Source organism: Paenibacillus sepulcri, from assembly GCF_042647105.1.
Taxonomy (GTDB): domain Bacteria; phylum Bacillota; class Bacilli; order Paenibacillales; family Paenibacillaceae; genus Paenibacillus_Z; species Paenibacillus_Z sepulcri.
On record NZ_JBHRUP010000001.1, the window covers coordinates 4,595,001 to 4,652,671 of the forward strand.

General features: G+C 47.8%; 43 protein-coding genes, 11 tRNA genes, 1 rRNA gene and 3 pseudogenes (2 of these 58 cut by a window edge). 46 read left to right on the forward strand and 12 right to left on the reverse strand.

The window, feature by feature from the left end:
- The 26 genes from ACFOLF_RS20385 to ACFOLF_RS20510 all read left to right on the forward strand — a co-directional run.
- Positions 1-976: ribosomal RNA gene (locus ACFOLF_RS20385) — 23S ribosomal RNA — on the forward strand (it extends 1,954 nt beyond the left edge of the window).
- A gap of 123 nt (positions 977-1,099) precedes the next feature.
- Positions 1,100-1,175 (forward strand) — tRNA-Asn (locus tag ACFOLF_RS20390).
- A gap of 5 nt (positions 1,176-1,180) precedes the next feature.
- A tRNA-Thr gene (locus ACFOLF_RS20395) sits at positions 1,181-1,256 on the forward strand.
- 60 nt (positions 1,257-1,316) lie between these two features.
- Positions 1,317-1,391, forward strand: a tRNA-Glu gene (locus ACFOLF_RS20400).
- Positions 1,392-1,401: 10 nt separating this feature from the next.
- Positions 1,402-1,477, forward strand: a tRNA-Val gene (locus ACFOLF_RS20405).
- A gap of 6 nt (positions 1,478-1,483) precedes the next feature.
- A tRNA-Gln gene (locus tag ACFOLF_RS20410) sits at positions 1,484-1,558 on the forward strand.
- A gap of 8 nt (positions 1,559-1,566) precedes the next feature.
- Positions 1,567-1,642 (forward strand) — tRNA-Lys (locus ACFOLF_RS20415).
- A 36-nt stretch (positions 1,643-1,678) separates the two neighbouring features.
- Positions 1,679-1,763: transfer RNA gene (locus ACFOLF_RS20420), tRNA-Leu, on the forward strand.
- 811 nt (positions 1,764-2,574) lie between these two features.
- Entirely contained in the window at positions 2,575-3,435 is an 861-nt protein-coding gene (locus ACFOLF_RS20425) for an ABC transporter ATP-binding protein (RefSeq protein ID WP_210047180.1), read from the forward strand.
- Between the two features lie 356 nt (positions 3,436-3,791).
- Positions 3,792-3,866 (forward strand) — tRNA-Gly (locus ACFOLF_RS20430).
- Positions 3,867-3,872: 6 nt separating this feature from the next.
- Positions 3,873-3,949 (forward strand) — tRNA-Arg (locus ACFOLF_RS20435).
- 27 nt (positions 3,950-3,976) lie between these two features.
- A tRNA-Pro gene (locus tag ACFOLF_RS20440) sits at positions 3,977-4,053 on the forward strand.
- A 7-nt stretch (positions 4,054-4,060) separates the two neighbouring features.
- Positions 4,061-4,134, forward strand: a tRNA-Gly gene (locus tag ACFOLF_RS20445).
- A 286-nt stretch (positions 4,135-4,420) separates the two neighbouring features.
- Positions 4,421-7,228, forward strand: coding sequence for a phosphoenolpyruvate carboxylase (gene ppc / locus ACFOLF_RS20450; protein ID WP_210047179.1), 2,808 nt, complete (start codon positions 4,421-4,423; stop codon positions 7,226-7,228).
- 226 nt (positions 7,229-7,454) lie between these two features.
- A complete protein-coding gene (gene sigW, locus ACFOLF_RS20455) occupies positions 7,455-8,021 on the forward strand; it encodes an RNA polymerase sigma factor SigW (protein WP_210047178.1) in 567 nt (188 codons plus the stop codon).
- A 115-nt stretch (positions 8,022-8,136) separates the two neighbouring features.
- Positions 8,137-8,760, forward strand: a complete 624-nt coding sequence (locus tag ACFOLF_RS20460) for a zf-HC2 domain-containing protein (RefSeq protein WP_210047177.1) — start codon at positions 8,137-8,139, stop codon at positions 8,758-8,760.
- A gap of 231 nt (positions 8,761-8,991) precedes the next feature.
- Positions 8,992-9,831 (forward strand): diadenylate cyclase CdaA, encoded by an 840-nt coding sequence (gene cdaA / locus ACFOLF_RS20465; RefSeq protein ID WP_210047176.1) that lies wholly within the window; start codon positions 8,992-8,994, stop codon positions 9,829-9,831.
- Positions 9,824-11,512 carry a CdaR family protein gene (locus ACFOLF_RS20470; protein WP_210047175.1) on the forward strand — a complete coding sequence of 563 codons (1,689 nt, stop codon included), beginning with the start codon at positions 9,824-9,826 and terminating at the stop codon, positions 11,510-11,512. The genes cdaA and ACFOLF_RS20470 overlap by 8 nt, the downstream gene beginning before the upstream one ends.
- A gap of 144 nt (positions 11,513-11,656) precedes the next feature.
- Positions 11,657-13,003, forward strand: coding sequence for a phosphoglucosamine mutase (gene glmM / locus ACFOLF_RS20475; RefSeq protein WP_210047174.1), 1,347 nt, complete (start codon positions 11,657-11,659; stop codon positions 13,001-13,003).
- A gap of 836 nt (positions 13,004-13,839) precedes the next feature.
- Positions 13,840-15,672 (forward strand): glutamine--fructose-6-phosphate transaminase (isomerizing), encoded by a 1,833-nt coding sequence (glmS, locus tag ACFOLF_RS20480; protein WP_210047173.1) that lies wholly within the window; start codon positions 13,840-13,842, stop codon positions 15,670-15,672.
- A gap of 177 nt (positions 15,673-15,849) precedes the next feature.
- Entirely contained in the window at positions 15,850-16,017 is a 168-nt protein-coding gene (locus tag ACFOLF_RS20485; RefSeq protein WP_379219487.1) for a hypothetical protein, read from the forward strand.
- 276 nt (positions 16,018-16,293) lie between these two features.
- Positions 16,294-17,754, forward strand: coding sequence for a caspase family protein (locus ACFOLF_RS20490; RefSeq protein WP_210047172.1), 1,461 nt, complete (start codon positions 16,294-16,296; stop codon positions 17,752-17,754).
- A 705-nt stretch (positions 17,755-18,459) separates the two neighbouring features.
- Complete coding sequence (locus ACFOLF_RS20495) at positions 18,460-18,789, forward strand: PadR family transcriptional regulator (protein WP_379114524.1); 330 nt, start codon at positions 18,460-18,462, stop codon at positions 18,787-18,789.
- Positions 18,790-18,803: 14 nt separating this feature from the next.
- Positions 18,804-19,667 carry a pentapeptide repeat-containing protein gene (locus ACFOLF_RS20500; RefSeq protein ID WP_379114539.1) on the forward strand — a complete coding sequence of 288 codons (864 nt, stop codon included), beginning with the start codon at positions 18,804-18,806 and terminating at the stop codon, positions 19,665-19,667.
- A gap of 12 nt (positions 19,668-19,679) precedes the next feature.
- Positions 19,680-20,441, forward strand: a complete 762-nt coding sequence (locus ACFOLF_RS20505; RefSeq protein WP_379114534.1) for an ABC transporter ATP-binding protein — start codon at positions 19,680-19,682, stop codon at positions 20,439-20,441.
- Complete coding sequence (locus tag ACFOLF_RS20510; protein WP_379219489.1) at positions 20,442-21,209, forward strand: ABC transporter permease; 768 nt, start codon at positions 20,442-20,444, stop codon at positions 21,207-21,209.
- Between the two features lie 126 nt (positions 21,210-21,335).
- Here ACFOLF_RS20510 and ACFOLF_RS20515 read toward each other — a convergent pair.
- Positions 21,336-22,456, reverse strand: a protein-coding gene (locus ACFOLF_RS20515) for an IS3 family transposase (protein WP_210047218.1) whose coding sequence is annotated in 2 segments (ribosomal slippage) — positions 21,336-22,207 and positions 22,207-22,456 — 1,122 coding nt in all. Because the reading frame shifts where the segments join, the coding sequence is not laid out codon by codon here.
- A gap of 706 nt (positions 22,457-23,162) precedes the next feature.
- On the opposite strand from ACFOLF_RS20515, the gene ACFOLF_RS20520 reads away from it, so the two are divergent.
- The 5 genes from ACFOLF_RS20520 (at position 23,163) to ACFOLF_RS20540 (ending at position 31,608) form a co-directional block, all read left to right on the forward strand.
- Entirely contained in the window at positions 23,163-28,208 is a 5,046-nt protein-coding gene (locus ACFOLF_RS20520; protein WP_210047156.1) for an S-layer homology domain-containing protein, read from the forward strand.
- Between the two features lie 308 nt (positions 28,209-28,516).
- A complete protein-coding gene (locus tag ACFOLF_RS20525) occupies positions 28,517-29,770 on the forward strand; it encodes a DNA polymerase IV (protein ID WP_210047157.1) in 1,254 nt (417 codons plus the stop codon).
- Positions 29,767-30,237 carry a hypothetical protein gene (locus ACFOLF_RS20530; protein WP_210047158.1) on the forward strand — a complete coding sequence of 157 codons (471 nt, stop codon included), beginning with the start codon at positions 29,767-29,769 and terminating at the stop codon, positions 30,235-30,237. The genes ACFOLF_RS20525 and ACFOLF_RS20530 overlap by 4 nt, the downstream gene beginning before the upstream one ends.
- A gap of 204 nt (positions 30,238-30,441) precedes the next feature.
- The gene (locus tag ACFOLF_RS20535) at positions 30,442-31,176 is read left to right on the forward strand and encodes an SDR family oxidoreductase (RefSeq protein ID WP_210047159.1); all 735 of its coding nucleotides are present in this window, start codon (positions 30,442-30,444) and stop codon (positions 31,174-31,176) included.
- Positions 31,177-31,197: 21 nt separating this feature from the next.
- Positions 31,198-31,608, forward strand: a complete 411-nt coding sequence (locus ACFOLF_RS20540; protein ID WP_210047160.1) for a MerR family transcriptional regulator — start codon at positions 31,198-31,200, stop codon at positions 31,606-31,608.
- Between the two features lie 403 nt (positions 31,609-32,011).
- On the opposite strand, the gene ACFOLF_RS20545 is transcribed toward ACFOLF_RS20540, so the two are convergent.
- Positions 32,012-32,677, reverse strand: a complete 666-nt coding sequence (locus tag ACFOLF_RS20545; RefSeq protein WP_210047161.1) for a GntR family transcriptional regulator — start codon at positions 32,675-32,677, stop codon at positions 32,012-32,014.
- Between the two features lie 178 nt (positions 32,678-32,855).
- Between ACFOLF_RS20545 and ACFOLF_RS20550 the strand changes: the two genes are divergently transcribed.
- Positions 32,856-33,389, forward strand: a complete 534-nt coding sequence (locus ACFOLF_RS20550; RefSeq protein WP_210047162.1) for a YbhB/YbcL family Raf kinase inhibitor-like protein — start codon at positions 32,856-32,858, stop codon at positions 33,387-33,389.
- Between the two features lie 583 nt (positions 33,390-33,972).
- On the opposite strand, the gene ACFOLF_RS20555 is transcribed toward ACFOLF_RS20550, so the two are convergent.
- From ACFOLF_RS20555 to ACFOLF_RS20570, 4 genes are all read right to left on the reverse strand, one after another.
- Positions 33,973-35,832 (reverse strand): ABC transporter permease, encoded by a 1,860-nt coding sequence (locus ACFOLF_RS20555; protein WP_210047163.1) that lies wholly within the window; start codon positions 35,830-35,832, stop codon positions 33,973-33,975.
- Positions 35,807-36,571, reverse strand: a complete 765-nt coding sequence (locus ACFOLF_RS20560) for an ABC transporter ATP-binding protein (RefSeq protein ID WP_210047164.1) — start codon at positions 36,569-36,571, stop codon at positions 35,807-35,809. Before ACFOLF_RS20560 ends, ACFOLF_RS20555 begins: the two co-directional genes overlap by 26 nt.
- 253 nt (positions 36,572-36,824) lie before the next feature.
- Positions 36,825-36,971 (reverse strand): transposase domain-containing protein, encoded by a 147-nt coding sequence (locus tag ACFOLF_RS20565; RefSeq protein ID WP_210047165.1) that lies wholly within the window; start codon positions 36,969-36,971, stop codon positions 36,825-36,827.
- A gap of 56 nt (positions 36,972-37,027) precedes the next feature.
- The gene (locus ACFOLF_RS20570) at positions 37,028-38,206 is read right to left on the reverse strand and encodes an alpha/beta fold hydrolase (protein WP_210047166.1); all 1,179 of its coding nucleotides are present in this window, start codon (positions 38,204-38,206) and stop codon (positions 37,028-37,030) included.
- 248 nt (positions 38,207-38,454) lie between these two features.
- Between ACFOLF_RS20570 and ACFOLF_RS20575 the strand changes: the two genes are divergently transcribed.
- Together ACFOLF_RS20575 and ACFOLF_RS20580 are read left to right on the forward strand one after the other, a co-directional pair.
- Complete coding sequence (locus ACFOLF_RS20575; protein WP_210047167.1) at positions 38,455-39,234, forward strand: TIM barrel protein; 780 nt, start codon at positions 38,455-38,457, stop codon at positions 39,232-39,234.
- A 204-nt stretch (positions 39,235-39,438) separates the two neighbouring features.
- Positions 39,439-39,564: pseudogene (locus tag ACFOLF_RS20580) on the forward strand (MerR family transcriptional regulator); the annotation flags it as partial.
- Between the two features lie 219 nt (positions 39,565-39,783).
- On the opposite strand, the gene mraY reads toward ACFOLF_RS20580, so the two are convergent.
- Positions 39,784-40,734 carry a phospho-N-acetylmuramoyl-pentapeptide-transferase gene (gene mraY / locus ACFOLF_RS20585; RefSeq protein WP_210047168.1) on the reverse strand — a complete coding sequence of 317 codons (951 nt, stop codon included), beginning with the start codon at positions 40,732-40,734 and terminating at the stop codon, positions 39,784-39,786.
- 399 nt (positions 40,735-41,133) lie between these two features.
- Here mraY and ACFOLF_RS20590 point away from each other — a divergent pair, with 399 nt between their 5' ends.
- The 3 genes from ACFOLF_RS20590 (at position 41,134) to ACFOLF_RS20600 (ending at position 43,453) form a co-directional block, all read left to right on the forward strand.
- Entirely contained in the window at positions 41,134-41,796 is a 663-nt protein-coding gene (locus tag ACFOLF_RS20590; protein WP_210047169.1) for a Type 1 glutamine amidotransferase-like domain-containing protein, read from the forward strand.
- 225 nt (positions 41,797-42,021) lie between these two features.
- A complete protein-coding gene (locus tag ACFOLF_RS20595) occupies positions 42,022-42,651 on the forward strand; it encodes a LysE family translocator (RefSeq protein WP_210047170.1) in 630 nt (209 codons plus the stop codon).
- A gap of 145 nt (positions 42,652-42,796) precedes the next feature.
- Complete coding sequence (locus ACFOLF_RS20600; protein ID WP_210047171.1) at positions 42,797-43,453, forward strand: alpha/beta hydrolase; 657 nt, start codon at positions 42,797-42,799, stop codon at positions 43,451-43,453.
- 266 nt (positions 43,454-43,719) lie between these two features.
- Here ACFOLF_RS20600 and ACFOLF_RS20605 read toward each other — a convergent pair.
- Positions 43,720-44,941, reverse strand: a pseudogene (locus ACFOLF_RS20605) (IS110 family transposase).
- Positions 44,942-45,433: 492 nt separating this feature from the next.
- On the opposite strand from ACFOLF_RS20605, the gene ACFOLF_RS20610 reads away from it, so the two are divergent.
- Positions 45,434-45,943: a DinB family protein gene (locus ACFOLF_RS20610; RefSeq protein ID WP_210047207.1), complete on the forward strand. Its 510-nt coding sequence runs from the start codon at positions 45,434-45,436 to the stop codon at positions 45,941-45,943.
- Between the two features lie 611 nt (positions 45,944-46,554).
- Here the strand turns inward: ACFOLF_RS20610 and ACFOLF_RS20615 are convergent.
- The gene (locus tag ACFOLF_RS20615) at positions 46,555-47,757 is read right to left on the reverse strand and encodes an IS110 family transposase (RefSeq protein WP_210047206.1); all 1,203 of its coding nucleotides are present in this window, start codon (positions 47,755-47,757) and stop codon (positions 46,555-46,557) included.
- Between the two features lie 458 nt (positions 47,758-48,215).
- Between ACFOLF_RS20615 and ACFOLF_RS20620 the strand changes: the two genes are divergently transcribed.
- Positions 48,216-48,515, forward strand: a complete 300-nt coding sequence (locus ACFOLF_RS20620; protein WP_210047205.1) for a hypothetical protein — start codon at positions 48,216-48,218, stop codon at positions 48,513-48,515.
- Positions 48,516-48,894: 379 nt separating this feature from the next.
- Here the strand turns inward: ACFOLF_RS20620 and ACFOLF_RS20625 are convergent, their stop codons facing one another.
- From ACFOLF_RS20625 to ACFOLF_RS20635, 3 genes and pseudogenes are all read right to left on the reverse strand, one after another.
- Entirely contained in the window at positions 48,895-50,166 is a 1,272-nt protein-coding gene (locus ACFOLF_RS20625; RefSeq protein ID WP_210047204.1) for an IS110 family transposase, read from the reverse strand.
- A 349-nt stretch (positions 50,167-50,515) separates the two neighbouring features.
- Positions 50,516-51,007, reverse strand: coding sequence for a hypothetical protein (locus ACFOLF_RS20630; RefSeq protein ID WP_210047203.1), 492 nt, complete (start codon positions 51,005-51,007; stop codon positions 50,516-50,518).
- A 341-nt stretch (positions 51,008-51,348) separates the two neighbouring features.
- Positions 51,349-51,699 (reverse strand): annotated as a pseudogene (locus tag ACFOLF_RS20635) (transposase); the annotation flags it as partial.
- 283 nt (positions 51,700-51,982) lie between these two features.
- Between ACFOLF_RS20635 and ACFOLF_RS20640 the strand changes: the two are divergent.
- The 7 genes from ACFOLF_RS20640 to ACFOLF_RS20670 all read left to right on the forward strand — a co-directional run.
- Positions 51,983-52,411 carry a MerR family transcriptional regulator gene (locus ACFOLF_RS20640; protein WP_210047201.1) on the forward strand — a complete coding sequence of 143 codons (429 nt, stop codon included), beginning with the start codon at positions 51,983-51,985 and terminating at the stop codon, positions 52,409-52,411.
- Complete coding sequence (locus ACFOLF_RS20645) at positions 52,408-53,019, forward strand: NADPH-dependent F420 reductase (RefSeq protein WP_210047200.1); 612 nt, start codon at positions 52,408-52,410, stop codon at positions 53,017-53,019. Before ACFOLF_RS20640 ends, ACFOLF_RS20645 begins: the two co-directional genes overlap by 4 nt.
- Before the next feature lie 159 nt (positions 53,020-53,178).
- Positions 53,179-54,450, forward strand: coding sequence for an IS110 family transposase (locus ACFOLF_RS20650; RefSeq protein ID WP_379219491.1), 1,272 nt, complete (start codon positions 53,179-53,181; stop codon positions 54,448-54,450).
- Between the two features lie 687 nt (positions 54,451-55,137).
- Positions 55,138-55,683: a GrpB family protein gene (locus ACFOLF_RS20655; protein ID WP_210046985.1), complete on the forward strand. Its 546-nt coding sequence runs from the start codon at positions 55,138-55,140 to the stop codon at positions 55,681-55,683.
- Between the two features lie 157 nt (positions 55,684-55,840).
- A complete protein-coding gene (locus ACFOLF_RS20660; protein WP_210046984.1) occupies positions 55,841-56,320 on the forward strand; it encodes a DinB family protein in 480 nt (159 codons plus the stop codon).
- A 216-nt stretch (positions 56,321-56,536) separates the two neighbouring features.
- Positions 56,537-57,439: an RNA polymerase sigma factor SigJ gene (sigJ, locus tag ACFOLF_RS20665; RefSeq protein WP_210046983.1), complete on the forward strand. Its 903-nt coding sequence runs from the start codon at positions 56,537-56,539 to the stop codon at positions 57,437-57,439.
- 89 nt (positions 57,440-57,528) lie between these two features.
- Positions 57,529-57,671, forward strand: the 5' end (the start) of a protein-coding gene (locus ACFOLF_RS20670) for an HD domain-containing protein (protein WP_210046982.1). Its footprint extends 496 nt past the window's final position; the window shows 143 of its 639 coding nt (coding positions 1-143); it begins with the start codon at positions 57,529-57,531; the stop codon falls past the right edge of the window.

Sequence of the window (57,671 nt, forward strand, 5' to 3'; positions counted from 1 at the left end):
TAACGGTCCTAAGGTAGCGAAATTCCTTGTCAGGTAAATTCTGACCCGCACGAATGGCGTAACGACTTGGGCGCTGTCTCAACGAGAGATCCGGTGAAATTTTAATACCTGTGAAGATGCAGGTTACCCGCGACAAGACGGAAAGACCCCATGGAGCTTTACTGCAGCTTGATATTGGACTTTGGTACGATCTGTACAGGATAGGTGGGAGCCTGGGAAGCCGGAGCGCCAGCTTCGGTGGAGGCACCGTTGGGATACCACCCTGATCGTATCGGAGTTCTAACCCACTACCGTGAAGCCGGTAGGGGGACCGTGTCAGGCGGGCAGTTTGACTGGGGCGGTCGCCTCCTAAAATGTAACGGAGGCGCCCAAAGGTTCCCTCAGAATGGTTGGAAATCATTCGAAGCGTGCAAAGGCATAAGGGAGCTTGACTGCGAGACCTACAAGTCGAGCAGGGACGAAAGTCGGGCTTAGTGATCCGGTGGTACCGAATGGAAGGGCCATCGCTCAACGGATAAAAGCTACCCTGGGGATAACAGGCTTATCTCCCCCAAGAGTCCACATCGACGGGGAGGTTTGGCACCTCGATGTCGGCTCATCGCATCCTGGGGCTGAAGTAGGTCCCAAGGGTTGGGCTGTTCGCCCATTAAAGCGGTACGCGAGCTGGGTTCAGAACGTCGTGAGACAGTTCGGTCCCTATCTGTCGTGGGCGCAGGAAATTTGAGAGGAGCTGTCCTTAGTACGAGAGGACCGGGATGGACGTACCGCTGGTGTACCAGTTGTTCCGCCAGGAGCACCGCTGGGTAGCTACGTACGGACGGGATAAGCGCTGAAAGCATCTAAGCGCGAAGCCCCCCTCAAGATGAGATTTCCCAATTCGTAAGACCCCTGGTAGACGACCAGGTTGATAGGTTCGAGGTGGAAGCATCGCAAGATGTGCAGCTGACGAATACTAATCGGTCGAGGGCTTATCCTACACCGGAACAAGAGCAGTCTTGTTCCACCCGTCAGCCGAAGGGCTGGAGGGAATCAAGCCCCTAAACGTTTCGCAAACGTTCGTATCCAGTTTTCAGGGTGTAACCACCCGAAGTATTACCGTTCCCTGATAGCTCAGTTGGTAGAGCACTCGACTGTTAATCGAGTTGTCACAGGTTCGAGTCCTGTTCGGGGAGCCATTCTTGCTCTCATAGCTCAGTAGGTAGAGTGCATCCATGGTAAGGATGAGGTCACCGGTTCGAATCCGGTTGAGAGCTCCATTTTAATGGGTAAGGTTTTATGAGCAGGCTCCGAAAGGAATTCGGAGTGCCAGCTATCGCGGCCCGTTGGTCAAGCGGTTAAGACACCTCCCTTTCACGGAGGTAACAGGGGTTCGATTCCCCTACGGGTCACCACTGCATATTTGGAGGCTTAGCTCAGCTGGGAGAGCATCTGCCTTACAAGCAGAGGGTCGGCGGTTCGATCCCGTCAGCCTCCACCATAATGCTGGGGATTAGCCAAGCGGTAAGGCAACGGACTTTGACTCCGTCATTCTCAGGTTCGATCCCTGAATCCCCAGCCATTTATTTTGAGCCATTAGCTCAGTTGGTAGAGCACCTGACTTTTAATCAGGGTGTCGAAGGTTCGAGTCCTTCATGGCTCACCATTTTCTGCCTACTGAAAATGGACTTGCAACAAACGTGCGCGTATGGCGGAATTGGCAGACGCACCAGACTTAGGATCTGGCGTTTCACGACGTGGGGGTTCAAGTCCCTCTACGCGCACCATATTGAATTCAACCCCTTGAGATTTCAAGGGTTTTTTTATTTTCTGAATCAGGCCTACGTTCTGTAAATTGACCACCTAAATAATTAGGTGAGTTAAGTTAGCCAAACACGAAAATCCGATTGTTCTTTTAAGAACAATCGGATTTTCATGTTTTTAGACGGGTTCGATAATAAACATAATGGGATCTATCGAAGAATGTCGGTTAATTTCACTTGCTGACGCTTCTCCATAAAGCTGCAACATCAGCAATGAAGCTTTCACCCCTGTATGCTATGCGCAGCTGATAAAACCCCGTATTCATGCAGGCTGTAACAATTTCACCGGTAGCTGCAAGCCATGGCTTTGAAAATTCGATAGTAGGAACGAGTTCAGCCAATCCGATCGATCGGAACTTGCCCATTTTTGAGACTTCTAGCCGAGTCGGCTTTTGCAGTTAGCGGCAACGGCTTTATTCAGGGAGACCCGTTGTGCAGATCCAAGATTCCTTACAGACGTTGTTCATCGACAACTTGCTGAGAGCAACTCGAATAACGATGCAGAACGCCGTTATACATCTCCTGGCGCGTACCAATACCCTCCCGAAAGATGGATAGTGAATTATCGATCTCTATGCCGCATGATTGAGGAAATAAGACTCCGTGCATGAGCTGAGTATGAAGTTCTAGAAAATGTAACATCGTCTATAATATTTCGAGGGAAAATTAAAACATCTCTTGACGAATGACTTGAGAATGGTTATCATTCTTATATGATATGAGAATAATTATCACTATCAAATAAATGCAAGGGTTTTGAAGGGAGCGGATTTTAGTGATTCGGTTGACGACATCGCAATTAAACATCGCCTATGAGAACAGACTTATTGTGGATAATCTCAACGTGGCCATCCCACAAGGGAAAATAACAGCCCTGGTGGGCGCTAATGGTTCGGGCAAATCCACGATATTGAAAACCATGGCGCGAATCATGTCTCCGGTTAACGGAGCAGTTATGCTTGATGGCAAATCCATTCACAAACAATCGACGCGTGAGGTAGCAAAACAACTCGCTATTTTACCTCAAAACCCGACCGCTCCCGATGGCTTGACTGTATCTGAACTCGTTTCATATGGCAGATTTCCCTACCAAAAAGGCTTCGGCTCTTTAACCCGCGAAGACCGGTCCATTATTCAATGGTCCATTGAATCAACAAGAATGACTGAATTTGTGGATCGTCCTATTGACCAACTGTCCGGAGGTCAACGCCAGAGAGCATGGATCGCAATGGCGCTTGCCCAGCAGACTGATATTTTGTTCCTTGATGAACCTACGACTTTCCTGGATATGGCTCATCAGCTTGAAGTGCTGGAACTGCTGCAGGAACTTAATGCAAGCTCAGGCCGCACAATCATAATGGTGGTGCATGATCTGAATCACGCTTCCCGCTATGCGCATCATATGATCGCGATCAAGGCGGGTAAAGTATCGGGCGAAGGGGCGCCTAGTGCTGTTATGACCCCCGATGTGCTGCGTGATGTCTTTGGCATCGAAGCGGATATTATTCCCGATCCCCGGACTGGCCTGCCGCTTTGCTTGCCATACTCCCTGGCAGGGCAGGATAAACTTTCAGCAGAGGCGAATCACGAGCAGGAAGAGGTTAATTTGCCATTAATGGCGATTGCAGGAGCTTAAGATGTTCTGATGCTTTAAAACAGCTCTGATGCGCTTCTATGCGGCCATAACTGGCAATTCGGACAGCTGATGCCGTTAAACGCATCGGGCTGTCCTTTTTATACATAGGGACTACCTGCAATTCTTTGTATACTACTGTTGGTGATTATGAATGGACCAAAGCAATAAGCATGAGATTTATAAAGGGCTATAAATTATAAAGAGCAGGATTAACTTGCCTTTTACATGGGAATAATTAGAAGTATGCGTTTAAATAATCTGAATATTTTTATTTTGAAAAAACATTTGCATTCTCCCAGTTAGCGTGATATATTATTACTTGTCGCGCTTGAGATAAAGCGACTGACACAAAACATGCGGAAGTGGCTCAGCGGTAGAGCATCGCCTTGCCAAGGCGAGGGTCGCGGGTTCGATTCCCGTCTTCCGCTCCATAATTAGTGCCCATAGCTCAGCTGGATAGAGCGTTTGACTACGAATCAAAAGGTCGGGAGTTCGAATCTCTCTGGGCACGCCATTTTCACAAAATTGCAGAAATCATTGACGGGACGTAGCTCAGCTTGGTAGAGCACCTGGTTTGGGACCAGGGGGTCGCATGTTCAAATCGTGTCGTCCCGACCATTTCTGCGCGGGTGTAGTTCAATGGTAGAACTTCAGCCTTCCAAGCTGATAGCGTGGGTTCGATTCCCATCACCCGCTCCATTAAACAAATAACCAGAAACTCTGATCTCAGGGTTTCTTTTTTTTACATTTCAGAGTATTACAGGATTCGACGGGATTTTTAGGTACATCCATGAAAAAGCTTCAACCGCTCCGTAATTTGTAGTATGATAATAAAAGTGAAAAAACCGTCTGCGAAGCTCTGCTGACGGTAATCGGTGATGCAATGGAATGCTAACCTTTGGACCTTCTCTGGTTACTTTTATCTGTCGGATTTAAATACGTTATGGAAAGGTTTTGCTTTAAGCAGAATCTGAGGAGGATCAAGATGTCGGAACAAGAATCATCTGCTGTGACGGCCAACCGGCCGCACTCAAACAATTTATTACGGCGCGATGTCCGCTTTCTGGGGAATATATTGGGCGATGTGCTCGTTCACCAAGGCGGGCATGAACTGCTTGAGATCGTTGAGAAAATTCGTGAAATGAGCAAGGCGCTGCGGGCTGAGTTTCTTCCGGAGCTTTTTGATGAATTTAAAAAAGTTATTGATGCGCTAAGCCCTGAAATTCGCCATCAAGTCATCCGGGCCTTTGCGATTTATTTTCAGCTTGTCAACATTGCCGAGCAGAATCACCGCATACGGCGCAAACGGGACTATGAACGCTCTGCAGGAGAAACTGTTCAGCCCGGTTCCATCGAAAGCGCTGTTCAGGTACTGAGGGAGCAGGGAATAGCCGTTGATGAGGTCAAGACGATGATTGAGGGGATTTCCCTGGAATTGGTCATGACTGCCCATCCTACGGAAGCCACTCGTCGTGCCGTGCTGGACATCCATCAGCGCATCGCCCATGAAGTTATGGAGCTCGACAATCCGTCGCTCACCTACCGTGAACGCGAGAAGCTTCGTGAGAAGCTGCTGAACGAGGTGCTTACGCTTTGGCAAACGGATGAGCTGCGCGATCGTAAGCCGACCGTTATCGATGAAGTGCGCAATGGCATGTATTATTTTGACGAGACTCTCTTCGAAGTGCTCCCAAGCGTATATGAAGAGCTCGAACGCTGCCTGGACAAGTATTATCCGGATGAGCGCTGGCATGTGCCTGCTTACCTGAGATTTGGCTCCTGGATCGGCGGCGACCGTGACGGCAATCCATCGGTTACGGCAAAAATTACCTGGGAGACCCTGACGCTTCAACGTGAGCTTGTGCTTGAGAAATATGATGAATTGCTTCGTGAGTTGATGGGGCAGCTGAGCTTCAGTACGAATATCGTAACAATCTCTGAAGAATTGGTGGATTCCATTCAAAGGGACCGCCAGCATGTGGAGCTTCGCACTATCGAGCTGTGGCGCAATGAGAATGAGCCATATAAAATTAAACTCTGCTATATGATTGAGAAGCTTGTAAATACGCATAACGATACGCTGAAAAACTCGCCGCTGCGTTATAACAGCGCTGATGAGTTGAAGGAAGACCTCCTCGTTATCGACCGCAGTCTGCGCCATCACTTTGCCGATTATGTGGCTGATACGCATATCCGTAAGCTGATTCGCCAAGTGGAATTGTTCGGCTTCCATCTTGCCGCGCTTGATGTGCGTCAACACAGCCAAGAGCATGAGAATGCGATGACTGAAGTGCTAGCCAATATGAACATCGTGGAGAATTACGGCTCGCTGGATGAAGAAGAGAAAATTGAGCTGCTTCATCGCTTGCTGAATGATCCGCGTCCGCTGACTTCCCCTCATTTTGAATATTCGGAAGGAACGCAGGAGTGTCTAGATGTGTATCGTACGATTTATCGCGCTCAACAAGAGTTTGGTGAGAACTGTATTTCCAGCTATCTGATCAGTATGACACAGGGCGCTAGCGATATGCTGGAAGTGATGGTGTTTGCGAAGGAAGTCGGGTTGTTCCGCCAGGAGACCGGCGGGCATGTCCGCTGCACACTGCAGGCTGTTCCTTTGTTCGAAACCATTGACGATCTGCATGAAGCCCCGGCAATTATGGAGAAGTTGTTTGAACTGCCGGTATATCGCAAGGCGGTTGAGGCCAGAGGCAATCTGCATGAGATTATGCTGGGATACTCCGACAGCAATAAAGACGGCGGAGCTGTTACCGCCAACTGGGAGCTGCGGGTGGCATTGAATGCCATTACGAGCGCGGCGAAGAAATTCGACGTGAAGCTGAAATTCTTCCATGGTCGCGGCGGTGCGCTAGGACGCGGCGGCATGCCGTTGAACCGCAGTATCCTCGCACAGCCGCCGCATACGGTGGGCGGCGGAATAAAAATAACGGAGCAGGGCGAGGTGCTCTCGTCCCGTTATTCCATGAAAGGCATTGCTTACCGCAGTCTGGAGCAAGCAACATGGGCGCTGATAACCGCGGCGCGGCTGGCGAATTATCCGGAGCAGGAAGCTGCAGATGTCGCCCAGTGGGATGAAATTTCCAAAGGAATATCGGAAACTGCGCTGCGCAAATATCAGGATCTGATTTTCCGGGATCCCGACTTCCTGACCTTCTTCAAGGAATCTACTCCGCTGCCGGAGATCGGCGAGCTTAATATCGGTTCCCGTCCATCGAAGCGGAAGAACAGTGACCGTTTCGAGGATCTGCGGGCGATTCCGTGGGTATTCGCCTGGACGCAGAGCCGTTATTTGCTGCCAGCCTGGTATGCGGCCGGTACGGCGCTGCAGGAATATGTGCAGGATGATGAGAAACGGTTGGAAACACTGCGCGCAATGTATGAGCAGTTTCCGTTCTTTACGTCTCTGATCGATAATTTGCAAATGGCGCTGGCCAAAGCGGATCTGCAGATCGCCGCGGAATACGCGGATATGATTACGGACAGCACGATCCGGGAGCGTATTTTCACACAAATTAAAGAGGAATATGAACGGACGTCTTCGTTCATTCTACAAATAACAGGTCAAGCTGAAATTCTGGATAATGTGCCGGTTATTCAAGAATCAATCCGCCTGCGAAATCCGTACGTGGATCCGCTGAGCTACATGCAGGTACAGCTTCTTCTGGAGCTGCGCGAGGCGCGAGCCCGTGGTGAAGAGGATGATCCGGAACTGCTGCGTGAGGTGCTGCTGACTATCAATGGCATTGCAGCCGGCCTTCGCAATACGGGCTGATCAATAACCGATACGTTTGTTTAAAGGGCCGGACGCCCGGCGGCAGGAGTCCCTCCGCTTACGTCCGGTCCTTTGACGTATACTCCAGAGTTAATCAGGATTCAAATAAGTATCATAATGTTTTTGCATGAGCGTCAGGTATCGGTTCGATCCTTGTCAGGATCGGTGCAGCCGCACGTTCAACCGGACGGGAGTTGGAGCATGCGGCGTGTCTGGAGGAGAAACAGTGAAATCAGTTGAGGCGCGGTTAGCGCAATTGGCACTAAGAGGCGATCAGCGGGCTTTTGCGGAGATCGTCGATATGTATCAGGATAAGCTGTACCATATGGCATACCGGATGCTGTATAACCGCCAGGAAGCGGAGGATGTCGTTCAGGAGGCTTTTCTGCGGGTATACAAAAATCTGGATCGCTATGATGATACAATGAAATTCTCGACCTGGATTTACCGGATTGCGACCAATCTGTGCATCGATCGGCTTCGTAAGCGGAAGCCGGTTTATTCGCTGGATGCCGAATCCAGTGAGCACGAAGGTCTGGATGGTTACGCGATGATCCCAAGCGACGACAAGACGCCGGAGAGCGAGCTGCTGCTGTCGGATACGCAGCGTATTATCCACCAGGCTATAGAGACGCTGCCGGCAAAGTATAAATCTGTGATGGTGCTGCGATATCTTCAGGAGATGTCCCTGCAGGAGATTGGCGATGTGCTGGAAATGCCGGTTACGACGGTGAAAACACGTGTGCACCGCGGCCGGGAGTTCCTCCGCAAGAAGCTCGAGCATAAGTTATAATCAAGGGTCAGGATAAGAGATGACCGTAGCGGATTCTCAAAAAAAGTGAAACATCATCGTCGACCATACGTATCGTATACTGCTGTGAGTTACACTGAAGAAAGGAATGGCTGCTATGAATTGCAATGTCGCCATTGTATGGATGCATGATTATCTAGACGACGAGCTTCCCCGCGAAGATGTCTTACAGCTAAAGAACCATTTGCTCTCCTGCCCGGCATGTAGAGCACGATTCGAGCAGTTGGAGCGAACAGAAGCGCTCACCCATAAATTGATTGATTTTCGACCACAAGCTGAGGAAACACAAGCCGATGATCTTAAACTGCGGATCATGAGCGCGCTGCCTGTCAAGCGGAACCGCCCAAGCTGGGCCGGCTGGCTTCGCAATCACCCTGCTATCGCGGTAGCGGCAGTCTTTGCTCTTGTGATGTTCTCAAGCACACTTGCCATGTGGGAAGAGAATACAGATTTGACGGTGCGTGGAACGGATCTTTCCCACGTGGTTATCAACGGGGATACCGTGACTGTTCCAGCAGGCGCGCATGTGAACGGCAATTTAATTATAGAGAATGGAAAAGCCAACGTACTCGGCGAAGTGAATGGAGATGTGACGGTTATCGAGGGCTCGCTGTACCAAGCGTCGACGGCCCATATCTCGGGGAAAGTGAAAACAATCGACCAAGCGCTTGACTGGTTTTGGTACAAAGTTTCACATTCGATCAGCAGCTTGGCTTATTGATTCCACTGCCTCCCTCATGCGGGAGGTTTTTTTGTGCCCAAAGCTTGCTTAAAGGATAGCTATAGGAGGTGGATAGAGTTTGCCCGCCAAGGCAAACAGAAGAATATTAAAATTCTGATAAATTCTTAACGCAAAAAAAGGGTTTATATCCTCTTTTCTAGAAGATAATAAGGTTAAGTATCCGATATATGTGATAGAGGACCTGTGCAATTGGTTGTTGGGGGCTGACATATGAGCTATTTCGCAGATTTGACCTGGAAAGATTGGATCAAGGACATTATCGACATTTCCATTGTCAGTTATATTATTTACAAATTGATTCTGCTCGTACGCGGCACCAAGGCGGTCCAGCTTCTCAAAGGAATATTCGTTCTCGTTGGTACATGGGCCATTAGTACCTGGTTTAATTTATATACACTTAAATGGTTAATGAACCAAATGTTTACCTTTGGGGTCGTGACGGTGCTGATTATTTTTCAGCCGGAGCTCAGGCGTGCGCTGGAGCAGCTGGGGCGAGGCAAGCTATTTGCCCGCTCTTCCGTAGTTGAACGTGATGTGAGCGAGCGTATCGGGGAAATGATTAAAGCCGTCAACTATATGGCGAAACGCAAAATCGGGGCATTGATTGTATTCGAACGCAGCACAGGCCTCTCCGACTATATTGAGTCGGGTATTCGAATGGAATCGATGGTCAGCTCCGAGCTGCTGATTAATATTTTTATCCCTAATGCGCCGCTTCACGACGGTGCGGTTATTGTGCGCGGCAATCAGATCATGGCGGCTGGCTGTTATTTGCCTTTGTCGGAGAATCCTTTTATCAGCAAGGAGCTTGGAACAAGGCATCGTGCCGGCATCGGCATTACGGAAGTGTGCGATGCGGTCTCGGTTATCGTGTCGGAGGAAACGGGACAGGTCTCGCTGGCTGTAGGGGGCATGATTGTCCGCGATATCAAGGAAGAGTCATTGATTTCCAAGCTGTTTGAGGAGCTTAATCCGAATCCCAAGGCACAAGAGAATACTGGATCGAAACGGCCTTTCTGGAGACGGAAAGGGGGCGAAGAGAATGGATAAATGGCTCAGTCATCCAACCGCTCTGAAAATCATTTCGCTCGCGCTTGGCATTCTGCTGTGGGCAGTCGTCCATTTTGATTCCGAACGGTCTCCAAATTCAGTCGCCTCCCTTACGGAGGTCAAGGATTACGAGGCGGTGCAGGTGAAAGCAGTTGGACTTGATGAGAATAATTATTCGCTTCGTCTGGTCGAGCCAACGGCTGTGCAGCTGACGGTTCGGGCGCCCAGATCGAGCCTGCTGCAAACGACGCCGGATGACTTTCAAGTAACTGTAGACGTGAGCGAGGCCAAGGAAGGAAGCCAGGTGCTTCCTATCTCGATCAGCAAGCCCAAGGGCATGGAGATTGTGTCCAAGCAGCCGAGCACGGTTACGGTCGTATTGGAGCGGTTGATTACGAAGGAATTTGAGTTCCAGGTGCAGACGGAGGGAACGCCTGCCAACGGATATAAGCTCGGTCAGCCGATCGTGAAGCCGAACAACCGCGTTCATGTCACGCTGCCGGAGGGTATCATGGAGGATGTCGGTTTTGTCGGGGGCAAGGTATCCGTGGAAGATGAAGAATCGACAATTAGCGAGAAGAAGGTCAAGGTCGTTGTGCTGGACAAAGAAGGCCAGGAAATGCCCGAAGCCATTGCCACTCCAAGTGTTGTCGAGGTAGAGATTCCGATTACGATGCCATTCAAAAGGGTGCCTCTGCAAATTGGATTGACCGGCAAGCTGCCGGATGGCCTGGCTATGGACACATTCGTCCCAAGCGTGGACCAGGTATCGATATATGGGCCCCAGGACGAGCTCGATAAGTATGATTTTTACGATGGTATTAATGTGGACTTGTCGAAGCTGTCTCAATCAGGTACGATTGAGCTCAATATCCCTCCAAAAGAAGGGATTGTGTCAGTCGATCCTTCGAAGGTGACGATAAAATATACCTTAGTACCGATTTCTGTTAAAACACTCACGCAGCTGAAGGTGACCTTCATCTCACTCTCTGATGGACTGAAGGCCAAGATTACTATTCCGGAGACGGGGACCGTCGATCTGCCTGTAAGAGGGGCAACAAGCGTGCTGGCTGGTGTCGGAGCCAGCGATGTTCAGCTCATCGCCGACTTGAATGGCTTTGGCCCGGGAAGCCATATTGTGCCTCTGGATGTGCATTTGCCGAGCTTTGTTGAGCAGACAAGCTCCATTCCGATTACGGTCACAATAGAGATTACGGATGAAGCGGCAACAACCGATCCGCCCGCTGGCGGAACGGACCCCGGGACCGGAGACGGTTCTACAGATACGACGGGGAATGAGACAGGGGATGCCGGGACCGGAAATACGGGGAATCCCGGGGACGCAGGAAATACGGGTGCGGGGAATACTGGGGCTAATGAAGATCCAGGTACTCCGGCAGGGACTGGCAATGCGGATTCAGGCAATAATCCGGCGAACAGTTCAGGTGGTGGGGTCGACGGTTCCTCGGGAACCCTCGACCCCGGCTCTGTGGATGGGAATGAAGATTCCCCGGATTCAGGAACGGATACGGATACGGGTGCAGATCCAGGCACGAATCCCAATGACAGCGGCAGTAACAGTAGTAATAACAGCAGCAGTGAGGGCAGCAGCGGTAACGGAACGAATAGCGGGCAGCCCGATAGTGGGGAAAGCAGCGCTGGTAGCGGAACTAATCCATAAACCTATACATTGATCATTCGTGATGCTCTTTGAGCAGTATTCACCTATACATAGTAACAGAATGCTGCTGTATCTTATACCATAGGAAATAATGTCATTATTCATAAAGATATAGAATTCAAGGTTAAAAGGGGATACTCTACAATGGGTAAATATTTTGGAACAGACGGTGTGCGCGGGGTTGCCAACCGCGAATTAACGCCGGAGCTCGCTTATAAAATCGGCCGCTGCGGCGGTTATGTACTTGCCGGCAAGGCTGAGAGACCAAAGGTTTTTATCGGACTTGATACCCGGATTTCCGGCCCTATGCTTGAAGCGGCGCTGATCGCAGGGTTGCTGTCTATCGGAGCAAGCGTCGTACGTTTGGGAGTGGTGTCTACGCCGGCCGTCGCTTATTTGACGCGCATCATGGGCGCGGATGCAGGCGTTATGATATCGGCTTCGCATAATCCGGTTGAGGATAATGGAATTAAATTTTTTGCCGGTGACGGCTTCAAGCTCTCGGATGAGACGGAGCTCGAGATTGAACGGCTGATGGATGCAGCGACAGACCAGTTGCCTCGTCCGGAAGGCGGAGGGATTGGCTCCGTGACCGAGGATGTGCATGCGCAGCGATTGTATCTTGATTTTCTAAAAACAACAGTGAAGCATTCATTCATGGGTCTTAAGGTTGTCCTGGATTGCGCCAATGGAGCTGCCTACTCGCTCGCTCCGACGGTATTCCGTGAGCTTGGTGCGGAGGTCATCACAGTCGGCGCTGAACCTAACGGGCTTAATATCAACGACGGCGTCGGCTCCACGCATCCTGAATATTTGCGCGGGGAAGTGCTGAAGCATGGCGCCGATCTTGGATTATCCTTTGATGGCGACGCGGACCGGCTGATTGCAGTGGATGAGAATGGCGAAGAGGTCGATGGCGACTTTATTCTTTGTATATGCGCTGATGCGATGAAGCGCGAAGGTACGCTGAAGGGCGATACGGTTGTAACGACCGTAATGAGCAATATCGGATTTTTCAAAGCTGCCCAGAAGCATGGTCTCAAGACGGCACAGACGGCCGTTGGCGACCGCTATGTGATGGAGGAAATGCGCCGTAACGGCTTCAATCTGGGTGGAGAGCAGTCCGGCCACGTTATTTTTCTCGATCACAATACGACTGGAGACGGCATTCTTACGGCTCTTCAGCTTGTTAACACATTGGTGGGCTCCGGAAAAAAATTGAGTCAGCAGAAGAACCTGATGCGCAAGTTCCCGCAGGTGCTGGTCAATGTGCGCGTGGCCGATAAGACGATGTACAAGGACAATGCTGCTATTGCTGCTATTATCGCGGAAACGGAGCAGGAGCTGGGTGACAATGGGCGTGTGCTTGTACGTGCTTCGGGCACAGAGCATCTGATCCGCGTCATGGCGGAAGGTCCGGATAAAAGCCAGGTGGAAGCGTATGTGAGGCAGATCGCAGATACGGTAAGAGCCGAGCTTGGCGGGGTATAAGATTTATTATTCACGGCATTACGGATTAATGGAATGAATGATTAGCCTCATGGAATAATGAATTATAAAGTTTCGGACGGCGGTTCCAAGGGCGCAGAAGATGAATGCGCCATTAGAACCGCCTTTTTATTTTGTTAAAGCAAGCGCCTTGAAGCGGGACACTGCGCATCAATCATATATCCTCCTTTGCTCCGATGGTTGGAGAATAGTGGGCCGATACCAGATAGAAGGGAAGCATTTTAGGGGGAAATGTTGTGAATGTAAATGTGTTGAAAATTTTGCAGTTGCACCGTTCGGTTAAAATGAATATGATAAGAAGTATGATTCCAGAAATGAAAGCGAGGATAGCGGCCAATTAGCTTTACAAGCGCCAGAGCTTGCGCGTGATCGTCTTGCTGCAGAACGGTTTATTTTGATTTTGTATAACGTTCCTGCGGTGGACAGCGGCAAGCTGACGAGGTGGAGGTGTTCGGATTGTTCGGCGGGGACCTCCCGGTCATGCATTTGACCGAAAGCCGATTCCCAAATCGACAGGGCGACCAGTCGTACAAAGGGTCGGTAAGATGCGATAGTGACGATTGAAGGCGCAAGCAGCAACGGAGGCTGTTTTGCGCTCATCTTTAAGTATGTTTGAAACTTGCTATTTGTGCCCGTTTGCTTACGATGCCAAACTGAAGAGGGTGGCATAAGACGAACGGTTTCTTGAAATATCAGCTGGTATACGGTCTAATCGTATGCTTTCCTGAAATCGACAGCAACCATAGACTGTGCTGTCCCACAAATGTGTTGGCATCCGTTTCTTTCGGGAATACTACCCCAAACGGAGGTCTATTAAAATGTGTGGAATCGTAGGATATATCGGTAAACGGGATTCGCAGCAAATTTTGATTGATGGATTGAAAAAACTGGAATATCGCGGTTATGATTCTGCGGGTATTGCCGTTTTCACGGATAAGGGATTGGAAGTACGCAAGTCCAAAGGCCGGTTGGCCGCATTGGAAGAAAAGCTTGTTGGAGACGAGCTTCGCGGTTCAGTAGGAATCGGACATACACGCTGGGCGACGCACGGCAAGCCATCCGATGAGAATTCCCATCCTCATACCGACAATTCGTTCAAATTCTCGGTCGTGCATAACGGCATTATTGAGAACTATCTCGATCTGAAGGATGAATTGATTGCAAAAGGGCATCATTTTCTGTCGGAAACGGATACCGAGGTGATTTCTCACCTGGTCGCGGAGGAGTATGACGGCGACATCGTTAAAGCCGTTCAGCGTGCTGTGAAACGGATGCGTGGCGCTTTTGCGCTGGGCGTGTTAACGGAATTCGAGCCGGACCGGCTGGTCGCCGTGCGTTATGCAAGTCCGCTTGTGATCGGCATCGGGGAAGGCGAGAATTTCATTGGCTCGGACATTCCGGCAATCTTGGAGCATACACGCAATGTTTACATTTTAGATGATGGTGAAATGGCTATTCTGACGAATAATAACGTCGAATTAAGGTCGATTAAGGGCGAAGTTATTTCCAAGGAAATATTTCATGTCGATTGGGATTTGACAACGGCGGAAAAAGCCGGTTTTGATCATTTTATGCTGAAAGAAATATATGAGCAGCCTAAAGCTTATCGTGACACAATGATGGGCAGAATTTCGGCAGACGGACGATCGGTGGAGCTGAAGGAAATCGGCATGACGCCGGAGCAAATCCGCGGGATTCGCAATGTGCATATTGTCGCCTGTGGAACGGCTTACCATGCAGGCATGGTTGGCAAATCGCTTATTGAAAGTCTGGCCCGTATTCCGGTTGAGATTGATGTCGCTTCGGAATACCGCTATCGTTCTCCGATTATAACGCCTGAAACGCTTGTCATAGTTGTGAGCCAATCCGGTGAAACGGCGGATACGCTGGCTGCCCTGCGTGAAGCAAAACGCTGCGGCGCGCGCGTGCTGGCTATTACGAATGTTGTGGGCAGTTCAGTGTCGCGTGAAGCGAACGATGTGATAATCACGCAGGCGGGTCCTGAGATTGCAGTTGCATCGACAAAAGCGTACACCTCGCAGCTGATTGCTTTTATGCTGTATGGTTTATTCCTGGCGGATACGCTTGGAACGCGCGATAAGGATTGGATCGCTGATGTGCTTGTCGCTATGCAGAAGCTGCCGGAGCAGGTGGAGAGCATTCTGGAGAGAGCACAAGTGCTGAAGCAGGTAGCGGAATCACTGGCAAAGCACGACAATCTGTTCTTCATCGGCCGCGGCATTGACTTCGCAGTTGCTCAGGAAGGGTCGCTCAAGCTGAAGGAAATTTCTTACATTCACTCAGAGGCATACCCGGCAGGCGAGCTGAAGCACGGTACTCTCGCTTTGATCGAAGAAGGCATTCCGGTTATTGCACTGATCACCCAGGAGGATCTGTACGAGAAGACTCTCAGCAACATTAAAGAAGTAAAAGCGCGCGGCGCACATGTACTCGGTTTGGTTAATGAGGGAACCGAGGTCGAGGTCGGAAAATCGATCGATGAGCTGTTCGCGATTCCCCGGACACTGCCGCTTCTGTCGCCGGCGCTGTCAGTTGTACCGCTGCAGCTCCTGGCATACTATGCCTCGCTTGCGCGCGGAAATGACGTTGATAAGCCGAGGAATTTGGCGAAGAGTGTGACTGTGGAGTAGTTGCGAAGAAGAAAATAAAGTATTTGTCTGGTGATAAGAATGTGTGGAACCAGTAAAAATGTATGGAACCAACGTTAAAAGTGTGGAACCCGTGACAAAAGTGTGGAACCACTAGAACAGTCCCGATGATGCTTGTTAGGTCATCGGGACATTTTTATTCAGAAGGGATGGTAGCCAATGCTAGGGGAGCGAATCCGAGAAATCAGAAAGAAAAATCAGATGAAATACAATGAGGATCAAACAAACTATATGCCTCTTACAAGCGATAAGCTTTATGTTTCAGGGCTGACGAATCTTCAGGAAATTATTGAGAATACTATTAAAGAACATATGCCAGAAGTTTAAGAAGAAGAGATAGCCGAATATGCATGTGAGTCATGTCATCAATTTACAATATTTTTGTCGAATGAAGATGATGGGAAATATGAGCTGGGAAAATGCTTTCATTGTGGTTATTCAAATTCAGTTGGTGAATGTATTAGGTGTGGCTCAATAATCAACCAACGAACTGATGGACTTTGTGACGTATGTCAGGAATATATTGATAATCAGTAGCTTTCGCCAAAAGATAATATTGGAGTAAGATTTATATATTGCAGATAGTTATATTATGAATAGGGGATGTTTTTAATCGCACACAAAGCATTTTTAGTAGCCGTAGATAATAATATTTCTCCTTCTTTTCCGGACTTACCCAATACAATGAATGATGTTCGTGAAGTAAAACGTTTGTTAATGGAGACCCCATCATATTTCCGTATTACTGATGTACAGGAGTTTACAGGAACTATTTCAAGAAAGGCGATAATAGCCGCGGCATTAAAAGAATTCTTTGAAAGTGCAACAAACGAAGACGTACTCTTCCTTTTTTGGGCGGGACATGGCTACTTACATCAAGGAGAAGGATACTTGGTTCCAGTTGAAGGTGAGCCTCAAAAAACGGATGAATCCATGATAAAAATGGCTGATGTTAAGAGTTTAATAGATAACTCAAATGCAAAAGTAATCATTAGTTTCTTTGATACTTGTCATAGTGGTTCTATCGCTCGAAGCCAGGATATTTTAAGGGGGCTCACATTAACAGGTTCAGGGAAAATAATAATCGCGGCATGCCAATCTCATCAATCTGCCTATGATCGTAACGGTCATGGTGCTTTTACTGATTATCTGATTCAAGGTTTGTCTGGCATGGCTGCAAATTCAAATGGGATAATTGACGTTTATAATCTTTACTCTTTCATTTCTACAAAGTTGTCTAATGAGTTTCAACCTGGTGTTCAAGTTCCCGTACTTTCTTCGTCTACGGTAACTGGGCAACCTATCGAAATAAGAAGAATACTGACGAGGGTCGATGAGAAACAAAGCGCCGAACTTAGTCCTGAAACACATGTTGATAACTCAGGAATGAGTTACTGGATAGGCAATATAAGTAGTGAATTTGATAATTTTTCTGAGGTTAGATCAGGTGAATATAAGTTGACCATGAGTAATCCGCCTTCTGAAGTAGAAAATGAGTTTCGCAAGTTAAACGAACAAAAGAATACTGTTGGTTTTGCAGTAAGAAATCAAGCATGTTTAGTTAGAGTTGTGAATTTGAATATCACATCAGGTAGTTCAGGTGAAAAAATGGAAGTTGAGTTACATAAGGTGGAAGGTAACCATGAATCGGCAATGATGGATATGGCATACGGGGGTGGACATAGCAGAACTTTTTCTGCTGATGAAATTGCCACTATCCGTGCCAATAGAATATTATTTGGCGATCATAGAGAAGAGCGACTCTCTTCGATTGGGGATAAGTTATTAGAGAGCTTGATAAGTAATCCCACGAACGCCAGTATTAAGCCAGTAATTGAAAATTTAATTGCAAATCTTCAGAATCAACAGTATAAATTGACAAGGATTCGGGTTATTGCAGTGGGGCACCTGATATTGACTGGTACTGTCGAGCGAATTGAAAAATTGAGCTTTCAAGTTACTGAGGGTACTATTTCCGATGTAACCTTTATTGGATATAGGAAAAAATATTACTCTAACGTTGATCCCTACCGTATAGAGATAAATGGTAAGGTACCTGAATAACACGGTTTCCATCTTTCTTTATATAGGGATATTTAATGGTTCCACACTTTACGATTTTCGCATTTATCACGAGAAGCTGGAAGTTCAGCATTATCAATTAAAATGGTTCCAGACTTTTTTATCACATGACATGATCTTGTGTTCAGTGAAAATAAAGTATTGGATTGAAATTATTAAGACCTAAACTTAAGAAATATCAAATAAAATAAAGGGTTCCACATATTATGCATGACTAATATGTGGAACCCTTTATATGTTTAACTATCGTTCGCCGTGAGGTTCATGATAAAACCTGGAAAGCCGATGGTAGTAATGGACAGACGATTAATCTCCAGATCACGGGTGATGCCTTTGCCGGCGGTTTCTGATTGCTAAAGCAACCTGATACTCGAAACCGCCACTGATCATTAAAGAGTTCGACGAGCGTCTATGGGCAGCGGCGGTTGATTCCGTCACAGTCACGTCGGATAAGCAAGCTGGTATTCAGGTTTAAGGACTCGCTAGGCAGTTGAGGGTTAAATGGCGCAGATTACTACATTCATACCGATGCATACACCGATGTATAAGTCGGAGTGGGTATCGGTAAATTTATGTTCTTTACACGGGCTGCCTTATAGCTTACTTTTCAACCCAAGTACCTAATTTAAAATATTACCTTGACAGTCAAAGTAGTATGTCGTATTATACAGATGCGGAGGTGATGAGATGAGCGAGAACAAAATTACATCCGACCTGCTGCGCGGGCATACCGATACGATGATTTTACGGCTCTTATCCGAAGCGGACCGCTACGGGTACGAGATTGTCAAGCTGATTGCCGAGCGCTCAGGCGGCGAGTATGAATTAAAGGAAGCCACGATGTACTCCAGCGTCAAGCGGCTTGAGGTGGACGAGGATATCGAGTGGTATTGGGGCGATGAATCCCAGGGTGGACGGCGTAAATATTTCAGGATTACCGAAAAGGGCAAGGCTGCTTACGCCCGCAACAAGGGCAACTGGGAGTACGCAAAGCGCGTGCTTGAAAACTTATTATAAGGAGTGTTGAGATTATGAATGAGAAATTGACAAACTATTTGAACGGCGTGTTTGCACCCTACGATGAGGTAAAAAGCGTCACCGAATTAAAGACGGACCTGCTCTCCGATTTGCAGGAGCGGTTCCGCGAACTCAAAGCCGAGGGCAAGGATGATGAAACCGCTTTTGAAATGACGATTGAAAGCATCGGCGACATTGAGCAAACGGTACTGGAAGTCGCTAACCTCTCCCGCTCGCTCGAGCGGCAGGTGGTGACCAACTTTAGCGCGAGCAACCTGCCAATGAGCGACTTTGCGGGCGTTATCGCGCATAAAGGACAATTTAAGTCCAGCGCGTTACGCGGTGCCGACTTTGCGGGCGCAGACTTGACCGGCAGCTCATTTGCGAGCAGCGACGTGCGTGAGGCCAATTTTGACGGCGCGAACCTGACGGACTGCAGCCTATCTGCCCTTGACCTAGCCAATGCAAGCTTCAATCAATCCATCCTTGTACGCACGAACTTCAGCAAGTCGGGACTGGACGGAGCCACATTCACAGGCGTAAAACTGACCGACGTTACGTTCTCCATGATCGAGCTCAGAAAAACAATCTTTAAAAACTGTATCTTTGACGGCGTGGAGTTCAAAACTTCCGATCTGGGAGGGCTGTGTTTGGACGGGCAAACCTTTATAGGCGTTAAGTTTGACAAGTCGGCACTGAACGAAGTTTCGTTTAAGGGCGCGACACTCAAGAATGTGTCTTTTCCGACGTCTTCGTGGTCTCGAAGATATTACCGTGCCATTAAAACCGTCTGCTTTGACGGCGCGATGATGGATAAGCTGACCTATGCCGCCCTTAAAGGCATGGGAGCCGATTTGTCCAAGGTTACCGTTCGATAAGGAGGGGAAAATATGCCAACCACATCCATTCAGGTAAAAGGACTGCAAAAATCCTACAAGCAGCTTCAAGTCTTAAAAGGCGTAGATTTCGAGGTGGAAAAGGGTAGTATTTTCGCCCTGCTCGGCTCCAACGGGGCGGGCAAGACCACGGTTGTCAAAATCCTCACCACGCTGCTCAAGCCAGACAGCGGAACCGCCGCCGTAAACGGATTTGATGTTGCGTCCAACCCCGACAATGTGCGGCAGGCAATCAGTCTGACCGGGCAATTTGCCGCCGTGGACGAAATGTTGACCGGACGGGAAAATCTGATCATGATTGCCAAGCTGCGATACCTCAAAAATCCGCGTCAGGTTGCGGACGACTTGCTTCACCGCTTCGGCTTGACAGACGCTGCCGACCGCAGGGCGTCTACGTATTCGGGCGGGATGCGCCGCAGGCTCGACATCGCCTTGAGCCTTGTGGGAAAACCGTCGATCATTTTCCTCGACGAGCCGACGACGGGGCTTGACCCCGAGGCGCGCATCGAGGTTTGGAAGATTGTGAAGGAGCTGTCGGGCGGCGGCACGACGGTCCTCCTCACCACGCAGTATTTGGAGGAAGCGGAGCAGCTTGCCGACCGAATTGCCATTCTGCACGAAGGCAGGATTATCGCAAGCGGCACGCTCGCGGAGCTTAAAAAGCTGTTCCCATCCGCAAAGGTGGAGTATGTTGAAAAACAGCCGTCGTTAGAGGAGATCTTCCTCTCCATCGTCGGCAAGAAGGAGGCCATGTAAATGGAGGCGTCAAAAAATCATTTCTTCACCGATATTAGCGTGATGCTCGGGCGTTCCATGCGCCATATTTTCCGCAGTATGGACACCATCATCACGGTCTGCATCACGCCGATTGCGATGATGCTGCTATTCGTCTATGTGTTTGGCGGCGCCATCCAAACCGGAACGGATAACTATGTGAACTACCTGCTGCCCGGTATCCTGCTGATTGCGATTGCAAGCGGCATATCCTATACGGCTTACCGCCTGTTTTTGGATAAGCAGCGGGGCATCATTGAGCGGTTTCACACCATGCCGATTTCACGTTCCTCCTTGTTGTGGGGGCATGTGCTGACCTCGCTGGTATCCAACGCCATCTCGGTTGTCGTCATCATTCTTGTAGCGCTCGTTATGGGCTTTCATTCGTCCGCCGGGATACTATCATGGCTTGCTGTAGCCGGCATACTCGTATTGTTTACCCTGGCATTAACTTGGGTCGCGGCGATTGCCGGACTGTCCGCCAAAACTGTGGAAGGCGCAAGCGCGTTTTCCTACCCGATTATCTTCCTGCCGTTTATTAGCTCGGCGTTTGTGCCGACCGAGTCGATGCCGAAGGTCGTTCGCGCCTTTGCCGAAAACCAGCCGGTGACCTCGATCGTGGAAGCCATTCGTGCGCTGCTGTCGGGTCAGCCGGTGGGCAATGATATATGGGTCGCTCTTGCGTGGTGCGTCGGGATTTTGCTCGTAGCCTATTTCTTTGCGATGAGGGTGTATAAGAAGCGGGTGTGAAAAAAGAACAGCTTGGTTCTGAATTAAACAACAGAGAAGACAGTCCTGTAGAATAAATTCTATATCTAAATAAGGGCACAACTGATGAGCAGTGTAAAAATACGAATGTGGATTGTCAACAGTAAATCAGACAACCTTTTTAAGGGCTTCTTGGCGATACTGAATAGGCGTCATATAGCCTAATGTTCCATGAATGCGATGCTTGTTGAACCAATTAACATAATCGTTTAATTCCAGTTCCAAGTGACGAAGGCTCTGGAAGTTCATCTGGTTTACGAACTCTGTTTTCATGATTTTGTAGGTGGCTTCGGCTACAGCATTGTCGTATGGACAGCCTTTCGCACTTAGAGATCGGCCGATTTCAAAGGTACCTAGAAGCTCGTCTATCTTTTGATTTTTAAACTCGCTGCCACGGTCCGTATGAAACCATTGAATATAACGCAAATCGCCCTGGACGCTCGCAAAGGCGCGGGAAATCAGAGCAGCGTCTTTATTCGGACCTGCACTGTGGCCAATGATCTCTCGATTGAACAAGTCGAGCAGCACACAGATGTAATGCCACCTGTTCTGAACCTTCACATAAGTCAGATCACTGACAACGAAGCGCTTTGCTTCCTCCTGCTCGAATTCGCGGCCCAAAACATTCTCTGTTGTTGCTTCATTAGGAGTGGTTTTATGGGGCTTATATTGAGCCACTGTGTAGGTCGAGACTAGCCCTTGCTCTTTCATAATCCTTCCAATTCTACGTCTGGAAACGACGATTCCGCGTTCCTGGAGCTTAACCTTAATCTTTCGTGTACCGTAAGCTTTTCGGTTATTGTGGAATATCTCTACAATCGCTTCGGTTATATCGTCTTCGTTCAATTGTTCTTTCGCGTCGTAGTAATACGTACTTCTTGCAATTTGCAGGACGTCGCACATTGCTGATACCGAGTATTTATCACGGTTATTCCGGATGATAGCTACTTTCGTCCCATGATCAGCGCTGCTTGCTTTAAAATATCCACTTCCATTTTCAGACGCTGGTTCTCTTTTCGTAAAGCGATCAATTCGTTCTCGTCTGACGAGCGATTGTCCTTCTCCTTGAAGGAACCGCTTGTCTCATCTTGTTTGATCCAGCGGTCTAAAGCAGAGGCTGTGAGGTCATATTCCTCCACAATCGCCGCTCTGGACTTCCCATTTTTATAGAGCTCCACCAGTTGTTTTTTGAATGCTGGAGTAAAGGTACGTCGTTCTTGTTTTGGCATTGTAGAGATCCGCTCCTTCATAATGATAGGTTCATTCTACAAGCCCTTATTTTTTCTGTCCAACTAAGTGTAGACGATCCAATGTCGTTATAAACATTCATACTGGGCTTACATCTAGAGGGTATTTATCCGAGTTATCGAGCTGTGGTAGCTAATATTGAAAAATGTCATATTACATGGATTTGAGGCGCAAAATCCAACGGAATCCAACTAATAAATCGCGAAGAATTTATTACGATGATTCTCAAATTAAATCCAGGCGCAGCCCCAAGTGCCCAAGCAGTAAAGAAGCAAGCTGTATCAGGTAGAACTTATCTGCTCACGCGGTGGCAGTAATATGGTCTAAGGAAAGGATCTAAGGGTGATTTCTACGTTGCAGTGCATTTCCCAAGTGCCGAAATATCAGTTCAGCTTAAAGCACCCAAGTGGTGCTTTTTATTTTGCCTTACGACTCTTTTTTGCAGTCTATGTGTAAACTCCCAAATCCATTGCAACGGAAGTACTAAGAAAGGTTGGGGAGAATACATGGGATTATGGATGAAGCAGATGATTTGGTTCCAGAGCTTTTTATCACCTGATATCAACCGTAAAGCCTTGGTGCTATGCGGTTTTTTGCTTTTTTTTGCTAGATTCTTTTATTATTCTTTTATTGGGCACTGCTATAATCAATTTGATAGATGGAAGTAGCCCACAAGGAGGCAATGTAATGTATAGAAAAGGATTAAATAAGATGACCGTTATGCTCATGGTGGTCAGTGTCATAGCGAGCATGTTCCTGACGATGGGAATGCCTAAATCGGTATATGCGGAGGAGGATACGATTAATTTTGCGGGTGGGGATGGTACTCTAGAGAATCCTTATAAAATAGCGACGGTGGAAAACTTAAGAAATGTTACGATACCGTCACCTGGAGCGTACTTCCAGCAGGTTGCAAATTTTAGCCTGTCGGGCAATTGGACACCGATTGGCAGCTTTGGCGGTATCTATGACGGCGGTGGCTTTGCGATTGAAAATCTGACAATGAATTCTTCCGATTTATACATAGGGTTATTTTCAAATTTATCCAGCGGCGCTGTTCTAGACAACATGAGATTGGAGAACTTCTCCATCACAGCTACAGGGGATGACTCATTTGTAGGCGGACTAGTAAGTTTCATCAATGCGGGTGCGACTGTCGCCAATAGCATCAGCAACGGCACTATAAGCTTCACCGCTCCAAACAATGTAGGCGGTTTGACAGGCTATAATGAAGGGAGTATCAGCAATAGCGAGAGCAACAGCTTGATTACGAGCAGCGGCGAAGTTTTTAGCGCGGGCAGTCTGGTCGGCACGAATGCGGGAACCATAAGCGGCAGCAGCGGCAGCGGCTCTATACATTCTTCTGATAGTCGAACTGCTTATCTAGGCGGCTTGGTGGGAACGAACGCGGGAACTGTCAGGACAAGCACTAGCAGCAGCTTGGTAACTGGAGGAGACGCAGCTTCAGCGGGCGGTTTGGTCGGTTCAAATTATTCATCAAGCGGAATCGTTAATGACAGCTACAGTACCGGGAATGCAAGTGGCAAAGCATCTGCAGTTGTTGGCGGTCTCATCGGCAGGAACACGGGCGATATAAACCGCAGCTACAGCACTGGTAATGCACACACCGGTTCAGATGGAATGGCAGGCGGCTTGGTCGGCTACAAGGCGAATGGAAATATTATTAACAGCTTCAGCATGGGAAATGTAAGCGGCGACGGGGCTGTATTTGTTGGCGGTCTGGTTGGCATGAATAATGGAGGAGACGTCAGCTACAGCTACAGCACAGGAGGCGCAAGCGGTGGAAGTGATTCAACTGGCGGCTTGATTGGATTTAATCAAGGCGGAACTGTATCCAACAGCTACTTTAATAATGCGGGTGCTGCGACTTCCCCTGGAGAAGTGTTCAAAAGCGCTGAGGAGCTGAAGCAGCAGTCGACCTTTTCAGGGTGGGATTTCAGTACTATTTGGAGAATTGCCGAGGATTACACTTATCCCTCACTCCAATGGCAGCCGTATACAGCTGATGAGATTACTTTTATTGATCATAGGGACTTAACGTGGGACAGTATCAAGGGCACGAACAGCGTTGAAGATGAGGTGACAAGCGATCTTACTCTTCCAACTGCTGGAGCCGCTGGTTCAACGATTACGTGGAGTGTATCGGGCGGTGTCGGACTGATTGATACGAGCACAGGCAGGGTGACTAGAGCAACCGATGACGATCATACCGTTACATTGACAGCTACGGTGAGTCGCTCTGGGGGACAAACCCAGATGAAGGATTTTTCCTTGAAAATTTTAGAGGCTCCGAACAACAAGCCTATCCGTAATTCAAATGTAAATGGGACGGCGAATGCAACGGTATCGGTGAATACCGCATATGCGCTTAATCTCTCGGGAATTTTCGAAGATGTAGACGGAGATCCACTGAGCTACAAGGTATCGGTGGATGGTGCGCCGACGATAGCGGCGGCTATGACCTATACGTACACGCCGATTTCGGCAGGCTTAGTGACATTGGTCTTCTCAGCCAGCGATGAGGAAAGTGACTCAGACGATACTTATACAGTGAGCTTGACTGGGAACACCGTGCCAGTCCGTCAAGCAGATGTAGATGCAACGGATGATGCGGCAGTGACAGTGAACACGCCATATACGCTCGACCTCGCTACGATTTTTGAAGATGCGGACAGCAATCCATTGAGCTACAACGTATCCGTGAATGGCGCGCCGACAACCACTGCGGCTGAGAGCTACACATATATTCCGACTACAGCAGGCTTAGTAACGTTGATCTTTACAGCCAACGACACAAATGTAGATTCCACAGACACTTACACGGTGGAGCTGTCGGTAAACTCCCTGCCAGTTCGCAAGCCCAATGTAGGTGCTACGACGAACGCAGCAGTGACGGTGAACACGCCGTTTACGCTTGACCTCTCTACGATTTTTGAAGATGCGGACAGCAATACACTGACCTATAAGGTATCCGTAGACGGTGCGGCGGAGGTAACGGCAGATACGGCCTATTCATACACACCGACAGCAACAGGCTTAATGACGCTCGTTTTCAAGGCAAACGATGGCAACATCGATTCCACAGAAACCTACATCATAAATCTAACGGGGAATACCGTGCCAGTCCGTCAAGCAGATGTAGATGCAACGGATGATGCAGTGGTGATGGTGAACACGCCATATGCGCTAGACCTCGCTACGATTTTTGAAGATGCGGACAGCAATACGCTGAGCTACAAAGTATCCGTGGATGGTGAAGCGGCGACAACTGCTGCAGCGGCTTACACCTATACACCAACCACAGCAGGCCTGGTGACGCTGGTTTTCACCGCAAACGATGGCAGCATCGATTCCACTGACACTTACACAGTGGAGCTGCGGGTAAATTCATTACCTGTGCGCAACTCCAATGTGGGCGCAACGGCGAATGCGTCAGTCACGGTGAACACGCCGTACTCACTAGACCTCTCGACCATATTTGAAGATGTGGACAGCAATACGTTGAGCTACAAAGTATCCGTGGATGGTGAAGCGGCAATAACTGCTGCAGCGGCTTACACCTATACACCAACCACAATAGGCCGAGTGACGCTGGTTTTCACCGCAAACGATGGCAGCATCGATTCCACTGACACTTACACAGTGGAGCTGTCGGTAAATTCATTACCTGTTCGCAAGCCCAATGTAGGTGCAACGGCGAATGCGGCAGTGACGGTGAACACGCCGTACGCACTAGACCTCTCGACTATATTTGAAGATGCAGACAGCAATACGTTGAGCTACAAAGTATCCGTGGATGGTGAAGAGGCGATAACTGCTTCAGCGGCTTACACTTATACATCAACCACAGCAGGCCTGGTGACGATGGTTTTCACCGCAAACGATGGCAACATCGATTCTACTGACACTTACACAGTGGAGCTGCGGGTAAATTCATTCCCTGTACGCAAGCCCGATGTGGGTGCAACGGTGAACGCAAGCATACCCGTGAACACGTTGTATACGTTAGACCTAACAACGATTTTTGAGGATGCGGACGGCGATCTGCTGAGCTACAAAGTAGCGGCAGATGGTGCGCCGGCAATAGCTACGAGCGAGACTTACACGTACACGCTAACTACAGCAAATACGGTAGCATTGGTCTTCACTGCCAACGACACAATGGTAGATTCCACAGAAACCTTCACCGTAAATCTGAAGGGGAATACAGTGCCCGTTAGGAAGACCGATGTTGAAGCGACGGCAGATGCAACTGTGACGGTGAATACACCGTTTGTGCTCGATCTCGCTGAGATTTTTGAAGATGCGGATGGCAATCCGCTGACCTACAATGTATCGGTGAACGGCACTGCGGCTATATCGGCGATTCCGGCCTATACATACACGCCAGGTGCAGAAGGTGCTATGACCTTGGTGTTCTCAGCCAATGATGGACTGGCAGACTCCACCGACACGTATACAGTGAAGCTGACGGTATCTGGATCCAGCTATAATAACGGTAACGGCGGCAATGGTGGCGGTGAAAGCATTCCTATGACGCCTGAATACAGGGTAACCATTACCGGCTCTGTTGGAACGACGCTGCCGGTTGAGATCGATGAAGCGGCAGGCCGCGCATCGATAGCCATCGGAGCGTTGGCGGAAAAGATCTTCGTCGATGATGGGGCGACGGTTGTGGCCGTTCCGGCTATTCCGGGTGTGAAACTCTATACGCTTGAAGTGCCTGCCGAATCTCTGTCGAACTCGAACGGAGCGGGCGAGCTAATATTTGCTACCGATGAGGGTACTATTGCCATACCGGCCGATATGCTGAAAGGCATGACGGGAACCGAAGGGAAAACCGCAGGCATAACGATTGGCCCAGGCGATAAAACAGGCTTGTCTGCTGAAGCGGCGGCAGCCGTAGGCGGTCGACCGCTGGTGGAACTCACGCTGGCGTTGAATGGCATGCAGACGTCATGGAACAACTCGTCTGCGCCTGTTCGGATTTCTATCCCGTATACGCCGACAGCAGAGGAGCTGAAGGATCCCGAGCATCTCGTCATCTGGTATATCGACGGCAGCGGTAACGTTATCGCGGTCCCAAGCGGCCGTTACGATGCAAAGAGCGGAACTGTGACCTTTGCTGCGACCCACTTCAGCGATTATGCCGTAGCTTATGTGAAGAAGACCTTCAGCGATCTGAGCAGCGTGGAATGGGCAAGACAGTCGATTGAGGTTATGGCCTCCAAGGGCATCATCAACGGTACAAAGGCGGGGGCCTATTCTCCGGCAGCCCGCATTACCCGCGCCGATTATCTGGTCTTGCTCGTCAAGACCTTGGGATTGACGGCGAAATTTGAAGGGAATTTCGCAGATGTGGAGCCAAACGCCTACTATTACGAAGCGCTTGGCGTTGCGAAGCAGCTAGGCTTGGCTGCGGGTACCGGCCATGATGAATTCCATCCGCTGGAAAACATCTCGCGGCAGGATATGATGGTGCTGACCGCTCGTGCTTTGGAGAAAGCCAAGCAGCTGAAAGCCTCGGGAGATCCCGCCATTCTGGCTTCGTTCAGTGACAAAGGGAATATCTCAGCTTATGCGAAGGCGAGTCTGGCTGCTCTGGCGGAGAAAGGTCTAATCTCCGGCTCCGGAAATAAGCTTAACCCTCAGACGCCAACGACACGAGCGGAAGCTGCAGTATTCCTCTATCGGATATACAACCAATATTAAAGGCTAATGCAACGAAATGTACTCCTGTCGGCTTTTACGCGGCAGGAGTTTTCATTTTATGGCTGACAACTTTATTTCGTGATTGCTTATTAAAATCGTACAGTCTAAAAGTTATTTTCAAAAGGCAAACGATTTTTCAAGGTATAAAGCGCACAAAATCATCACTGTCAGTCCGCAATTATTTTTTCTTTGGACAAAGAGTACAATTTGAGCCTTAAGCACATAACAGGAAATATTTCCCCTGTATACGAACGGGGGTTCTCGTCATATAATATATCAGAACTAATGTTCGCGTCGAGGTGGTCGAAATGAAACGGACAATATTTTTGGTTGACGGTCAATCATTTTACGCTTCTGTCGAAAAAGCGGCGCGGCCGGACCTGCGGGATAAACCAATAGCCGTTGGGGATCCGGACCGTCGCGGAGGAATCATACTTGCGGCCTGTCCAATCGCGAAGGCGCGCGGGGTTACTACAGCCTCACGCGTTGGTGAGGCCATGGGGAAGTGTCCAGATTTAGTCGTCGTACGCCCGCGTATGCAAACATACGTCACGATATCACTGTTTATTTCCGAAATCTTCGCTTCCTTCACGGACCAGGTCGAACCGTATTCGATCGATGAACAATTTCTCGACGTAACCGGCTCCATTAAATATTTCGGACCGCCGCTGGAGATTGCGCGCCAAATACAGGAACGCGTACTTTTATCGACCGGCGTATGGTCGCGGGTGGGGATCGGGCCAACGAAAATTCTCGCTAAGATGGCGACGGACAACTTCGCCAAGAAGCGTCCAGACGGTATTTTCGAATTGAACCAGGATAATATCGAAGCGGAATTGTGGCCGCTGCCGGTCCATCAAATGTTTATGGTCGCGAACCGGATGACTCAGCATTTTGTCCGGATGGGACTAAACACAATTGGAGACATAGCGCGGCTGGACTTCGGCGATTTTAAGGCGCGAATGCGACGTCGAATGGGCCGCCAAAGCGATATTCAGGCGGGTTACTACTGGCAGACTGCACGAGGAATCGATCCATCACCGGTTGTATCGAACATCAGGTCGCAGATTAAGAATATAAGTCATGGCAAGACGCTCAGATGGCGTCTGTATACGAAGCTTACGGATATCGAAGTCGTACTGCTGGAGTTAGTCGTCGAGGTGTGTCGGCGGGCGCGCCGCTACGGGTATCAGGGCCGCGTAGTATCGGTAGGCGCTGGAGAGACGGATGGGGAAAGGTCGGCAGGATTTGGCCGTCAAACGACGTTATCACAGTCGACATCGTTAACGCATGAGGTTGCGGCTGCCGCGCATGCGCTGTTTATAAAGCATTGGAGTGGAATGCCAATTAGCCATCTCAGCATATCATTAGGGCAGTTATCCGTAGACAGCGTAATCCAACTGACCCTGTTTGAGGACCGTTCTCGCGCTTACCGTAAGGAACGTGCGATCGACGAAATCAAAAACCGTTTCGGGAGCGACGCCATCATACACGCTTCTTCGCTTCTTGAATCTGGAGTCGCCCGCGAGAGAGCGGAACAGATCGGAGGTCACTTTAAATGAGCAAACTTGACGGAAATGAACGGTGGAAGTCCAAAATGCTGCTGACTGAACACGCTGAACAATATGACCGGAAACAAGCAGCGGGCACCGGAAAGAATTTGACGATGGAAGAACGCATCATGATCCGCGATTATATCCTGTTGCCGCATATGGAGAAGATGATTCAGAAAAGCATATCCGACATCGAGAACTCATCTAACGTGATGAAACGACTCTACCTGGCCGCTGGCCATAAAGTCTTAACCACGATAGCCGAAGACTATTATCGATTACGGAGCGAGTTGAAGAAACGGAATATTCGCGTCGTCACGGAAGAACAAGAAGACATGGTGATTTATCATAAGTGTTATTATCGGGGTTACGAAGAACGATTCGGAATGACGCGCGACGTTATGCGCTCGGAGATAGGCATTCGGCTGACGAAGTATACGACTGAGCTGATAGCGCGGCTGAAGGCGAAAGTGTGAGGTGCAGTTTATGAGAGCGACACAAGCCTCGATCGTCTACAATCGAATAATCATGCAGCGCACAACGGCAAGCTTTCTTGGATACTCGCCCCCGATCGTCCAATAGCATGACATCCTACCTTGAATTCTGCTCTTGACTTGGAGTGTACTCCAAGTTGTAACATGAGCTTCAGCAAGAAAAATCTATCTCCAGGAGGCGTAATCATGAACACTTCGAAGACTGTTTTGATAACGGGTGGGAATAAAGGTATCGGGTTCGAGAGCGCAAGACAATTGGGCAAGCTGGGATTCACAATTTTGATCGGTTCAAGAGATCAATCCAAAGGGCAGGAAGCCGCAGCATCGCTGAAGAATGAGAACATAGATGCTGAGGCATTAACGCTTGACGTTACAGACCTGGATACCATTCAATCTGCTACGAAGCGTATTGAAGATCAGTATGGTGCGCTTGATGTTCTGATCAATAACGCTGGCGTGAGCTTGGATAGAGGTCTTCCTCCGAGTCAACTGGAATTGACCGTTCTTAGGAATACTTATGAGACAAATGTTTTCGGCATGTTTTCTGTTACTAAGGCAATGCTCCCTTTGATTAAAAAATCGCCTGCTGGCAGAATTGTAAACCTTTCAAGCGGCTTGGCTTCCTTGACCATGAATATTGACCCGGAATCCGATGCCGAAAAATACGGAGTAAATTTGCTCGCCTACATGAGTTCGAAAACTGCAGTCAATGCACTGACTGTCTTGTTTGCCAAAGAATTAAAAAATACGCCGATCAAGATAAATTCAGCTGATCCAGGGTACACAGCTACGGATTTGAATGGCCATACGGGTTATCGTAGCGTTGAACAGGGAGCTTCTATTGTCGTGAAGCTCGCCACCCTTCCGGGCGATGGTCCGACCGGCGGCTTCTTTGATGAAAACGGAGTGATACCGTGGTAATACGTCAGGAGGCGGGAAAAAGTGATCGACATTCCTGAAACCGTAAGCTCAATTAAACAGGCAGCTGAATTCACGGGTCTGTCAGAAGATACGATTCGCTATTACGAGAAAATCGGCTTGCTCCCGTATGCCGACCGCAAAGCAAGCGGTCACAGAACGTACAGTAAACATCAATTGGAAGGCATGGTCTTTTTAACGAGACTCAGAGCAACCGGAATGACACTGGAAGAAATGAAGCATTTCCGTAAGCTTTACGAAAGGGGTGAAGCTTCACTCCCTCAGAGAGTTAACATGCTAATCGAACACAAGGAAAGAATTCAGAAGGAGATTGACCGGTTACTGGAGACACAAAGGATTATTGAGTACAAAATTGACAATTACAACGAGGTCCTTGTAAATCCGGACTTAAACAGTACAGCCTGTGACCCGTAGAATAGTAATGAACCATAACTCCGAATAAGAGGTCGGCCTGTCGTTTTTGAACTACCAAGAAAATTCGCTCCCGTAGCATCGGATAAAAAGGCAATACTTTCGGTAGTTATCAAATTAATACCAAGATTCCCTGAATTTGTTCCAACCGAAACGAGTTTGGATCTGAAATGGATAACAGTCTAAGACGGCTCGGAACAGACTACGTCGATTTGTGCCAGGTCCATCTTGTGTGATCATCATACGACGATTGAAGAGACGATGGAGGCCATGCACGCTTTAATGGCACCAAATGAAGCCTAATTTAAAAAAGGAGCAGTTGCCATAAAGCAAACTACTCCTTTTTATATTGCTCCTAGTCTGCAATGGATTTGGGTAAAGGTGGCGATCTGTAGGAATAATCCGCTTATCGGTTGTCAAACAGGATATCCGCGGTGAGTTGGATGTGCGATCTAAAGATCTCGACGGCACGATCGCTGTCGCGGCTAAGAACGGCATCTGTTAATGCCTTATGTTCGGCGCGACCATCGCGGGTTGACTGCTGCGTGATCGAGCAATGTCGATAAAATTCACTCAAATCCCAAAGGCGTCTGCAGATATCCTGAAGAACCGGATTTGGACATGCGGCGAAAAGTTCGAAATGAAATTGACGGTGGATGTCGGACCACTCTTCACGAACGGCAAGCTTTTGATTCACTTCCTCGTACTCGGCCGTTTGCGATAATTTGTGGTGAACGGCGATTACATTGGATTCCCATGTTAGATCGCCATGGGCGATGGACAGGCGTAATGCTGCGGATTCATTGATCAACCGCGCCTCTATGATGCTATTCAGTTCTTCTTCCGACACCGTCTTCACTGAAAATCCGTGATTCGGGTTTTGCAAGATGAGGCCTTGGCTCGCCAACCGGGTCAGTGCTTCTCGAACGACGGCAACCGAGACATCGAAACCTTTGGCTAATTCCGAAACGATTAATGGAAAGCCCGGTTCATATCGTCCGGTCAGAATATCGGACTGCAGTTTCTTTGTGACATTTTCGCTTAAAGTGGACGAACCGTTTCTTTTGGCCATGAAGCCGACACATCCTTAATGCACATCGGGATTATACACGTAAAAATAGCTTACACCTAGATTTATAAAAAAACAAGAACCAAAATCGACAACGAATATAATAATCGATTTATATTTACATAATCGATTCTTATGGATATAATCGAATTGTGTTTGAAAAAGAAGGAGGTAATTTACAGTGACCAACCACCCGTTTGCCAAAATGCCGGAAGTCCAATTCTTTCATGTGACGAGTAACGATATTACGGAGGGCCTTTCTCTACCGCCCCAGCAATACTCGGGGATGTCAGGAGTGGAGTGCGGTAAAGATCTTTCGCCCCATTTGAAATGGTCGGGTGCGCCCGAAGGGACGAAGAGTTTCGCCGTAACCGCGTATGACCCGGATGCCCCGACCGGATCGGGCTTATGGCACTGGGCTGTCATCAACATCCCTGCCAGCGTTACCGAACTGCCGACCGGCGCAGGCGACGAGCATGGCAGCGGTTTGCCGCAAGGCGCCTTGCAACTGCCGAACGATTTGCGACTCGAACGGTTTATCGGTGCGGCGCCACCAGCGGGACACGGTCCTCATCGGTATTATTTTGTCATTCATGCGCTGGATGTCGAGAATATCGGCGTCGACCCTAACGCCACGCCGGCTCTCTTAGGATTCACCATGCTGAGCCATACGCTGGGGAGGGCCGTTCTCGTGGCAACAGGGGAAATCAAGTAACCCAAGCCGTTTGGGGTCATAGGAGACGATGGTATGAAAAAATATTGGTTTTGGCATGCGTGATTGCGATGTTGTTCGCATGCAGCAACGGGCAGGAACGTCCAATGCTTCAAGCGAAGCAGTATCAAGTACGGAGGAAGCGGTGAAGCTGATCGATCCGTTTCATCAAAGTGTATGCCCCATATGCCACCAGCCAATTAAAAATTTGAAGCATACGATCATTTGCGGTTGTGGGAGCAAAATCAAAAACAAATTCAAATTCAAATAACTTGAAACAAACCTCAGGTAAAAGTGTAATTCAGTTCACTTTAATTAAAACCAGACAAGCAAAGAACGGCAATCTGTTGCCGTTCTTTGTCCATTTGAAGGTGCAGTACTGGATCTTTTATCTTTGGTTTGATCATTTATCTGGAAGGTTGCGATTTAATTTAATTTCTGATGCTCATTTGAAATTGCCGTTTAAGTGTGAAATCCAAACGTTAGAAGATATTGATTCGATAATAAATGAATTCTAGCTTATTATCACGATTATGAAAGGGTTCCGGAGCAAACATTGTTGCCCCGGAACGCCTTCAGAGTAAGTCTACAAGTGGATCGCAGCTTTTATCTGCTTCGTGTAGAAAAATCGTACAATGAAAAAATAAATGATTTGTATAGCCAGGAAAACGCTAAGCACAATCGCGGATTCCTTGGCCAGATCATAGAAGAAAAGGTGGGATAGCGCCGTCAATGCCACTGCCCCATGAATGAGCGCGACGATTATCGGAGCGAAAAACAAGATCGCCGTTTGCCGGTTGAGCACCTTTTTCAATTCTTTTTCGCTTAAGCCCATTCTCGCAATCGTCATGAATTTCTGTTTATCCCCGTCCACATCCATGTACAAACGGAAATAAAGGAAGCTTCCGGCCGAGACGAAAAAGACGACTCCGATAAACAGTCCGACAAACATAATCGGTCCATATTGTTTATTTAATTCGTAAATTTCGTACTCGCCGGAAGTAACCTGATCCGGCAATTGCCGATACAGTTTTTCCGCAGCCGCCAATACATTCCGCTTTCCTTCCGCCGCTTGCCAAGCATGAAAGCTTCTTATGTCAGCCGGGGCAGGGAGCTTTTCGTAATCTTTGTCCGAGACGATATAATAATCCGATGACGGCAAAGCTTGTGAATACAGGATTTTCTCCGGCTGCAGGACGACACCTGACTTGAGTTCGATCGCTCTGTTCTGCTGCTCATTTTTCTCTCCAAAAGTTATTCCTTCAGACTTCACAATGAACACTTGTCCGTCCTTAACGTTGACCGTATCTTCACCGATCAGCTCCGCAAAGCGGTTAAAATCGGATTGCTTTGCGATAAGGGATCTATCGTTACCTACTTCAAAATAGCGAAGAACGGCGTGCGCTTTGTTTGCCTTTATATGTTCTTCCTGCAGCGTCTCGTTAATCAATGCCACATCCTGTTCTTCATTATCATCTGCATAATAAGTGAACGTGTTCGGGTTAGAGGTATTGAGGCCTGCGGTCAGAAACGTTTGAAATCCGAACAATGTCCCGATTGCGCTAAACGCTACCGTTGAAATGACGGCTACAAGGAAGAACGTCCGGGCATTATCCTTCATCCGGTAGGAGAGGTCAGAGAACAGAATCATATTTGTTTTACGCCAGGAGAAAGACTCCCTGTTCTTTAACCGCCGTATCACAAAGACGCTTAATTGCGTAAAAAACAGATATGTGCCGATGATCACCATTACAATCACAGGCAGCATCGCGGCAATTACAATCGTTCCCTTCACAATTAATGCAATCGCATAGCCTCCGCCAAGCAAGAGGGCCCCGATAACGGTTAATAACATATTCGCCTTCGGTTCCCCTTTGGACTTCTTGTCTCCTTTGAGCAAGTCAATCAGTTTTCTGCTTCGCAGCACGTAGGAAACAAATAATGAAATAAAGAAAAACAAGACGATAAAGCAAACAAAGGTTAAAATGACCGCATGGACCGGTATATAAAAATTTAACTTATTATCGATGATTAGCGCATTCTCGGCCAACAGCAAAATTGCTTTGGCAAATACCAACCCAAGCACAATGCCGCCCAATGTGGCAAAAAAACCGATGATCATGTTTTCCATAAACACCATCGATCGGATTTGCTTCATCGACATCCCATGGATCATCAATAGTCCGAATTCTTTCTTTCGCGACTGTAAAAAGGAGCTCATCGAATAAAGGATAAAGAAGAAGGAGAATACATAAATAATTCCCGCAGCAATGTTCATGCCTTGAGTAACACTGCGATTCATCTCATCTCCGCTCAACGCAGGATGGAACGCAAATATGGCAAACGTAAAAAAAACCATGACCGTAAACATGCTGCTTAGGAAATAGGCTGCATACAGCCTTTTGTTGCGGGCGACGTTATTAAACGCGAATTGACGAAAGGTCATTTGCGTGCCCTCCCAATAAAGAAAGTGTGTCGATGATCTTTTGGAAGAAAGCCTGCCGATTATCGCCTCTGTGAATTTCCGAATACAGCTTTCCATCGCGAATAAACACGACCCGGTTACAATAGCTTGCCGCCAGCGGATCATGTGTTACAAGCATCATGGTCGTCCGCTCATTCCGATTGATGGATTCAAGCATTTCCATGACATCCTTGGAGGATTTGGAATCCAGATTTCCGGTCGGTTCATCGGCAAGCAGCAGCTTCGGAGAATGAATCATCGCTCTGGCAACAGCCGTTCTTTGTGCTTGTCCGCCGGAAATTTCATACGTGCGTTTTTTCATGATTTCCGTAATTCCGAGCTTGTCAGCGATCGCATGCGCCTTTTGTTTCATTTCCGTCACTTTGCTGCCATCCAATGTTAACGGCAGGACGATGTTTTCTTCTACCGTCAAGGTATGGAGCAAATTAAAATCCTGAAATACGAAGCCGAGTTCACGGCGGCGAAACTTAGCCAGTTCATCTTTTTTTAGACGGTGGGGGTTATTTCCATTAATATGGACCTCGCCGGTCGTCGGTTCGTCAATCGTTGCAATGATATTGAGCAGTGTCGTTTTTCCGCTTCCGGACGGACCCATAATTCCGACAAATTCCCCCTGTTGAATCGTTAAATCGATATCCGTTAGAGCGTGGTAGGTGATTTTTCCCTCGTATAGTTTGCTCACCTGTTTTACATTCAGCATGCACAAGATCTCCTTTCAGTTACGATCATTTGATCTGTGGTTAGCATACCGCTGTCCATCGTGCTTTAACTATCGATTATTCTTTCAATTACCTTACATGGGTGTAAGGTTTTGAGTACGAGAGAAAATAAGCCGGATTTCCGTCCCTTTGCCGACCTCCGAATCCAACCGTTCTACAGTGAACGTCAAATAACCCACACAACTTGATCAGATGCGGGCAGAAGTAACCTGGAACTAGGACCTAAACACTCGACTAGCGATCGGCAGCGAATCCGACCACGGCATAAACGGTTTCAGCGCTTGCGGAATCATGGGCATCCGGGAGCTGCTCGAACAAATAGCGCAGATAGCGGAACGGGCCTATCCCATTTTTCTTGGCCGTACGGGTATGATAGCTCAACAAGGAAGGATCATGATGTGAGCAAAAAGGCGTTCTTCCATTTGAAGTTTCCGGACTCAGTCGGCGGCGCTCGGCGGCGCATCGCCAAGCCATCGCATGAATGCGGCGACATGCTGTGACCACAGCTCCGGCTGCGCCATCGTCAAGTGTCCCCGCGATATTGAAGTTCCGGGCTGAACGGCGTACCGGCCGTTCTTGACCTTGGGAACGAGGCGTTCGAGAACATGAAGTTCTTCGGGATTGAACTCGTCATCCGAGAAATTGAGCGCAAACAGTTTAGTTTTGATCGAAGAGAGGCCCGGCTCGGGATCGTAGTCGGCGGACGATTTCAGCGAGTACAACATATCGTTGGCATCGATCTGTGCCGCTTGATTGTGAGTCTCTTCGATAAATTCGTCAGCCGCAGCACCGTCCGGCACGGTCTCTTGCAGATGGACGACACTGTCGATCATCATCCGAAGAACCGCATAGCTCTGCAGCCAACCGCGCGGCTGCCTTTTATAGTTTCCGCACATCCATTCCGGGTCCGAACGAATCGCGTCGGTCACGATGCGTCGCCATAAGAGATTGCGGCCTGATACTTTGATCGGGAGCGATACTACCGGCATTACCCCATCCATAGCGTCAGGATAGGCTTCGGCCCACTGCCAGGCGTTCATGCCGCCCATCGACATGCCGAGGATGGCGTGGAGTCGCTTGATGCCAAGGGCTTCGGCGACGAGCTTATGCTGCAGGTTGACAAGGTCGCCGTAGCTGTAGTGGGGAAAGTCGGCTTTCAGACCGTCGCTCGGCTTGCTCGATTGCCCGTGTCCGACGTTGTCTATGAAGATTAGATAGTAATGCCGGGCATCGAGCGGTCTTCCGGGATCGAACAACGCCTTCATGAAGCTCGGAGCGAGAAGGGCTCGGCTGTCGGCGCCGGTCCAATGAAGTACAAGAACGGCATTATCGATATCGCATTGGGCATTGCGGTGCGGCGTTCCCAAAGTCGCGTAATGGATACGCAGGCGTTCAAGGTTTTCGCCATTGAGAAACTTATAATTTTCAAACCAAGCATCCGCTTGTACGGCGTCAATGCCAGCTTGTCTATCCCAAGACGCGCTTGGCAGGGGCAAGCCATTTACCCGAAAGGTCTGCGTGACCGAATGAGCGGATGCTTGTCCTGAGAGTGCGGCTGCAAATAGCAGGGTGCTGCAAAGCACGCCGAATACGAAGCTCGAACGCTGAATAGCCATGAGGATATCCTCCAAGGTGTCGAGTTGGTCAACGGCCACGCATTCAATTCCCGGCGGCCGTCGTTTCGTCTATATTGCCCAATAGTAGATATAATCACTCAACTTATTCCTGAGGTGGAATGACGCTGAAGATCCACGAGGAAGATCGTTCCGCCGTTTTATTTAGAGGGCTATCCCCGCTAACCAAGACAACTAGTTAATATTCTTCTTACACAGTTATGGTAGGATGGAGGCTGAGGTGATGCAAAATGAAGTTCATGCGCTTGAAAGGAAATCTCGATCAGAGTAACCTGGATAATCGACTCAGATACAACCCGAATATCATCGAGTTCTATCTGAGCGATCGCGACCTGCAAGATCCCGATCTCATTCGGAACCGCATCCGCCAGCTCCATGACCGCGGGGTCAAACCCTATCTACACCATCCGCCCAACTACCGAGGCGAATATTTGGACATCTTGAGCGAAAACCCGCACATTCGCCAATTTTACCACGAATCTTGCGAATTGCTTGCGCGCATTTGCATGGAAGAACGGGCCAAATGTATTGTGCATGCACACTACGTCCATACAGCCAGCAGTAAAAATGTAACCCGGGAACGAACTGTTCTTCTGCGTGAAGAGATCCACAAAGTCATGTCGTACTCACAGGAAGTTTTTGTCTGGGAAGATTCGACCGAAGGACTGTTCTCCTATGGCCGCAACCCGTATCTCATAGACGATTTGATCGTACCTCTGGAACTTTCGTTGAATGTCGATGTAAGCCATACGTTCATTTCGTTCGGCGGAGATAATGAGCGGCTCCGTGAGGTACTTGAGCGGACCTCGCCTTACGCGCAATACTATCATCTGGTCGACAGCATGGGGCAAAAGCATGATTCGCTGCCGCTTGGCCAAGGGCGAATCGATTGGAGAATGGTGAAGCCATTCGTGTTGGAAAAGGATTTCATCTTCGAGATCACGTTGAGCGGGGACCATTCCGACTGCACACCTATGGTGGAAAGCGCAAATTATTTTGACAAGGTCTGAGCAGAATAAGCTGCATTGTAAGTATAGAATGTTCTACAACGATATGGCCATCCTGAAAAAGGATGGCCATTGCTATTGAAGTCTTGTCTTTTGGCGATGACAAGAACTTGATCCGAGTCCCGATTGGTGACAAGAACAGGGTCCGATTGCCGATTATTGAAACCCGCCGAAACAACCGGAACTGGTTAACGCTTTTACTTTTACTTTTTTAGAGAACTCGCTCTCCCGCTGAAGAAAACTAGTGAGCTTATCAACGATCCATTTTTCGATCGACAGGACGCATTGGAGGAGTTGCATCGGAAGATGCTGTTAGAAAAGCACAGCCGTTTAGGGGAATGAGAAAATGAAATGGCGTTGCATGAAACCTGACATGAAATTTTCAAGCTAAAACCGGAGATGGAAGCCAGCATTCGCGCTGAGCCCGAATTGCAAGACCTGTTGAAGTTGAAAAGTAGTAGTGGCTCCCAGCTATCGCGCGCAGGGGCCTGTTTTTAATTGAAGGCTTTTCGGTTTTCTTTGTGGGAATCCTTGCAATGAGAGGTGACGGGCTTAGAGGGCGAACTTCCAAATAATCCAACAAATGAGAACAGAAACCCAGGAGATGAAACCAAACACCATGACGATCTTATTCTCACTCCATCCATATTTTAGACTGAAATGATAATGTATCGGAGCCATTTTGAATAGACGCAATTTCGTGCGTTTATAGTACCAGACTTGCAAAATGACTGATAATTGTTCAGCCAGATAGACTGAAAACAGGATTGGTATTAAAATTTCAACTTTTTCAATAACCGCTAAAATGGAAAGCGAACCTCCAATTGCTAGTGATCCAGTATCCCCCATAAACGCTCTAGCGGGATAAATATTGTACAGAAATAAACCGAGTAGACAGCCAATCATTACGAGCGAAAATGTTTGTACTTCAGGTTTGTCTGAGATCAGAAAGAAGAAAAAATAAGTTGGGATCGCAACATTGATCAATAGCCCGTCTAGACCATCCGTAAAATTGATAGCGTTCGCTGAACCAACTACAAATAGGAGCATTATTATGATGTACACGTAAACGGGCAGGTGTAGTTGAAATCCGTGGAACAACGTAATGTCACTGGTCAGCGAGAATGAACTGAACAATGTGAAAAGCAGTACACCAGTAAATGCGAATTGAAACACAAGTTTCGTCCGTCCAGAGATACCGGATGGATCTTGCCATGCTGCCTTTTTGAAATCATCCATAAAGCCGACTGAGCTGAATAACAGAAACGCAACGCATAAAAAGAACATCATTGGGGCGGGATGAAACTGGAGAGACGTTACTACACCGATAAGCAAGATCAGACCAGCCATCAGTGGTGTTCCCCGTTTGGCTTGATGATCAGGAGGCAACTCAGATCGAATCGGTTGCGTTAGCTTTAGAACTCGCAGTCCCCTAATGAGTAGAGGTGTTAAGAATGCCACAAGCAAGAACGAAAGACCAGACACGCCAAAGATCCCAAACATGTTAAAAGCACCGCTTTCATTACGGATTCTCACCTTTGATTATTGTAATTCTATATAGTGGACAAATAATCCTTTTACACGTTGGAAATAAAAAGGAAAAAGCCATTCTTCTGGGAGTGACCTCTTAAAACTTGCCATTACAGACAGCGCGGTGAACTGTACCATAGATGAATGATCAAGTCATGAATGCGACGCCACAATGCGCAGCTAACTGGGAACGATAGCGTGGAGTAGCGTGCTGCGGCAGCTGCTCCTTTTTCTTTTGAAGTAACGGGCAGATTAAGATTAGCAATCTGTAAGAAACAATCCGAACTGAAATGTCCTAAAATATAGTTTATGTAGACAACCCCCCTAAAGTCTAAAAGAATAAACGACAGACACACACAAAGGAGTGAAGTTATGAAATTTCTGCTCACATCTGCAGGTATCAAAAACCAAAGCATACACGACGCGCTGGTTGACATGCTGGGCAAGCCGATTGCCGAGTCTACCGCCCTCTGCATTACTACTGCGGTGTACGCCATACGAGGTGGTGCGGGCCATGCATGGCAGTTCTTTAGCGGACAAGCCACCACACCGATGTGTGAGCTGGGCTGGAAGTCCATGGGGGTTCTGGAGCTCACCGCGTTGCCTAGCATCGATGAAGAGCTTTGGGTTCCTATGGTCAAGGAGACTGACGTTCTACTAGTAAATGGCGGTGACCCCTTGTATCTGTGTTACTGGATGCGGCAGTCCGGACTGGCAGACCTCTTGCCGTCGCTGAACTTAGTCTATGTGGGACTGAGTGCTGGGAGCATGGTAATGGCACCTAACATCGGGAATTTCTTCGTTGAGTGGACTCCACCCAACGGTGGCGATGAAACGCTAAGACTGGTTGATTTTGCGATATTTCCGCATCTGGATCACGAGATGCTGCCGAGAAACACCATGGCTGATGCAGAGAGATGGGCCGCCGGGATGCAAGGGCCAGCGTATGCGATTGATGATCAGACCGCCATCAAAGTGATCGACGGAGCGGTCGAAGTTGTCTCCGAAGGGCATTGGAAACTGTTTTCGCCCTGATATTACTCCGCTGTTTACATATAATTGGTGGAACCTTAGTGGTAATTATTACGGTCGGTTTAGAGGTGCGTTAGTCGAAAGTGAATGTTGATTACTTTATTAAGCTAAAGGGTACGAGAGTTGAACACCGAAACGGCTACCGCGGGGTAGCCGTCATTGCGAACGGGCAGTATTATTCAATATCCATATAAATTGTTAAATAAAATTGGATTGGAGTGGGTCATATTGGTTGGAATAACAAGTTTCGGACTTTTTTTATTAACTGCCTTATTGATGAATATAACTCCTGGTACAGATACAATGTACATCGTTAGCAGAAGTGTATCGCAAGGGAAAAAAGCAGGAATTTATTCTGTTCTTGGCATTTCCACGGGTTCATTAGTGCATACCTTTCTAGCTGCTGTTGGTTTATCTGTAATTCTTACAACATCAGTTGTCTTATTTACTATTATTAAAATAATAGGTGCAGGATATCTGATTTATCTTGGTGTTCGAATGTTAATACAAAAATCATCTAATTTAGAACTCAAGGATACGAAAAGTATGTCATTAAAAAAGATATATACTCAAGGTCTTCTGACTAATGTTACTAATCCAAAAGTGGCTTTGTTTTTCATTTCTTTTCTTCCTCAGTTTATTTCAGGGGATAATACTTATGGTCCTTTACCCTTTATTATTTTAGGACTTTCTTTTGTTATGACGGGAACTGTTTGGTGTTTGTTAGTAGCTATTTTTTCTTCATATGCAACTAAAAAATTGAGAAATAATCCAAAAGTAGAATTTATATTGAATAAAATAACAGGGATCATTTTCATTGGATTAGGAATAAAGTTGTTTCAGACAAAAGCATCTTAAAAATCTTTCTTCAACGAACGGGTACGATAGTTGAACGCATTTTGGAGCGGTTTTTTTAAACGCTGAGTTATAATAAATAGGAACATATAGCCCCTCGTTGTGCTACATGAGATAAGTTTAATTATGAACACAGGAGATGTGAGATATGAAGATCGCGGGAGAGCTCGTCACAGAGACGCTCGAGTATGATGGTGGTCGGCAGGTTACGGTGTACGTCCCTCCGGATCCACCCCAGGCAGTCGTGTTCGCCGGTGACGGTCAGCTGATCTCGCAGTGGGGCGGGTACCTCGAGGCCGCCGACGTACCGCCCACGATGATCGTCGGTGCCTACCGGACGTCCGATGAGGATGAGATGGTGCGCATCCATGAGTACTCACCGCCGTTCGACCAGGAACGGTTCGCGGCACACGAGAGGTTCTTCGTCGAAGACGTCCGCCGATGGGTGCGATCGCGCTTCAGCGTCGCGCTGCCCGCCAAACGCACCGCGGTGTGCGGCGTGTCGGCGAGTGGAGAACTCTCACTCGCCATAGGCCTTCGGCATCCGGACATCTACGGTACGGTCTTCTCCGCGTCGCCAGGCGGGGGCTACCGACCGCCTGCCGTGATGCCAAGCCCGCTACCGCGCACCTACCTCGTAGCCGGCACACTGGAGCCGTTCTTCCTCGAGAACGCGACCCGGTGGGCGGCTGCGCTGCGCGATGCAGGTGCGGACGTTGAAATGAGAGAGCGGGTCGCGTCGCACGACGATGTGATGTGGCGAGAAGAGTTCCCGCTGATGGTGGCGTGGGCGTTTGGACGATAAACATCCGCCGAGCCCGGGTCAAGTGGGTTTGACTCGCATCCGACCCGCCTACTCCGACGACATTGCAAGCCCTGATGGTGAGCAGCCCAATCGTCCTGGCTTGCATCGTCAGCGGATCGTCCGGTTGGGACCATTGCGCGAATCATCATTACGCTACCCCGAAAATTACTCTTAGCATAAACCCAAAAATGGCAGCATGAAGCTAAGCCCAGCTTTGATGGTTTTTAAAAGCTGTGCTTCTTAGGAATGTATGAAACAATAGGAAGTTAAGAGGCCTCCGAATTAGAAAGAGCGACTTGAAAACCAAGATTCTCGAGCTTTCGTACGGCTTGTCTAACAATCGCATCTTGCTGTCGCTGTTCAAAGTAATGACTGCCTAAATCTTTGTAATCCTCTTTGCGCGCAAGGAGATGGTAAGCAATGATCATGATCGAGTGCGCAACAGCTACGGCTGCTCGGTGTCTCCCTTTTCGGGCGGCGATGCGCCGGTACTGGGCTCCCAGGTAGTTGTCAGATCTGCATACGGAGTGGGCGACTTCGATCAGTGCCGCTCGGAGATATTTGTTGCCTTTGCGAGTTTTCGAGGATTTACGTTTTCCGGCACTTTCATTTTGCCCTGGAACGAGGCCAGCCCACGAACAGAGATGAGCGGCAGATGGGAAGCGTGAAGCGACGTCAGTCCCAACTTCGGCTAAGATTTGTTCGGCGGTACGCCGGCCGATCCCTGGAATCGTATCCAGCCGTTCAATGTCTTGCTGAAAAGGGTCGAGCCGTTTGGCTACCTCCGTATCCAGTTCGAGAATCTGCTCATTCAAAAAATCGACGTGAGTGAGCATGGTTTTCAGCATGATCCGCTGGTGGGCACTCATGTTGCCGCGTAAGGCCAATTCCAACTCTTCCTTCTTTTTCTTCAGTGTTCGTCGCGCGAAAGCTGCCAGCTTTTCGGGATCTTCTTCTCCCTCGATCATGGCACCCATCCTATCGCGGCTGCTCACGCCCATAATATCGGAGACAACAGCAGCGAGCTTAATATTGGCGCCTTCCAAGACCTTTTGGACCCGGTTATGTTCGCGGGAGCGTTCCTGAATGAGGCTGCGACGGTAACGGACTAATTCGCGAAGTTCGCGTTGGTTACGGTCCGGAATGTAGCTGGGTTTGAGCAGTCCATGACGCAGAAGGTTACAGATCCACTCGGCATCTTTCACATCCGTCTTCCTGCCGGGAACAGCTTTAATGTGCTGTGCGTTTACGACGAGGAATTGAATCTCCTCGGCTTCAAGCAGGTTGACGATGGGTTTCCAGTAAACACCGGTACTCTCCATGGCCACGTGCGTACAGCGATGCTGCTTGATCCAGTCGATTAAATCCAGCAGGAACACCGTATGCGTACGAAAGGTCTTAATCTCCTTTCCTTCGGGAGTCATGACGCAAGCGGTAATGGACTTCTTGAACATCCAAACCACAAGCGCGTTCGATCAGGACATCCATAACATTCACCTTTCTACGGCAATTGAAATTGAGGACTGGTGCAACAACCAGAAAAAGATTACTCTACCCCGCGTGCTTCCCAAAAGGAGCGACATACCGTGGTGCACCGTGATCGTCGTAGTCAGACTAACGGATGGGTTCGCGACACCATAGCTTAACGACCTTCCTCACCAGCTGTAAGAATAGTATAAAACGCCGCACCAAAATTTTCATTACTCTGTGGTGCCCCGAGAAGGGGCATGGATGGCTAACGGGTACGATAGCGCAATACTGAAGGGCTGCCGAGCGGCAGTCCTTCGTTACGCTAACTGGCAGTTTAGCGTGGCGGCCAACCAACTAAGTGGTTGCTTACTCTCAATTGTTGGAAGGTAAGTTCTATTCTTTCGCGAATTCATTAGATATGCCGAAGTTACGAATTTCGCAAAAAAATTGCGGTAGAGCATTGGAAAGAACATTTTAGTTTTCTATATCTTCATAGAAAGGTGATTACGCATGAACCAAAGACCGTCAGAAGAAGAATACGCCGGGGACGCCGGCGAGTATATCCGGTTGGTGCCGGAAGGCAACATCATCGACATTCTGCTCGCCCAGGAAAAGCAAATGACCGAGCTGCTGGCATCGTTGACCGAAAGCCAGAGCGCCTATCGGTATGCGGAAGGAAAATGGACGCTGAAAGAAGTCGTGGGCCACATCGCAGACAGTGAACGCGTCATGTCCTACCGCCTGCTCCGATTTGCAAGAGGGGATCAGACGCCTCTGCCCGGTTTCGACCAGGAATTGTTCATTCCTCCTTTCGGAAGCTGGACAACCGCTCAATTGGCCGAAGACTACCGGGCCGTACGGCAATCGACGATCACACTGCTGCGCGGGTTACCGACGGAGGCGTGGTCCCGCAAGGGCAAAGCCAACAACGTAAGCATTACGGCGCGCGCCCTCGCTTACGGCATGGCAGGACACGAGCTTCATCACATGGGGGTCATCCGAAATCTTTACTTGAGTTAGTCGTCCTTACTTTATGGCACCCTTCCCGCCTCGTTCATAGACTGATATGAAGAGAGGACAAGACGGGTTGAAAAAACAGCAGCGATTGGTTGCTGACTGGAGTTTTGTCAAAAAATGAATAGCCAATAATAATCTTAAACAAGAAGAAGTCATTCAACTAACAGGTACGATAGCTGAATAAAAGATCACAACGAGGCAGCCGACATCATCCAGCTGCCTTTCCACGCTAACGGACAGATTACCTTAGTACGGTGTTGTCGATTGATTATATTCTAAAAAGGGAACTAGGTGCTATTATGGCGATATTCTTATTTATTGGAGTTTATTTTATACCCATTTTGGGTTTTTTGTTTGTAGTTGCATTTTTAAGAGCAATAAAAAAGATTGTGAAAGGGGCATCTTATACTGCTGAAGTTTTCTGGAGTGGATTGATTTTCGCACTCATAGTCTGGACGATCTCTATCTGTGGTTTGAACTATACCAGCTAATAGGTTGTCAATATTTAATTATTAATGGACCAATCGAAGGATGCTATACTGGTAAAAGGGAATGACAAATAACCGTCCCATAGATTTTGGGAAGGTTTACCTCAATGTCTAAGTATTTCTTTTTTAGTCTAAGCGGAAAGTTTCTTTCTTGGTTAAGATTGCATATATCCAGTGGATCCGATTATTTGCACAAGCGATCACAGCTACTTTAAACAATTTGCCCTCTGCACGCTTTTTATCGTAATAAGACCTCAATTTTTTATTGCGTGAGCTTCGTATTCCACACCGTACAGCTTGGTATAAGGCTGTTCGGAGCCTTCTAGAACCACGTTTAGTGATTGTATTTCGGGTAGCTGTAAACTTGCCGGAAGAAAAAACGCTTGGATCAATACCGGCAAATGCAATTAGTTTCTTTGCGTGATCAAATCGATCGATTTCCCCGATTTCAGCTAAAATTGTTGCAGCAATTTTAGTGCCAATGCCGGGTATCGATTGGATTAAATCATATTCTATTAATTCTTCAGCCAGGGCCTCTATCGATTTATCAAGTTTCGCTAGATGCTCTTGGTATTGAAGTAGCAAATTATTGAGCAGTTCCAGTGAAATTAAATGGCCCTGGAAAGCAGTCTTCTTGAAGGGATTTCGTTCAGCCGCTGCTATTAGTATTTGTGCCTTCTCAAGCGACCACCGATTGGAGCTGACATGTCCCACAAGGTGCTGTATCTGAGCCGTTACATCTTTCTCAGACAGGGCTAGCACCGATTGAGAAGTTGGGTACAGTGCAAGGAAACGAAGTGACACTTTCGAATAAAGGTCACCAAACACGCCATGATATTCCGGAAAGACTTGATCCAGCACAGCCTGGAACTGCAGCTTTGCTTGGACATACATATCCGTCAGAGACTCATACTGCCGTGTCAGGTAACGCAGATTCATCAGGTACTGACCTCGTTTTTTGGAAGGCTCCAGCTCTTCTTTATAGAACAATTCCCCCAGTTGGTACGCATCTGCAACATCTGTTTTCACTTTGCGTAAATGGGTCTTTTTTGCTTGGTATGAAATGAACGGATTGATGACAATGTACAGGTACTGATGCTCATCCAGGAACTGAACGACTGGGCTGTGATAATGACCTGTTGCTTCTAGCACCACGGCTGGACGCTGTCCAGTAAAGGATTCCAGGTCTTTAGCATAGCGGAGGAAGGACGCTAATCCCTCAAGATTGTGCTCAAATCGGAAGGTCTTTCCGTGGGGTGTTCCTCGATCTGAAAAAGCTTGTGCGTGACTTTCTCCTTTCGATACATCCAATCCAATGACAGGGTTCATTAAACCACTCCTCATATGATAGTAGCCGGCAACCCCTAACCTTTTTGTCGTCCACATTATCGCATGTGATTCGGGATCATCGTCCCAACCAGCCTAATCATGGTTTAACAAGTAGGGGGGATGAACTGTATAGCTCTCGGGATCCCAGTCCCACGGGCACGAACGTTCAATCCCCGGCTATCGCTATCTTACGACCACACAAAAATGAGGTCCACCAGAAAGATCTGGTGACCTCATAATACGAACGGGTACGATAGCGCAATGCCGAAGTGCTGCCGCGCGCAGCACTTCGCTACTTCAAATGGCAGGATATCTCAGTCACAATGTGGAATTATAAGGAAATAGGTGTGTGATAATTCTACTATAAGGAACGAAACCATGAAAAACAAAGAAGAGTATACAAACCTTTTACCTTTTTCAAAAGGCAACATGGAGGAATGTTATGGTGGTGATGTTTAGTGCAAAAGAGAGTAACCGCACGTATCAAATGGGTACCTACTGAACATGGGGGTAAAAAACGGTTTCCTATTAAAGACTACTCAACAGCTGCGCATTTTTTAGATAGTGACCAAACTGAAGCATGGAGTGTCGTCTTGAAAATCAATTCCAATTACGATGACTATATAACAATTTGTGACTTTTGTTTTCTATTCCCAGAAAGAGCACCTCAAGAATTAGTATATATAGGGAGTAAGTTTGAACTGTTTGAATCTAGAAAAGTTGCAGAGGGAGAAATTATTGATATTTATTTTGATTAAGCTCCCTCGGTACGATTAAGTTTTCTCACGAATGCTCGCTTATTCGCAGGATTTCACCACAGGATGAATTGTAACCCGGATGGAATGGGGAGAGAGCCGTCAAATTGGAAACCAACGCGCATGCGGGAACAGAAGGGGCGAGTTTTCGCTCCTCTTTTTTGTTGCTCTGCTGCACGCTACTCCACATAACCTCCGGAGGCTTTCACTCCCATTTCTCGACGGGTCAATGCCCTTTCATTCCTTCGTTACGCCTATCCAGAGGGTGGAGGCCGGTATTCCTAACGGTACGGGTCTATGCCCTTTTGTTTAACGCAGTCCGGTACTCCGTGCAATCTTGAGATCCTGCGAATAAGCCAATTTTCGTGGGATGGTGAAGCGGCTAAGCAACCTGTTTCATGGGAAGAGCTCGATTCGGTTCGTAAGCTTCGCCACTGCGTGCCATGGCAACCAGAATGCGAGCCAACTTGCCGACCAGTTTCATTACCGAGCGTATCGGTTTCATGTTCTTGCTTTTCACATTCGCTTCATGTAGGCGCTTGAATGTTTCATCGTTCAAGATTAGAGCCATGGTTGCCATGAACAAGACATGTCGGAGCCTTGGCCGGCCGCGTTTGCTAAGTGACATCTGGCCGTTCCACTTGCCGGAACTCGCTTCGGCCAGGTTGAGGCCGGCATGCCGCAGCAGCGCATTACCATGCGAATAGCCGCTGAGGTTGCCGGCTTCGCCTAGAATGCCTGCAACAGACAGGACGCTTATGCCTTTCATCGCAAGCATTGGCGTGGCTAGCGGGATCCGCTTTAGCGTAACTGCCAATTCTTTCTCGATCACCTGCAACTGCTCGGTAGCCAGATCGTACTCGGCCAGCAGTTGCTTTAGATGGAGCTTGTAAGCTTTCTCAGCATGCCTCGCGCCGACTGATTGAGTTGCTAGAGCTAGCAACTCGCTGGCTCTACGTTCACCGCTGTGCCGTTTCATGACTGTTTTCCAGCCGTCGAGTACCTGGCGAACGGTTAGCTTTTGAAGATCAGCAGGCGTTGGAAAGAGACGCAGTGTAGCGAGCGAACCGGAGCCAATGAGGTGCTTATATACCTGCCTCAGCTCTGGAAACACAATGTCGACCCAGCGATGGATCTGGTTCTTGACGCTGACAAGACGATGGACGATTGTCTCTCGATTCGCCATGAGCACTCGCAGTTCTATGAACACTTCACTGGTATCTTTAATGACCGTGTAGTAGCCGTTTTTCACCATGTCGGCGATAACCAAGGCATCCTTGATGTCGCTTTTGGAGGGAGTATTATCTCGGTTTTCCTTGTTCTTTTTGACGAGATGAGGGTTTACCAACACGACCTCGAGGCTTCGGTCTTTGAGCCAGGCGGCGAGACTGAGCCAGTAGTGGCCGGTTGGTTCCATACCGATGATGGTGTCGTTTAGTTGGTGCGTTTCCTGCATATCTTTCATCCACTGCAGCAGTTGGTTAAAGCCGGCATCGTTGTTGGAGAAATGAAGCGGAGTGCCGAGCGTGATTCCACGGAAGTTGACAGCGCGAGCAACATGGGACTGCTGGGCGATGTCGATGCCGACGACAAGGTGCTGGGTTGAAATGCGTTCGAGCAGTTGATTTTGTTTGGCTTGAGCTTTAAAATTCAAGATAGAGCGACCTCATTAAGATGGTTAAAGGGCTATGACCCGTGACTACCCCATCGTACCGGAGTCGCTCGTTTTAATGCAAAGCTCAAAATTAACGCTCTACAGGAATCCTAACGGGGACATTAGTGGAGGATCCAGCTGGTATTTCAAAGATCGAGCGGCAGCCTCAAAATTTGAACTAAATTAGGAGGATAAATGGGTATGAGGATGAATATATTTAACTGGTGAATTGCGGCAGTCGAAGCGCCCTGAACAATGAGATAAGTAATTGATCACAATGGAGACTCATCACATAAAAAGAGCCTTCAGGGTTCTACCCTTTGGCTCTTTTTTACAACCCAAAATGTTTTTATGACTTGTTCATGACTTTGTTTAATGATATTTTGGCTATTTCCTGTGAACCATCAAAAATGTACAAATGAGAATCTGATGCATATTCTTTAACAGCTTTTAAATCCGCCCCCTTTTTAATTGCATATTCCAAATGAATTTTGATCTCTCCCTCATTTTTCAAGGATCCTGAAGATCCACCGCCGTGTGGCCTCATAATTGTAAACTTTGCATTTGGAACTAGCTCCATCAAAGAAGCTAATTTTCCATTAGGTATGACCAAAAATCCATGGCTCAAATCGTTCCCCAACGTTTGGTGATGCGATAAGTCTTTTTGATCAGGAAATAACCCTCCTTCGTTCTTCAAAATAAAGTCATATCTAAGAGCTGATGCGATTTCTAACACTTTAATTTCCATTTTGGAGACAATAATTTTAGGGGGGGATTCAAATCCAGTAATGCATAGAAGAGAAACCAAGGCTAATATACAAACAAATTTATTCTGCTTCATATTAATTCCTCCAAGTTGCTTTCCAGATATTATTCCACCACTTGGAATTATTATGATTTTTTTTATTAGAGGGGGTTGATATCCCTGTCGGTCATGTTACCGGCGACATTATCGAGTGCCTCTACATCCCTTAGGGGATTTCCATTACATTATTAAAAGCAATTAAGAAATACAAAACAAACTCCCTTTTGGGTAAAACTTATTACGCTAAACGGGTACATTAGCTCAATAGGAAAGGACCATTATGGTCCTTTCCTCAGAGTGTCGAGAAACCCATTATTTTTAACGCTGGGTTTCTTTTTTTTGAATATATTCTGTTTCCTAGGGCTTCGAAGGGGGCATTATCCCTTCGAAGCCCTCCTTTCTAGCTGGAGAGCAATCTTCTTCATGTTCTGGACCGTTATGGTCATGAGTGCTTGTTCGGTCGCATTCTGCAGCCCCCGCAAACGGCAATAGTGAAACCCATGGAGCTCTTTAGCGTCCGCGAAGCTTCGCTCGATCGTCTCTTTTCGTTTGCGGTACAACTGTTTACCGGATTTGCTGAGCCGGTTCATCCGCACCTGTTCCTTACTTGCTTCCCAAACGTGGCGCGTCACCACGTTTCGCTTGTTGGGGGAGTGGGTGCATTTCTCCACCATCGGGCAGGTTGCGCATTGCTTTGGATCGGAAGCATAGTGTTGGTAGCCTTTACGGTATACCATATTAACGCGGTGTCGTGTTAAATTAAGTGGGGATAGAAAAGGCTGTCGAGACTTTCTCGACAGCCTGAGGAAAGGACCATTATGGTCCTTTCCTTTTTTTCCATTCCCCCTCGAATCAGCATCACTTTAACTGTCATGGTGAACCAAAAAAGCCCCTATTTACGGGGCTGGAGAACATAGGTGGTTTTGAGCTAACGGGCAAATTAATCATATAGGTGTTGACTTGGAGTCGTCTCCAACGGATAGAATATTGAAAGAGAGGTGGTGATGAAATATGTATACGATTCGGCAATTTGCCGAGCTTACAGGATTTAGTCCCGATACCCTAAGATATTATGAAAAGATCGGTTTATTAAAGTCACCCCAGAGAAGCTCTGGCGGGGTACGTACGTATAGCGACGATGATGTTCATCTAGTGAGATCTGTACATTGTCTAAAGAAAACCGGATTATCGTTAGAAGATATTAAGGAGTTTATTCAGGAAAGCCAATTTTTTGAGAATCATTCATCCATGTGGGATCTTGACGATAGACAAACGTTATCGAGTCGAAGCAAGATTCTCACAGAGCATTTAAACAGCATGGAAAAACAACGTAGAGAACTGGACGACATTATTAAACGAACGAAAGAGAAGTTAGATTATTACAATGACATTTTGAATGGAAATATAAAATTAGAAGAAGTAAAGGAGATATCGAAATGAAAATTGCTTCTATCGGTTCAGGAAATATGGGTGGAACATTGGGGAGATTGTGGGCTGGACACGGACATCATGTGATGTTTGGCTCACGCGACCCGCAAAGCGATAAAATACGAACTTTGCTCCAAGCATCTGGGGCAAACGCTCAAGCGGGAACCGTGCAGGATGCAATTGCCTTTGGTGAGGTTATCCTTTTGGCCGTTCTACCTACCGAAGTTGAACGGGTTTTGGAAGAAGCAGGGGATCTAAACAATAAAATCCTCATCAATTGCACAAACCGTTTTGATGGCAAATCGGCAGATATGGAAGTACTTCGACTAGCAAAAAATGCCCGCGTTGTTCGAACTTACAACACGCTTCCATGGGAAGTACTGGCAAACCCTCAATATGGTCCAATTAACGCAACTGCGTTTCTGAGCGGCGATGATCCCGAGGCAAAAGAAGTCGTCGCCCAGTTATCTTGCGACATCGGACTTGATCCAGTGGACGTGGGCGGTTCAACAAATATGGAGAAAATTGAAACCGCTATGGGTTCACTTTGGAGCATACTCTCACCTCGATTTGGACGTGATTACAGTTTGCGAATATTGAGACGAGATACAGACGTTTAGGTTCTAAGACGTTTAATCCATTCTTGAACTAATGGGTACGATAGCATTCCTGTAGAGCATTAAATTACTGCTTTGCAAAAAAACGAGCGCCTCGGTACGATGGGAGTACGCAACGGGTCATAGCCCTTTAAATCCCATCATCCAGGAGGACGCTCTACTATGAAGTTTAAATCGCAGGACAAACAAAATCAACTCCTTGAAAAAATTACGGCCCAACATCTAGTCGTTGGGATTGACATCGCCCAGCAAACGCATGTCGCACGAGCTGTGAACTTTCGAGGTATTGTGCTTGGTAATCGCCTATCCTTCTCGAATGATGAGGAAGGTTTTCACAATCTTCTTCGGTGGATCCAGACGCTACAATCTGCCCATGCTTTAACGGCGGCCATTGTTGGCATGGAGCCTACCGGACACTACTGGCTTAACGTATCCAAGTGGCTTGCCGAACGTCAGTTTGAGGTTGTTCTCGTCAATCCGCATCTTGTAAAGAAGAACAAAGAAAACCGCGACAACACGCCCTCAAAGAGCGATAAAAAGGATGCTCTGGTCATCGCCGACATGGTCAAAAACGGATACTACTCCTTCACTCGTACAACACCAGCAGCCTTTGAAGAACGACGTGTCTTTCTCTCCAATCGCGACTTTGTCGTGAAGAGACTCGTTAGTGCGAAGAACCAAATTCATCGCTGGGTCGACGTGGTTTTCCCTGAGCTGCGGCAAGTCTTCACGAACATCATGTGCACCGGTTCATTGGCCACACTTCGTCTTTTTCCAACGCCCGATGACATGTGTACCTTACAGCCCCAAGATGTCATACAAGGTTGGAAATCACTCATGAAACGGCATGCTGGTGAGCGAAAAGCCCGAACCCTTATCGCTCTTGCTAGCCGTTCTGTGGGTTCTAAGCAGGCCTTGCATGCCTACAAGCTTCACTTGAAGCAGCTTCTCGATGAGTACGATCTTGCTTGCCTGCAGTTAGAAACAGTAGAGACGGAGATTGTTGCCGTTTTAGAACGGATTCCATTTGCGAAATTTATGCTTGCTGTCAAAGGGATCAGCGCCATTTCACTGGCTGGTATTCTAGGCGAGGCGGGGGATTTAAGTGGCTTTGTTCACGGGAATGCCTTACTGCGACATGCCGGTCTCAACCTCGCAGAAGCAAGCTCAGGCAAATGGACCGGACAAATGAAGATTAGCAAACGAGGACGATCCCGACTCCGACGTTTCATCTTCATGATGACAATGAGTTTAGTTGCGAACAATCCGGAGTTTAAAGCGATGCATGCCTACAATGTGCAGGTGAAGAAGATGAAGAAGATGAGGTCCATTATGAAATTGTGTGGCAAGTTAGCGAGAATATTGGTTGGAATGGCTCGCAGCGGCGAAGCCTACAACCCTCCTAAAACAATGCCAATCCAGCTAGCAGCTTAATCGATACCTACCGTTTCGTTGCACGAATTTTGGCTTATTCGCGGGATTTCAAAGAAAGCACGGCGTACCGGATACATTGAACCAAAGGGCACCGACCCGTAACGATAGCAAGACCGGCCTCCACCCCTTGGACAGGCGTAACGAAGGAATGAAAGGGCATCGACCCGTTGAGGCATGGGAGTGAGAACCTCCAGGGACGGCGTGGAGAATACGTGCAGGATATGGAAGAACATGGGGGGAATAGTCTCCCCCTCTATTTCCTCACGCCTCCATGTTGTCCAGGTCTATGAAGTGGTCACCCGAGCGTCCTTCATCCATGTCTATCAAGGGTGAAATCCTGCGAATAAGCGAGCATTCGTGAGAAAACTTAATCGTACCGAGGGAGTTCAATGGTGAAAGGCAGTCGCGGTAGGCAATCTTTTTCGGTGTTTGCCGGGGATTGCCTTTTTTTGTTGGGCTTGTATACATATCACGTTCCCGTACGTTTTATTATATGCGATCGAGGAGGCTGCTACAGAAAGCAGCGAAATTCCGGATGTCATCTTGCTGCGAAAGGAACGAAGGGAAGAGATCGAACTGGTGATGGAAGTGCCGACCCCGATCCAGCATTATGTGTAATACGATTGACCGGATAATGGTAAAATTGAGCTAAGCTTTCTTTAACGACTAATATGAAAGGAGATTACAATGGATGAGCAATGGAGGATAGCTAAACATGATCCGGAATGGAAAAGGCTGTTCAATGATATCGCTGCAAAATTAAGAACTTCATTGGGAAATTTGGCAATTCGTATTGATCATGTCGGCTCCACTTCGGTTATGGGTTTGGATGCAAAGCCAATCATTGATATCCAAATATCTGTTTTAAATTACGATGATGTTTTAAACTATAAGACCAAGATTGAAAAAGTAGGTTTCGTATTAAGAGGAGAAAATCCAGACAAAACGAAGAGGTATTTTCGGGAACTGCCAGGCTCTCGAAGAACTCATATTCATGTAAGGCAAGCGGGTAGTTTTTCAGAACAAATCACTTTACTCTTTAGAGATTATTTACGCGTACACCCTGCAGATTGTTTAAGGTACTCTCAGGAAAAGCATCGATTAATGGAGCTTTTTAAGAATGAACGCCCAAAATATGTTGAAGGAAAAGGACAGATCGTTTGGGATATTATACAGAAAGCTCATATTTGGTCGCAAGAAGTGGGCTGGAACCCAGGTATATCAGATATGTAAGGTTACCTTATTTATATCCAGAGCTCCAAGGAGGATCAGAATTACTTCCATAATCTGTGCTGTGGAGCTTTTCCAGTGGACGGTTTATTTGCATAAATATTACAATTATTTTGCGAATGGTAGGAGTAACAAAGTTTATGATTACAGGAGGCTGCTTATGTTGAAATTATTCGAGTATAACTGGCAAGTTCGCAAAGATTGGTTTGACTGGTGCGATACGGTGAGCGAGGAAGAGTTGATGAAAAAACGGACCGGCGGCATAGGATACATCCTTCCCACGCTATATCACATTGTGGCAGTCGAGTATGGCTGGATATGCGGTGGAATACAAGAAAAAGCGATTGAAATCCCTCCGTTCGAGGAAGTGGCCAGCTTGCAGCAAATAAAAGATTTTTCCGACCGTTGCCACGTGGAACTCGCTCCATTTGTCTATGGTTGGAATGACAGCCTGGAAGACCGCATTATGATTGATATCACGGATGAAGGAGAACGGGAAGCCCATAAATACGGGGAAGTGATGCGGCACGTGATCGCCCACGAGATCCACCATATCGGTCAATTGTCTGTATGGTCGCGAGAAATCGGAAAGAAGCCGGTTACTGCAAACTTGATTGGCAGAAGGTTATTCGATATTTAACGCTGATAAATTCTATTGAACGAACGGACAGGATTGTTCCAATAGCGGGTATTGTGATATGGCAGCTGGTCAACATGTTCGGCTGCGTTTTGATTCTAAAATAATCACGGTAAAATTGGGAATTCTATATTGAATCGTGTTATTCTCAGTCGCGAGCGATACTATTCGCTTCAAACAAAAAAGCTTTTAAATCCTGAATGATTGGAACTGGACGAAATGTATGATTACCATGCCCTTTATGACCAATACCGCCCGTTGCTTTTCTCTATCGCCTACAGGATGCTCGGATTGTCTCAGGACGCCGAAGATATCGTTCAGGACGTGTTCGTAGCATTACAACAACAGAATAGTTGTGAGCTCATTAATATAAAAGCGTATCTTTGTAAACTTGTCACCAATCGCTGCCTGAACGAGCTCAAATCATCGCGCAAGGCAAAGACCACCTATATCGGCCCATGGCTGCCTGAGCCGATCGTAACTGCGGTAGAAGGCAATCCCGAGGAGGCGTTTGAGCTTAAAGATGATATCGCCTACGCCTATCTAGTCGTGATGCAGCGACTGACGCCGATGGAAAGGGCCGTCTTTGTACTGAGGGAAACACTCGGCTTCGCTTTCGAGGAAATTGGAGAATGGATCGGTAAATCTGAGGTTAATTGCCGGCAGTTGTTCAGTCGCGGAAAACGCAAGCTGGACACTAAGAATAACGACGCCGGGGTGCCGATTTCGCCATTAAAACCTGAATTCCAGGCACTTAGTGCATCGTTCAGCGCAGCTTTTCGCGCTGGAGATATCGCCGCCATTGTTGAATTACTTAGTGAAGACGCCATCTTGCTGACAGACGGCGGCGGCAAAGTAAGAGCTGCTATTAACCCGATTACTGGTCGGAATCGCGTCCAGGCTTTGCTGACCTATTCCATTTCTAATTATCTCCGGGAAGGGACTATCAAGAAGGTAGTGGCCAACGGTTATGACAGTTTTATGGTGATGTTTGATGGTAAACCGTTCGCCGTTTACTCCCTCGCTTTAAATCCTGACGGTTCGGCCATTTCTCGTGTATATGTCATGATGAATCCGGACAAGCTTCAAAGCGCTGCCCGTTTGCTCGAAAGGCAATCCTAAATTTTTTATAGATCATTGTCACAGATATGTTCCTTCAGTTGTCTTCTTTGATGTACAAACTAAAAACAAGTTTAAGGAGGAAGTTATTGATGACGAATTTAATCGCAGATATAAAGATTCCTGATAGTAAACTAGCCGTTGAAGCGGCTGAATTATTGCGTGAGCATGCCGACGACCTTCTGTGGAACCACTCGAACCGGGTATTTCTGTTTTCGGCTATGAAGGGTAACCT

Coding starts and splice junctions, on each gene's coding strand:
- cdaA (WP_210047176.1), top strand. CDS start 8,992: ATGAGCTATTTCGCAGATTTGACCTGGAAAGATTGGATCAAGGACATT.
- ACFOLF_RS20655 (WP_210046985.1), top strand. CDS start 55,138: ATGGATGAGCAATGGAGGATAGCTAAACATGATCCGGAATGGAAAAGG.
- glmM (WP_210047174.1), top strand. CDS start 11,657: ATGGGTAAATATTTTGGAACAGACGGTGTGCGCGGGGTTGCCAACCGC.
- ACFOLF_RS20590 (WP_210047169.1), top strand. CDS start 41,134: ATGAAATTTCTGCTCACATCTGCAGGTATCAAAAACCAAAGCATACAC.
- ACFOLF_RS20630 (WP_210047203.1), bottom strand. CDS start 51,007: ATGAAGCAGAATAAATTTGTTTGTATATTAGCCTTGGTTTCTCTTCTA.
- ACFOLF_RS20520 (WP_210047156.1), top strand. CDS start 23,163: ATGTATAGAAAAGGATTAAATAAGATGACCGTTATGCTCATGGTGGTC.
- ACFOLF_RS20535 (WP_210047159.1), top strand. CDS start 30,442: ATGAACACTTCGAAGACTGTTTTGATAACGGGTGGGAATAAAGGTATC.
- ACFOLF_RS20570 (WP_210047166.1), bottom strand. CDS start 38,206: ATGGCTATTCAGCGTTCGAGCTTCGTATTCGGCGTGCTTTGCAGCACC.
- ACFOLF_RS20500 (WP_379114539.1), top strand. CDS start 18,804: ATGAATGAGAAATTGACAAACTATTTGAACGGCGTGTTTGCACCCTAC.
- ACFOLF_RS20660 (WP_210046984.1), top strand. CDS start 55,841: ATGTTGAAATTATTCGAGTATAACTGGCAAGTTCGCAAAGATTGGTTT.
- ACFOLF_RS20555 (WP_210047163.1), bottom strand. CDS start 35,832: ATGACCTTTCGTCAATTCGCGTTTAATAACGTCGCCCGCAACAAAAGG.
- ACFOLF_RS20490 (WP_210047172.1), top strand. CDS start 16,294: ATGTTTTTAATCGCACACAAAGCATTTTTAGTAGCCGTAGATAATAAT.
- ACFOLF_RS20460 (WP_210047177.1), top strand. CDS start 8,137: ATGAATTGCAATGTCGCCATTGTATGGATGCATGATTATCTAGACGAC.
- ACFOLF_RS20525 (WP_210047157.1), top strand. CDS start 28,517: ATGAAACGGACAATATTTTTGGTTGACGGTCAATCATTTTACGCTTCT.
- ACFOLF_RS20560 (WP_210047164.1), bottom strand. CDS start 36,571: ATGCTGAATGTAAAACAGGTGAGCAAACTATACGAGGGAAAAATCACC.
- ACFOLF_RS20545 (WP_210047161.1), bottom strand. CDS start 32,677: ATGGCCAAAAGAAACGGTTCGTCCACTTTAAGCGAAAATGTCACAAAG.
- ACFOLF_RS20495 (WP_379114524.1), top strand. CDS start 18,460: ATGAGCGAGAACAAAATTACATCCGACCTGCTGCGCGGGCATACCGAT.
- sigJ (WP_210046983.1), top strand. CDS start 56,537: ATGTATGATTACCATGCCCTTTATGACCAATACCGCCCGTTGCTTTTC.
- ACFOLF_RS20470 (WP_210047175.1), top strand. CDS start 9,824: ATGGATAAATGGCTCAGTCATCCAACCGCTCTGAAAATCATTTCGCTC.
- ACFOLF_RS20505 (WP_379114534.1), top strand. CDS start 19,680: ATGCCAACCACATCCATTCAGGTAAAAGGACTGCAAAAATCCTACAAG.
- ACFOLF_RS20530 (WP_210047158.1), top strand. CDS start 29,767: ATGAGCAAACTTGACGGAAATGAACGGTGGAAGTCCAAAATGCTGCTG.
- ACFOLF_RS20650 (WP_379219491.1), top strand. CDS start 53,179: ATGAAGTTTAAATCGCAGGACAAACAAAATCAACTCCTTGAAAAAATT.
- ACFOLF_RS20575 (WP_210047167.1), top strand. CDS start 38,455: ATGAAGTTCATGCGCTTGAAAGGAAATCTCGATCAGAGTAACCTGGAT.
- ACFOLF_RS20610 (WP_210047207.1), top strand. CDS start 45,434: ATGAACCAAAGACCGTCAGAAGAAGAATACGCCGGGGACGCCGGCGAG.
- ACFOLF_RS20485 (WP_379219487.1), top strand. CDS start 15,850: ATGCTAGGGGAGCGAATCCGAGAAATCAGAAAGAAAAATCAGATGAAA.
- ACFOLF_RS20645 (WP_210047200.1), top strand. CDS start 52,408: ATGAAAATTGCTTCTATCGGTTCAGGAAATATGGGTGGAACATTGGGG.
- ACFOLF_RS20615 (WP_210047206.1), bottom strand. CDS start 47,757: ATGAACCCTGTCATTGGATTGGATGTATCGAAAGGAGAAAGTCACGCA.
- ppc (WP_210047179.1), top strand. CDS start 4,421: ATGTCGGAACAAGAATCATCTGCTGTGACGGCCAACCGGCCGCACTCA.
- ACFOLF_RS20600 (WP_210047171.1), top strand. CDS start 42,797: ATGAAGATCGCGGGAGAGCTCGTCACAGAGACGCTCGAGTATGATGGT.
- ACFOLF_RS20640 (WP_210047201.1), top strand. CDS start 51,983: ATGTATACGATTCGGCAATTTGCCGAGCTTACAGGATTTAGTCCCGAT.
- glmS (WP_210047173.1), top strand. CDS start 13,840: ATGTGTGGAATCGTAGGATATATCGGTAAACGGGATTCGCAGCAAATT.
- ACFOLF_RS20510 (WP_379219489.1), top strand. CDS start 20,442: ATGGAGGCGTCAAAAAATCATTTCTTCACCGATATTAGCGTGATGCTC.
- mraY (WP_210047168.1), bottom strand. CDS start 40,734: ATGTTTGGGATCTTTGGCGTGTCTGGTCTTTCGTTCTTGCTTGTGGCA.